This window comes from Shewanella sp. SP2S2-6 (assembly GCF_031931965.1).
In the GTDB taxonomy this organism is placed as follows: domain Bacteria; phylum Pseudomonadota; class Gammaproteobacteria; order Enterobacterales; family Shewanellaceae; genus Shewanella; species Shewanella baltica.
In genome coordinates, this window is the sequence record NZ_JAUOEQ010000011.1 from 57,672 (window position 1) to 115,342 (window position 57,671).

Consider the following 57,671-nt stretch of genomic DNA (forward strand, 5'->3'; position numbering starts at 1 on the left):
CAAACACGTCTTCATTGATGGTGAAAAAGAAGTTAGTGTGTTCAGTGCCCGTCCAAGCGTTATTGCTGCCGCCATGTTGGTTGATAAAGGCATGGTACTCGCCTGAGTCGGGAAATTTTTCGGTACCAAGAAAGAGCATATGCTCTAAAAAGTGCGCCATGCCGGGTCTATCTGCGGGATCATCAAAATGACCCACGCCTACAGCCATAGATGCGGCCGCTTGGCTGGCATCTTGATCTTCAACCAATAACACCCTAAGCGCGTTATCTAACACAAGATAACGATACTGACGGTGATCATTTGGACTTTTATAAATGGACTGAGAGGCTTGCAAAGAGACACTCCGATAACGATAGCTTGTTATATATTGATAGTCTTAATGGTTTTTAGCAAATATCTCTTGTGTTTATCGACTAAAGATTAAGTCTTACAAGGTTTGTTGAAATGGATTTTAGGGCTACAATTGGGATAAAACAAAAACAAGTTTGAGTCGCGAGAGAAGTATGCAGCTATTTTTGATGAGACATGGTGACGCCGGATTTAATGCTCAGTCTGATAGAGACAGAACACTGACCGATGTTGGAAGGCACCATACTGTGTTGATGAGCAACTGGTTGGCTCGCAGTGTGACTGATTTCGATCTTGTTTTGGTGAGTCCTTACTTACGTGCACAGCAAACTTGGCAGGAGCTGAGTCAGCATTTTCCTGAGCCGCGTAAGTGGTTAGTCGCTGATGATCTTGTTCCTTCTGGCGATCCCGCCAATGTAGCCGCGTTAGTTGTAGCCTACGCTGAGTTATACAAGGCGGATAAAGTGCTAGTGATTGCTCACATGCCGTTATTGGGCTATTTAGTCAGTGAGTTAGTTGCTGGCGTTGAGCCGCCGTTATTTGCCACTTCGGGCATTACACTCATTGATAAACATGCCGAGCAAGCCTCAATCGTGTGGCAGCACGCACCCCACAGCATTAGCTAGTCTTGATTTATATTCCTTTTACAAACGAAACGGCCCACTGAATGTGGGCCGTTTGTTTTCGGTAAACGTAGAAAACTCGCTAAACCTCTAAATCTGAAACGTTAATGTTTAAAGTCGATAGCGAGTTAACGTCTATGCGGCTGCTCACCAATATCAATCAGCACTAATAACGCCGCATCGCCGCCCCATTCTTTAGGTGCTTGATGGAAAGCCTTCACCATAGGATGCTGCACTAACCACATGGGGACTTGTTGTTTCAATATGCCACTGCCGTAGCCGTGCATAATGCAGCAACACAGGCTTTGCTGTTTAACGCAGGCTTGGATCAGTGCCGCTAACTCAAGTTTGGCTTCCGATTGGCGATAGCCGTGCAAATCCAGCAGCAAATCTGGCTGGTAATCTCCACGTCGTAGGCGTTTGAGTTCTAGGCTATCAATCCCTTCCTCTAACCAACGCATCGGTCCTTGTACTGGCAGTAGCGGCTGATAAGTATCTGAGAAATAACTGTTAGCATGCAGTTGCTGCTCTTTCAGTTCTATTTCCTGTTTGGTTTTTAAGGGCGTGCGAAAGTGTCGCTTATTTTGCGTGATGGGTTTAATACCATCGATAAGCGCTGAGAACATCGCCAAGCCTTCTTTGTCGTCGTCTTTATTCATGGCGGGTATTCTATTGAATCCTATGGTTTCTGAATAGAGTTCAGTTACAATGTTCGCGAACAAACTAGCGGGAGCACGTTTTGGATAAGATCTTTGTAGATGAAGCTGTGACAGAATTACGCACTATTGGCGATATGTTACGTTGGGCCGTGAGCCGTTTTAACGACGCCAATGTGTATTATGGTCATGGTACTGATAACGCGTGGGATGAAGCCATCGCCTTAGTTTTCCATGCTTTACACTTACCCGAAGAAATCGGCCAGCAAGTGATTTTAAGCAACTTGACCAGCAGTGAAAAGCATAAAATTGTCGAGTTGATTATTCGCCGTGTCAGAGAGCGCCTACCTGTGCCTTACCTGACCAACAAAGCGCGTTTTGCTGGACTTGAATTTTACGTCGATGAGCGCGTGTTAGTGCCACGTTCACCGATTGCTGAAATGATCGCCAACCGTTTTAGCCCTTGGTTATACGGCAAACCGGTAACCCGTATTTTAGATTTATGTACTGGCAGCGCTTGTATCGCTATCGCCTGTGCCTACGAATTTGAAGACGCCGAAGTTGACGCGCTGGACATCAGCGAAGATGCCTTAGATGTGGCGCAAATCAATATTGAAACCTTAGGCGTGATGGACCGAGTATTCCCGATGCAATCGGATTTGTTCTCGGCCATCCCAGAAGACCCTCAGTATGATTTGATTGTCTCAAACCCACCTTATGTGGATGCCGAAGACATTGGCGACATGCCAGATGAATATCATCATGAGCCTGCCATCGGTTTAGCCTCTGGTCGCGACGGCTTAGATTTAACTAAACGCATACTGGCCAATGCCGCGCAATACCTCACGCCAACGGGTTTACTCGTAGTTGAAGTCGGTAATTCTATGGTGCATTTGATTGAGCAATTCCCAGAAGTGCCATTCACTTGGATTAACTTTGAAAATGGCGGTGATGGCGTATTTGTTTTGACCCGCGATCAACTGGTCGAAAATCAGTCAGTGTTCGGCATTTATCGCGACGCAGAATAACCTAAGATAGCAAATTAGGTTGAGACTTTTCCCGCTGCCAGTTAGGCTTGCAGCGGGAAAATAAATTGTCCAGTGGTCGCTGGACACGGAGCGATGAACAAATAACCTAAGGTGTACAAAGCGGATGTCTGGAAACAGTATTGGTCAAAATTTTGTAGTGACGACGTTTGGTGAGAGTCACGGTGTTGCACTGGGTTGCATTATTGATGGTTGCCCACCCGGGCTTGAATTAACCGAAGCCGATATGCAGCATGATCTTGACCGCCGTCGCCCAGGGACATCCCGATATACCACGGCCCGCCGTGAGCCTGACGAAGTGCGGATTTTATCCGGCGTTTTCGAGGGTAAAACCACGGGTACTTCAATTGGACTCTTGATTGAAAATACCGATCAACGCAGTCAAGATTACTCTAATATCAAAGATTTATTCCGCCCTGGACACGCCGATTATACCTATCAGCAAAAGTACGGTATGCGTGATTACCGAGGTGGTGGCCGCTCGTCTGCCCGTGAAACCGCGATGCGCGTTGCGGCGGGTGCTGTGGCTAAAAAGTATTTGAAGCAAGTTCACGGTATCGAGATCTATGGGTTTATGTCACAGCTGGGTCCTATTTGTGCGCAGAGTATTGATCTTGACCAAATTGAGCAAAATGCCTTTTTCTTCCCCGATGCCAGCAAGCTTGAAGCGCTTGATGAATACATGCGTGAGCTGAAAAAATCCGGTGACTCCATTGGCGCGAAAATCTCCGTTATCGCGACAGGCGTGCCAGTGGGGTTAGGTGAGCCAGTATTTGATCGATTGGATGCTGATATTGCTCACGCGCTGATGGGCATCAATGCCGTTAAAGGTGTTGAGATTGGTGATGGTTTTGGCGTAGTGACTCAAAAGGGCTCCGAAGGTCGTGACTTAATGTCGCCGCAAGGCTTTGAATCTAACCATGCGGGCGGTGTGCTCGGTGGGATTTCATCGGGCCAGCCGATTATTGCCCATATTGCGTTAAAACCCACATCAAGCATCAGTGTGCCGGGCCAAAGTATGACGGCGCAGGGTGAAATGGCCGAAGTTGTCACTAAAGGTCGTCACGATCCTTGTGTTGGGATCCGCGCGGTACCGATTGCCGAAGCTATGCTTGCCATTGTGTTGATGGATCACTTATTAAGACACAGAGCGCAAAATCAGGATGTGCGTAGTCATACGCCCGTTCTCGGAATGAGATAGGGGTATGCGATAGGAGCATGAGACTGGGGTATGAGATAGGCGCATGTGATAGATGGTATGCGATAACGATACAACAAGTGGCATGAGATAAAGGGAATGCGTTAATGTCAACTTCTTCTAGCACAAGCCGGCAATTACGCTGGCTTTGTGCCTGCTATTTTTTCTTCTTTTCTATTCTTGGTACTATGGTCCCTTATCTTGGGGTCTTCTTCGAAAATCGCGGTTTTAATCCTCAAGAAATTGGCTTTTTACTCGCCATCCTGATGGCGACGCGCATCGTTGCCCCGAATGTGTGGGCCAAAGTGGCTGACCGAACCGGGATGCGTGCCGAGCTTATCAAAATGGGGGCGGGAGCCGCCGCGCTGGCGTATTTGAGTTTTTTCTACCATGGCGGTTTTGTGTATATGGCGCTGAGTCTGGCCCTCTATACTTTCTTTTGGAACGCAATCCTTGCCCAGCTTGAAGTGATCACCTTAGAAACCTTAGGCGAGAATGCCAGCCGCTACGGTCAAATTCGCAGTTGGGGCAGTGTTGGTTATATCTGCCTGGTTGTCGGTGCGGGCTTTGCGATTGGCCACTGGGGCACAGAAGTGCTGCCTTATATCGGTTTCTCATTATTTATTGGCATGTTAGCCAGTGCGTTGCCATTACCAGCAAATCGCTTAGTGCGTGACACCAGTCAAGTGCGGCCGCCATTACAATGGAATAGGGCGATTATTTGGTTCTTACTCTCGGCGATGTTGCTGCAAATGAGCGCAGGGCCTTTCTACGGCTTCTTCGTCTTATATTTAAAACAAGCGGGTTACTCAGAATCTTCAGCGGGGATATTTGTGGCCCTTGGCGCTATGGCCGAGATTGTGATGTTTATGTTCGCGCCGCGTTTACTCGGCCGCTATGGCGTTAATACTCTACTCATTGTCAGTATCGGCATGACTTGCTTGCGTTGGTTGTTGGTCGCCTTTGGGGTAGATAGCGTGTTGTGGCTAGGTGTTAGTCAATTATTACATGCCTTTACCTTTGGCTTAACCCACGCGGCATCGATTCAATTTGTGCATAAACATTTCGATGCGAGTCACAGAAGCCAAGGTCAAGCCCTGTATGCCAGCTTAAGTTTTGGTGTTGGCGGCGCGCTCGGCACTTGGATTTGTGGCTATATTTGGGGCGATGGAAGCGGGGCGGTTTGGTCTTGGGTATTTGCAGCAGGATGCGCCTTTGCCGCTATGCTGGCGGTATTCTTTATTCCTACGGATAAACCGAGTGTTGCAGCCCATACGGCCTAGTCATATCCATTAAGATAAAAGTATAAAAAAAATCAAAAAATTGTGTTAAGTGAGGTAAAGGTTGATTCGGTTTCGTTTAGGGTTAGTTGTCAATCCATTGGCTGGCTTAGGTGGCAGTGTTGGCCTTAAGGGCAGTGATGGCGTTGCGCAAGAGGCGCTCGCCTTAGGCGCTGAACCCAAAGCCGCTTTGCGTATGATGCAGGCCCTTGAGGTTATCCGTGATTATGCCGATGACATCGAAGTCATTACCGCTTCGGGCATCATGGGTGAAGACGCCGCTAAGTCACTGGGTTTTACCACGCGAGTGGTGTATCAAACCCCAGATAAAACACAGGCACTGGATACGCAGGCCGTTGTGCGCGCGCTGCTGGATGAACCACTGGATTTACTGCTCTTTGCCGGTGGTGACGGCACTGCTCGCGATGTTTACTCCGTATTTGAACAAGCCACTATCGACGACAAACTCCCCGTGCTTGGCGTGCCTGCTGGCGTGAAAATTCATTCCGGCGTTTACGGTATTACGCCCCATGCCTCTGGCATGGTGGTCAAGATGTTACTCGATGGCGAACTCGTTAGTTTGATGTCCGCCGATGTGATGGACATCGACGAGGTGGCTTTTCGCCAAGGCACAGTGCGCGCTAAACGCTTTGGTGAGCTTTTAGTACCCGCCGAGCCGCGCTTTGTGCAAGCGGTGAAGATGGGCGGCAAGGAAGTCGATGAACTCGTGCTGGCCGATATCGCCGCCGATGTGATCAATCAAATGGAAGATGAACTGTACATCATGGGCTCTGGCAGTACGGTTGCCTTTGTGATGGAAGAGTTAGGTCTGGATAATACGCTATTAGGTGTTGATCTTATTCAAGATAAAAATCTTGTCGGTAGTGACTTAACCGCAAATGAATTACTCGAACTGACCCAAGATAAGCCGACTAAGTTGGTGATTACTTTAATTGGCGGTCAAGGCCATATCTTAGGGCGCGGTAATCAACAATTGTCGCCTGAGCTGATTCGGCGCATCGGAAAAGACAATATTATTATCCTCGCCACAAAAACTAAGTTAAAAGCACTTGATGGACGACCACTAATTGTGGATAGTGGCGACCCTAAATTAGATAGCGAGCTTGGCGGCTATTACAAAGTGACGACGGGCTACCATGATTACGTCATGTATCAGGTGGCCAATCCAGATTTATTGGTCGCAGCAGATGTGTCGGCCAATCCAGTATTAATGGAGAGTTAGACCCATGTTAGAGCATTACGAAGACGCATTAGAACAGTGGATCGCCAGTGTAGTCAGCCATGGTGATGACGATGCTTTGTTTGCCTGTGGCTACTTACAGGGTCATGTCGCCGTTGTGTTATCGCAACTTGAAGCACAGGGTGAAACCGATCTTGATGCTTTAATGCTAAAAATGACCGACTGTTTAGCACTCGCGCGCCAAGAATTAAACGATGCCGATTATGCCTTGGTTGAACAGGCATGGGCACAGTTGCATGCATGGATTGTAGGCGAATTAGATGTTGCCTAGGGTTATGCCTATGACTGACGATGAGCGAGTGACTAATACCGAAGTGGCTAACACTGAATTAGCCAGTGAGCAAACGCTCGATGCCAGCGCGGTATTTATCGGCTTAGTGAATCCTAAAACGCCCGTTAACGTCGGTGGCATTATGCGCGCATCGGGTTGTTATGGCGTCGATGGCGTATTTTATACCGGCAGGCGCTACGAGTTAGCCGCGCGCTCGGGTGCGGCGCAATATCATGTCGATACTAAAGATGCTGGCGATCGCATTCCGCTCACTGGCGTCACTTCATTACTCGCCTCGATTCCGGCTGACACTCAGCTTATTTGTGTCGATTTGGTGGTGGGCGCAACGCCGCTGCCGGATTTTGTCCATCCCGCGAAGGCCTTTTATGTGTTTGGTCCTGAAGATGGCACTATTGGCCAAGAGATTATCGATAAAGCCGATGCCGTAGTGTATGTGCCTACGGTAGGGTGTATGAATCTTGCTGCGTCGGTCAATGTGTTGTTATACGACAGATTGGCGAAATCTCACCGTGAGGCTGCAAGCCTGACATCGGGCCTAGTACCCTGTCTTAGCGGTGATACGCTTATTCGTCAGAGTCGCGATAACAACAATCGTACTCGGGTAAAAGTGCCCAGAGCGCCGCGAAAACCTCGACATGCTGAAGCTAGCAGTCTTAAGTCTAGCAAAGTAGAGCCTAGCAGCAGTGATAGCACTATCGTCATCACAGCCGCTTAAGTGGTTTACTGAAAACATTTAAAAAAGGGATTAAGCCATGGCTTAGTCCCTTTTTTATAGCGCTGAGAAACTTTATTTTTCTAGCGATTGATTGCCTAGAGCGCTTTACCCTTGAGCAATTTTCGCAGCCACATGCGATTGGGGTTGAGTTTACACAGGGTGGCTTTATCGAGCGGTATTGGTTCGCCGCAAAGCTGCGCCGCAAGACATTCGGCGGCCAGAGGCCCAGAACTGAGTCCCCGTGAGCCCAACCCGCCAAGAATATACAGTCCTTGATGCACCGGCGCTGGCGTGGTTTGCCAGTAGTGACGACTCTCTTTAGTGAGTTGATGTTGCTCATAATCCTCAAGGATTTTGGCCACATCGGGCGCGCAGCCCATCATAGGGAAATGATCCCGCGTCACCATACGCACGCCAACACGGGCATTGTTGCCACTCATGTCGATATCTTTAAGCCAGCTTTGGTTCGGATAACTCTCGTGCATTTTGGCGAGGTTTTCTTGTTGTTCCTGCGGGCAAAAATCTAAATGCTTGGGTTCTTTAACGTAACTCGCACCAAGGCAGTGGAGTCCTTGGTGACTTGGCGTTAAATAACCGTTTGCGCACAGCACAGTTGCGAGCTGACTCAATTGAAATTGAGCGGGCACATGGCTGACTTGGCCGCGAAAGGGGCTAATTTGTAATTTGTTGCTGGCATCAAATTGTGTCAATTCTGCGCCATTGGCGAGTACAAGTTGCGCGAAGGGCCCGAAACGTTCCTTTTCAGTTAACAAAACCCAGCCATCGCTTTGGCGTTCAATGGCAAGGATGTCGGTATTGAGCGATACACTGATATCGGCCAGTTGCATCGCTTTTTGTATCGCAGCTTCGGCATATTCAAATGGACACACCCAGCCACCTAAGGGATAAAAAAAGCCTGGCTTATCGAGATTGATCTTGGCAATTGCATTGGCTTGCTCAGCATCGACGGCGTAGGCGATTTCACTTGGCCAAGGTTGGCCTTGAATGATTTTATCGAGTCGTAATTGGCTGCGTTCATCGTGGGCGGTTTGCAATACGCCGCAAAAATCATGGGAAATCGGCGTCTGATTGCCGGCGGGGGCGGATGTCAGCGCCTGCACTCGACGTCGGCTAAATAAAAATGCCTGTTGGAAAAAGCGGCTTAGCTCGTCATTTTCTGGGGTCAGCAGCGGATAAATGGCTCCTTGGCGATTGCCCGATGCGCCTTGGCCTAGCTTGACATCTTTACAAAATACCTGTGCACCTTGGCCGCGCTCAGCCAAAGACAGCGCCAAATGCGCCGAGGCTAAGCCGCCGCCTATGATGGCAATCGAGCTTTGCACCGCCGAGGATAAGATTGCAGCCATAGGATTAAAAGCATAGGCTTTAGCGTCTTGCTGACGTAGGACTTGGCGCTCGTGAAGCAGTACGGCGTCAGGCTGGTGGTTAATCAGTGTGACTGGCTGATGGATACCCAGAGCTTTGGTAGCAAGCTCATTGATATCGCTCACAGTAAAGCCACAGGCTTGGAAACGGTTGATTGTTGTTTCGCTTAATTCGCTTGATTCGCTTAATCCAATCGTGGCAATGGTCGCGCTATCGTCACTGAGTTTTGCCATCTGCCAGTGGCTTTGATGATGTAGCGCCTGTAGCAGGTGAGGCAATATCAACCAGTGTTGAACCGGATGCATTGGCGAATGGCTGAGTGAACTGAGCTGGGTTTGAATATCACCAAAGTGCAGGTCGATAGTGATACGACCGTCATCAAAAATTAATCTCTGGCAACCTATAATAGCCGTCGGCTCAGCATCGAGTAAGGTTTGAGCAAGCTGGCTGAGCTCAGGTTTACACTCTAACGCTGACGCTTGCTTTGATTCAAGATTTGGCTCGAATGGGGTTTCTTTCACAAGAGCGAGTGATTGATCCCAAAGTGATTTAAGTTCGTACGCATTAATCGGATTGGGTTCGAACACCTTAAGGAGTAAACGTTGGCTAGGATTCGCCTGAGTGCGCCACCAAGATAAGACTTCAAGCCCGTTACCTAAACCAATTTGGCCTAATATTAAGAGTTTTTGCTGTGAATGAGCCTCAAATACCCGCTGCTGATAAATGCTCAACTTGCTGAGATAGTGTGCATCAGTGTGAGCTGTTGCGGGATAAAGGTTGATTAATTGCTGGTAATCACGCTTAATTTGGCAAGGTTTATTGGGCTCTGCAGTCAAAGAAATTTACTCTCGGTCTCATAATTGGCATTATTTTACTCGCCTTTATGGAAAGCTGACCACTTAATTGAGTCAAAACAGATACTATTGGCTCAGCGAAAAGTAGGTACTGACATGTACACAATGGATAGCAATAAAATGAAAAGAGTCGTGATCACCGGAATGGGTGTTGTTTCAAGTATCGGTAATAACAAGCAAGAAGTGACCGAGTCACTGAAAGCGGGCCGCAGTGGTATTACGCATTCAGCTCAGTTTGAAGAGATGCAGTTACGTAGCCACGTATGGGGTGACATCAAGTTAAACCCAGCTGAGCATATCGATCGTAAAGCGCTACGCTTCATGGGCGATGCCGCTGCCTATGCTTACATTGCGATGCAAGAAGCCGTTAGCGATGCCAATTTAACTGAAGAGCAGTATTCAGATCCGCGCGTCGGTTTGATTGTCGGTACAGGCGGCGCATCATCGTCTAACCAAGTGCAATCTGCCGATACACTGCGTGAAAAAGGCGTTAAACGTGTTGGTCCGTATATTGTGCCTCGCATCATGTCGAGCACGGCCAGTGCTTGTTTGGCTACGCCATTTAAAATTAAAGGCATGAACTATTCTATCAGTTCAGCCTGTGCAACCAGCGCCCACTGTATTGGTCACGCCGTTGAACTTATCCAAATGGGTAAGCAAGACATGGTGTTTGCCGGTGGTGCTGAAGAAGTGGATTGGACGCTGACCATGGGCTTTGATGCTATGGGCGCACTGTCAACTAAGTATAATGCCACACCAGAAAAAGCCTCTCGTACCTATGATGCAGACCGTGATGGTTTTGTGATCTCTGGCGGCGGCGGTATTTTAGTGGTTGAAGAGTTAGAGCATGCTCTGGCTCGCGGCGCAAAAATTTACGCTGAAGTGATTGGCTATGGCGCGTCTTCAGACGGTTATGACATGGTCGCGCCATCGGGCGAAGGCGCAGTGCGTTGTATGCAAATGGCCATGGCCGATGTTGATACCCCAATCGATTACATCAACACTCACGGTACTTCAACGCCAGTGGGCGACGTACGTGAATTAGAAGCGCTACGTGAAGTATTCAAAGACAAGTGCCCACCGATTGCATCGACTAAGTCTATGACAGGTCATGCTTTAGGCGCTGCTGGTGTACATGAAGCGATTTACAGCTTAATCATGATGGAAAACAGCTTTATTGCCCCAAGCATCAATATTGATAATCTGGACGACGCGGCGAAAGATATGCCTATCGTTCGTGAATATCGCGATGCTGAGCTGAATACAGTCATGAGTAACAGCTTTGGTTTTGGCGGTACAAACGCCACGTTAGTGATGCGTAAATTCAAATAAGTTTGTTTATCAAACGCGATAGAAGGGAAGCTTAGGCTTCCCTTTTTTATGGGCGTTTTATGTGAACCTGTTGCAGAGGCAGGGATTTATCCAATTAGTCTTGTTAGAATACCGAGCATCTTGATGCCTTCCATTCCCACTTTTATCCGATCAGGTGCCCATGAAGATTTTAGTCGATGAAAATATGCCCTATGTTGAACCGCTATTTGGCGATCTCGGGGACATTATTCCTGTTAACGGCCGCACGTTAACCGCAGAGCAAGTGCGCGAGGCCGATGTGCTATTAGTGCGCTCGGTCACCAAAGTGAATGCCGAGTTGCTCTCAGGCAATAACAAGCTGAAATTTGTCGGCAGTGCCACCATAGGCACAGATCATGTGGATTTAGCCTATCTTGCTGAGCGTAATATTCCCTTCTCTAATGCACCAGGTTGCAATGCGACTGCGGTTGGGGAGTTTGCTTTTATCGCTATGCTGGAGTTAGCGCAGCGCTTTAATTCGCCGCTTAAGGGCAAGGTCGTCGGCATAGTGGGCGCGGGCAACACTGGCACTGCGACGGCAAAATGTTTGCAAGCCTATGGTATTAAAGTACTGCTTAACGATCCCATTAAAGCTGCAGAGGGCGATCCGCGTAGTTTTGTGAGCTTAGAAACCATCATGGCGCAGGCCGATATCATCAGTTTGCATGTGCCAATCACGCGCACGGGCGAGCATAAAACCAAACATTTGTTCGATGAGGCGCGCTTAAAGGCACTCAAACCCAATACATGGTTAGTGAATTGCTGCCGCGGTGATGTGATAGATAATCAGGCGCTTATTAAAGTGAAGCAGCAACGTGACGATCTTAAATTAGTGCTCGATGTGTGGGAGGGTGAGCCAATACCGATGCCTGAACTGGTGCCACTGGCTGAATTTGCCACCCCGCATATTGCAGGTTACAGCTTAGAAGGTAAGGCGCGCGGCACTTTTATGCTTTATCAAAAACTGTGTCAGTTGCTGAATGTGGCTGCCGATAAAAGCCTGCTGGATCTCTTGCCAAGCTTTAACATTAAGGCGGTCGAACTTGCGGCAGCGCCGAATGAAAAAGCCTTATTACAGCTTGCGCGCTTTGTCTATGATTTGCGCGACGATGACAAGATGTTTAGAAATACATTCTTAAATGAGAATGGCTTCGACACTATGAGAAAAAATCACCAACATAGACGCGAATTTAGTGCATTGGCGCTGGCTTATGACGGTCAATCTGAGGTAGATTGGTTGTCCAATTTAGGTTTTTCAGGAGTCGGTCAGTAGCTATGTCACAGGAATTTAATGTTGTCGTTTTAGGTGCATCGGGCGCAGTGGGTCAAACAATGATAGAGATCCTCGAAGAGCGTAATTTCCCGGTTGCAAATTTGTACCCTTTAGCCAGTAGCCGCAGCGCCGGTGAAACGGTCAGCTTTCATGGCAAACAAATTACCATTCTCGACGTAGAAACCTTCGATTGGACCCAAGCTCAAATTGGTTTCTTCTCAGCAGGGGGTGATGTTTCCGCCAAATGGGCACCGATTGCGGCAGAAGCGGGTTGTGTTGTTATCGATAACACCTCGCACTTTAGATACGACATCGATATTCCTTTGGTCGTACCCGAAGTGAATCCGCATGCTATCGCCGATTTCCGCAATCGCAATATCATCGCTAATCCAAATTGCTCAACCATTCAAATGCTAGTGGCGCTTAAGCCTATTTATGATGCCTATGGTATCAGCCGCATTAATGTGGCAACGTACCAGTCGGTTTCGGGTACAGGTAAAAAAGCCATTGAAGAGTTAGCGCATCAGTGTACTAAACTGCTGCAAGGTTTGCCTGCTGAAGCCGAAGTTTATCCAAAGCAAATTGCTTTTAACGTATTGCCGCAAATCGATAAATTTATGGATAACGGCTATACCAAAGAAGAAATGAAAATGGTCTGGGAAACCCAGAAGATTTTCGGTGACGATGAGATTTTAGTGAATGCGACCGCGGTACGTGTACCTGTGTTTTATGGTCACTCGGAAGCCATTAATATCGAAACTCGTCAGCCTGTCGATGCAGAAGACGTTAAAGCTTTACTGCGTAATGCCGAAGGAGTGGTATTGTTTGAGTCAGATGATGACTATCCAACGGCTGTAACCGATGGTGCTGGTACCGATCCGGTTTATGTTGGCCGCATTCGTAAGGATATCTCTCATTCTCACGGGATTAACCTGTGGGTAGTGTCAGACAATATTCGTAAGGGCGCAGCCTTGAACAGTGTGCAAATTGCCGAGATCTTAGTGAGAGATTATTACTAAGCACGAGATTGCATTTTATGCCCATTGAAAAAGCCTGCTGTCAGCAGGCTTTTTTTGTTTTACAATTGTGAACAGTAGCAGGGCAGGGATTTCTGGTTTATAGTAATCTCAATAAATACAATTGCCTAAAGCCTGTTATCAGCGAGATAACTTTATAGCGCTTCAAAGGGAAGGATTGATGAAATTTCGCACTTCGTATCTTGTGGGTCTAATGGCCACTGTTTTAGCTGTTTCTTCTACCGCTTATTTTATTGATCCCGCCGTTGCAGCAGATACGCCAAGATTAAAACCCTTAAAAATCATGGGGCCAGACGGACAGATCCGTCAAGTTAATCATCAATATGGCCCAACGACATCCAGAGACACTTTTTGGAGCATAGCGCAAAAAGTCCGTCCCGATGCCAGTGTCAGCGTCTATCAAGTGATGGCCGCGCTATATGATGCTAACCCCCATGCGTTTAACTCTTCCAGCTACAACAGTTTAGAACGTGGCATGATCCTGCTGATCCCGTCTAAAGAAGTCATGCTGTCGATTCCCAATAGTATGGCGATAGCAAGAGCAGAGCAAAGCGACAGACAATCCCGTGCGCCAGCGAAAGCGGTGCAGAAACCTGCTGCTAAAGTCACCACGCAAGCCCCTGTTACTGCTCCTGTCGTGATTGCTGAAACCAAAGTTATCACTGAAACCAAAGTGACGCCGCCTAAAGTGCCAGTGGTAGAAACGCCGGCGCCAGACAAGCCTAAGATGCTGAGCTCTGATGTAACGTCGCGCTTAGAAGCGGCTGAAAGTAAAAATCTGTCATTAACCGATGAATTAGCTCGCACCCAAGATCAACTCACTGTCCGAACTTCAGATGTTGAAGCGCTAAAAGTGAAAGTTGAAGAATTGAATCAACGCATTGCCGTGCTAGAAGAAACCCTGCAAGCCAGCAAACTGCAAAATCAAGCTTTGAAAGCTGAAGCTGAAGTTGAAGCTGCCCAAACGCCAGAGATGGCAACGGGAACGGCTGAAGCTGAGACTCAGGCTCCCGCTGAGCCCGATGATTTATGGCGTAATATCCTTAATAGTCCAGTGTTAATGATTGCTGCCGCTGTGATCCCTGCCTTGTTCTTGTTACTGGCGGTGTTCTGGTTGCTGCGCCGTAAGCGTAATAAAGAACGTCGTGAAATGCAGGCGCAAGAAGCGGTGATGGCCGCGGGTGCTGCTGGCGTTGCCGGTACTGCCATCATGGACATGGATGATGACGACTTAGATGATATGGCGGTGCATTTAGATACCGACCATGCCGACTCTATCGATAGCTTGCTTGATATGGGCAGCGTCGATTTACAACCTGAGCAAGATTTGACTGACTCAAACGATCAGATGGATATGGCGTCTGAAATGTTTGTCGATCCGGGTCTCTCTGCCGAACCTGAGGTTGAAGACGAAGGGCAATCTCTTGATGACCTGTGGGCCGAAGCCATGGGCGATCAGGAAGAGGATATTGTTGAGGAGAAACCTAAATCTGACAATATTCTTGAGGAAGCCGATCTCGATGCACTATTAGCGGGCCTAGGTTCAGAAGACAACACTGACGCTGAAGACGATTTAAGTGAATTAGAGCGAAACTTTGCTAGCGATTTAGCTGAAGAAGACGAAGTTGAAGTAGAAGATACTCAAGCTGCCAATGAAGCCGTCGCTGATGACGATGATCTGGATGCCTTACTTGCCGAATTTAGTGTTCCTGCTGAAGATCCAGAAACGGCAAAAGAACCTGCAACAGAATCTATTGAGTCTGAAGATGAAGATCTCAGTGCCGCCATCGCCGCAGAACTCGATGATGAGCTAGATGATGAACTGGGCGGAGAAGAGGTTGATGATATCGATGCCCTATTGGCCGATTTCGATAAACCAACGCCAGCCGCTGAACCTGAAGTCGAGTCTGATATTGGCGCTGAAATTGCTGCCGAGTTAGATGCCGAACTTGATGAGCTGGGCGTAGAAGATACCGACGACATCGATGCCTTGTTAGCAGATTTCGATAAACCAGTAGAACCTGAAGTTGAGCCTGATCTTGGCGCTGAAATTGCCGCCGAGTTAGACGCAGAGCTGGATGAGCTTGGCGTAGAAGACACTGACGATATCGATGCGCTGTTAGCGGATTTTGATAAACCAGCTGAACCCGAAGCAGAGCCTGATCTGGGTGCTGAGATTGCCGCCGAGTTAGATGCAGAGCTTGATGAGCTTGGCGTAGAAGACACTGACGATATCGATGCGCTGTTAGCCGATTTCGATAAACCAGCAGAACCCGAAGCTGAACCTGATCTTGGTGCTGAAATCGCTGCCGAGTTAGACGATGAACTGGATGAATTAGGCGTAGATGAATCCGATGATATTGATTCGTTGCTGGCGAGTTTTGATGCTGAGCCTGAAATCAAAGTTGATGCTGAAGACGATGCACAAAACGATACCGCAGATGATGCGAACAGTGCAGAAATTGCCGCAGAGCTAGAAGCTTCGTTACCGGAAGATATCAAGGGCGAAGCGTCAGGCGATGAAGATTTAGATGCGCTGTTAGCTGAATTTGATGTGCCAGAGCAACTCGATGCCGATGAAGATGAATTCGACTTCGATATGGAAACGGCGCAGCTTGATGCGGACGATAACGCCACAGATGAAGACAATTTACTCAAAGGTATTGGTGCGTCTCACTCGATTGACGGCACTGATGATACTTTCTCGTTAGTTGAAGAGTTGGGTGAAGATGATGATTCTGACGCCCTGACTACGGCTGCAGCCACTTTAGCTGCCGCTACCGCCGCAGCCACTTTAGCTGCCGCTACCGCCGCAGCGAGTGTTAAGGAAAAAGAGTCTTCTTTCTTTAATGATTTAAAAGCCAATAAGAGCAAAGATCCCCACGTGCTCGATTGGGACTCAGAGCTTGATTTTGCGCCTAAGGCCAAACCTGCTGCGACGCCAACCGATGCCGCCGTTGAAACGGATGTCGATGATGTCGAGCCTAATGCCGATGCTTCGCTAGCTGATACGCCGGCTCCGGATGATGCGACTCAAGAGAAGCCGATTAAGGCGACGCGTAACGATGTTGATTTTAGTGAAGATTTTAAACTCGATACCCAAGAGGATGCTGACGATTCTGAGCAAGGCCTCGATTTAAGCGACGATAATGTACTCGCTGCTTTCACGGCCAATACCGATTTTGATGACGATGAAGATGTGTTGACATCAGAAGACAGTTTCTCACTCGTCGATGATCTCACTGTCGATGAAGCGTTAGCTGCACTCGATGCTCAAGAGTCGCGTAAAGCGCAGAAGAAGTTTGTTCCTGAGCATGATTTAACGAATTTCCAAAATGAAAACGGCTTTATCGACATCGACAAGTTGTTGAATGATGCCGATGAAGACGGCACAGATACCGATTTGTATTCGGAAGTCGACGTGGAAATGAGTGATGTCGGAGCCTTAATTGGCGATGCCGCTATGATTGATGTCGATGATGAAGAAAACTCAGTCAACGCTAAGCTGGATTTAGCCCGCGCTTATATCGAAATTGACGACAGCGACAGCGCCAAAGCCCTGCTCAAAGAAGTGCAAATTGACGGTAATGAGCGCCAGCAAGATGAAGCCGGACGTTTACTCAAAGAGATGAGTTAATCCCGATTGAGAGAGTTTCAACCTAACGGCGCCTTCAGCGCCGTTTTTTTTATGGGCTGCTGTGATAAAATGCGCCGCAAAATCAATTGTGAGGAAAAGTGGATGCGGATTGCATTAGGTATTGAATATGACGGCAATGGTTATTTTGGCTGGCAACGTCAGGCCGAAGTCGATTCAGTACAAGGGCAATTAGAACGGGCGTTATCGATAGTGGCTAATGAGCCTATCGGCGTCTTTTGCGCTGGCCGTACCGATGCGGGCGTGCATGCCACAGGCCAAGTGGTTCATTTTGAAACCAATGCCATTCGTAATGAAGGCGCATGGACCTTAGGGGTGAATGCTAATTTGCCCGACAATATTGCGGTGCGTTGGGTTAAAGAAGTCGACGACAGTTTTCACGCGCGCTTTTCGGCCACAGCCAGACGCTACCGTTATGTGATTTATAATCACAGTTTTCGCCCTGGAATTTTACGCCATGGTGTCAGCCATTATCACGGTGATATCGATGCTGACAGAATGCACCAAGCGGCGCAGGCACTCTTAGGTGAGCAAGATTTTACCAGCTTTCGCGCAGTCCAGTGCCAGTCAAAAACGCCGTTTCGTAATGTACATTGCGTCAATGTTACGCGCCAAGGCATGTATGTGATTGTCGATATCGCCGCCAACGCCTTTTTACACCACATGGTGCGCAATATCGTCGGTTCATTATTAGAAATCGGTTTAGGCAATCAGCCGCTGACGTGGATGTGTGATTTGCTCGCGTTAAAAGACAGAAACCAAGCCGCAGCGACGGCTAAACCCCATGGGCTTTATTTAGTTGATGTGACTTATCCAGAACAATATCAATTGCCTAAACTCGCCCTTGGGCCATTATTCATGTTGGATTGAAAAGATCTTATTTGAGAGATAATCGAATACGAGGATGTACGGACATGCTAACAGCGCCAGCGTCAAATGCAGCATTGGAACAGTGGTTGGATTATTTGTTATCCATACATCCAACCGAAATCGATATGGGATTAACCCGTGTTTCTAAGGTCGCGAAAACCCTTGGCCTATTAGATTTAGGCCAAAGCAAGATAGTCACTGTCGCTGGCACAAATGGTAAAGGTACAACTTGCGCCATGCTGGAAAATATTCTGCGATTATCGGGTTTGACTGTGGGCGTATACAGCTCGCCGCACATGCTGAAATACAACGAGCGAGTGCGTATTAATGGCAGCGACGCCAGTGATAGCGCCTTTGTCGCCGCCTTTGAGCAAATTGAAGCGGCGCGCGCCGAGATTTCCCTGACCTTTTTTGAATACGCTACGCTTGCGGGCCTGATACTGTTTAAAGCCGCCAAGCTGGATGTAGTCATCTTAGAAGTCGGTTTAGGTGGACGGTTAGATGCCACCAATATTATCGATGCCGATATCAGCGTGGTGACCTCGGTCGATTTAGATCATGAAAGTTATCTGGGGAATACCCGCGAACTCGTCGGCCGAGAAAAGGCGGGTATTTTCCGTCACGGTAAAGCTGCAATTGTCGGCGAGCCCAACTTGCCGCATACCGTCAATGATGTTGCCAATGAGGTTGGCGCCATCTTGTATCGCGTCGGCAACGAATTCAGTTATCAAGTCCATGGCAATCTGTGGGACTTTCAAGGCCAAGTGCTTAAACTGCACGATTTAGCGTTACCGACCTTGCCGCTACCTAATGCGGCCACGGTATTGGCCGTAATTGAACAGGGTTGGCCGGATATCGCGCCCGCTATTATTGCCCAGGGTATTAGCACTGCTCGGTTAACCGGTCGATTAGAGCGGGTGAGTGAGCAGCCGTTAGTGCTACTCGATGTGGCGCATAATCCCCATGCGGCGCGTTTTTTGGTGCAGCAATTAGCGCCAATGGTCGTAGGTAAACGCGTATTTGCCCTTTGTGGCATGTTGAAGGATAAAGATATTGCGGGCGTGTTGCCTGTGATCCATCCTCTGGTCGACACTTGGTATTTAGTGAGCCTTCATGGTGAGCGTGGCGCGAGTTCTGCCATGCTACGCAAAACCTTAGCACCCGAGGCCAGCGCATTTGAGTTTGAGAGCATAGCTGAGGCATGGTCGGCATTAAAAGCGCAAATTAACCCAGATGATGTGGTAATTGTGTTTGGCTCCTTTTACACTGTGGCAGGTTTTAAGTCTCAATTTATGCAGGAAGTCCGTTTTGTCTAGCCAGTTTCATAATCGTTTAGTCGGCACTGTTGTGCTGGTTGCGCTTGGAGTGATTTTTTTGCCAGATATTTTGGATGGCAAGAAAGATCGCCAAGAAGAGCAATTTTCCGAAATACCTTTGCGTCCGACTGTGATTGAGCAGCAAAAAGCCGACGATGATATGTTTGAAGTCTTGTCGGCCGAAGACACTGCTGCGTTAAGCGGGGCAGATGCCGTCTTAGCTGAGACAGGCAATAATGCCGACAGTGAGAAGTCAGCCGCGCTTGTCATCGCTAAGCAAGACGTTAAGGCGGACGTTAAAGCTGAGGTGAAAAAGCCAGAGGTTAAGCAAGCAGAAGTTAAAAAGCCTGAAGCGAAACCAGAACCTAAAAAAGAGCCACCTAAGGCGACGGTAAAAACGGAGCCCGCTAAAAAAGCTGAGACTAAAGCGCCAACCGTCGCTAAGACTGAAAAGCCCAAAGCAGAAACGCCTAAAGCCAGTACTGCAAGCCGTGACAGCTTAAAAAGTGGCTTTACTTTGCAGCTTGGCAGTTTTAACAACGCAACCAATGTTAAAGCTTTGGTTGCACAGCTGCGTAAGAGTGGTTTTAAAGCGTACACTATTCCTGAAAACCCTAAAGATGGCGTATTAACTAAAGTGTTTGTCGGACCCGATGTGTCTGAGGCAAAGCTGAAGAAAGTACAAGTTGAGGTGGAAAACCTCACACGTCTCAAGGGCTGGATTGTTCCTTTTAATCCCTTAGAATCTTAATGGTGATACAAGACTCGAGACTGAAAATGATTTATTTACCTCACTAGGGGTGAGAATCGTTTCAGTCTCTGGTAGAATCGCGCCGTCTTAAAGCCCATGTCGGAAAGCCATCTCAATGGTTTGGATTGATTACGCTATCATATTCGTCATCGGATTATCGACTCTCATCAGTCTGATCCGTGGATTTGCCAAAGAAGCCATGTCCTTAGTGGTATGGTTTGCGGCTTTCTTTGTTGCCAGCCAATTTTACCAAGATTTTGCCGTTCACTTAACACAAATGAACGATGAGATGCTGCGTAATGGTGTTTCTATTGCCATCCTCTTTATTACCACTTTGGTACTCGGTGCCTTAGTTAACTATATTCTCGGACAACTTGTTGTCAAAACCGGATTATCTGGCACTGATAGGCTCTTGGGCCTATGCTTTGGTGCTATTCGAGGCGCGCTTATTGTGAGCGCCTTGTTGTTTTTCATGGATGCTTTTACAGGCTCTCCCAACTCCCAATGGTGGAAAGATTCTGTGCTAGTACCCGAATTTGGCGTTGTTATTCAATGGTTTTTTGACTATTTGGAAAATACCTCCAGCTTTGTACCCAAACTATAAGAAAGAAAATAAAATAATCCTAAGTGATAGAACATCTTACAATGAGGAAGCTTACCCATGTGTGGTATCGTCGGAATAGTTGGCCAATCATCGGTTAATCAGACCATTTATGATGCACTGACAGTGTTGCAGCACAGAGGTCAGGATGCGGCAGGTATTGTGACCATTGATCGTGGTGCTTTCAGACTACGTAAAGCCAATGGTTTGGTTAAAGACGTTTTTGAAGTCAAACATATGCAACGCCTACAAGGTAATGCTGGTATTGGCCATGTGCGTTATCCAACTGCGGGCAGTTCAAGCGCATCTGAAGCGCAGCCTTTCTATGTTAACTCGCCATTTGGGATCTCATTAGCCCATAACGGTAACTTAACCAACACAGTCGAATTAGCCGAAGGGCTGATCAAAAAACGTCGCCACGTGAACACCACTTCGGATTCTGAAGTCTTGTTAAACCTGTTGGCCGACGAACTGCAAAAAACCACGAGTTTGACCCTGACGTCGGAAGAAGTGTTCGATGCGGTCGCTAACGTACACCAACAAGCTCGTGGTGCCTACGCGGTTGTTGCCATGATCATTGGTCAAGGCCTAGTCGCGTTCCGTGACCCATTTGGTATTCGTCCTCTGGTGTTAGGTAAGCACGAAACGCCAACGGGTACTGAATATATGGTCGCTTCTGAAAGCGTGGCACTCGATGCCGTCGGTTTTGAAGTGATGCGTGATGTGGCGCCAGGTGAAGCGATTTACGTGTCAATTGATGGTCAGCTGTATACCCGTCAATGTGCAGCAGAACCTAGCTATGCCCCTTGTATCTTCGAATTCGTTTATTTTGCCCGTCCAGATTCGACTATCGATAAAGTGTCTGTTTATGCCAGTCGCGTAAACATGGGCGCTAAGCTTGGCGAGAAGATTAAGAAAGAATGGTACGATCACGATATCGATGTGGTGATCCCTATTCCTGAAACCTCTTGCGATATCGCGCTGGAAATTGCCCGTTGCATGGACTTACCATACCGCCAAGGTTTTGTGAAAAACCGTTATATTGGCCGTACTTTTATCATGCCGGGTCAACAGGAACGTAAGAAGTCAGTGCGTCGCAAGTTGAATGCGATTAACACTGAATTCAAAGGCAAAAATGTCTTGCTGGTGGACGACTCTATCGTTCGCGGTACGACGTCTGAGCAAATCATCGAAATGGCCCGTGAAGCGGGTGCCAAGAAAGTGTACTTTGCCTCTGCCGCACCGGAAATTCGTTTCCCGAACGTATATGGTATCGACATGCCAACGTCAAACGAGTTGATCGCCCATGGCCGTGATGCCGATGAAATCGCCAAGTTAATTGGTGCAGATGGCATTATTTTCCAAGACTTACCTGATTTAATCGAAGCGGTAAGAATGGAAAATCCAGCGATTAAGCGTTTCGAAACCTCTGTTTTCGATGGTCATTACATCACTAACGATGTGGATCAAGCGTATTTAGATCACTTGACGCAACTGCGTAATGACGATGCTAAAGCGGATCGTAACAAAGATATCGGTACTAATTTAGAGCTGCATAACGTCTGTCACCCATAAGGTGAAACGTTAGGCGGATAAAAAGCCAGTGATAATGTCATTGGCTTTTTTTATGGCTTTTTTATGGAGTGTTAACAGCTACTTGGGAAAGGTATCGCGATTGGGCGAGGGGGAACTTCTATGAGTGTTTGTTCTCGACATCCGAGTACTCAATCCATTGTTGGAGCAGCGAGGCTGCTGATCTTTTCCGCCATAGGTTTTGTCGTGTTTATCCCCAGATCCACAGCAGCATCCACACCCCGAATAAGCTGCTTAAGCTATGGCGGGTGACTTGGTGTTTTAGCAGTAGCGATAAACTCACCGCAATGGGCATTACTAGCATGAATCCCCAAGCTAAAGGCATGTCGATGATTTTCATTTGTCCCAGCCAAGTGTTGGTGAACATGCTTATCGCGAGTAACATCAGGCTATGAAATAGCAGTAACTGATTGAATCTTAACATCAATGCTGGACTGATTGTCATCGCCTGCCGCGCATTTATTGCAAACTGTCTCATAGCCACTCCTCTAAAATTTAGTGCATTCTAGTAGTTGTTGAGAACTATTCGCAATTGAATTTACACTTGAGCTTTGGTATTTAAGCTCGGTTTGTCACAGAAATTTGCACTCAACGGGCGTTTGGGTTAAATTATACTGTAATTATATCCAGTGCTTGGTGTTTGTATGATCCTCTATATCGCAGAAAAACCTAGCCTAGGGCGGGCCATTGCCGATGTATTGCCTAAACCCCATAAAAAAGGCGATGGATTTATCGAAGCCGCCAATGGCGATTGCGTGTCTTGGTGTGTCGGTCACTTGCTCGAACAAGCAGAACCTGATGCCTATAATCCCGAATTTAAGTCGTGGAAATTCGAGCACTTGCCAATAGTTCCAGACAAGTGGCAACTAAAACCTAAGGCCGCAACTCGCAGTCAACTCACAGTGCTAAAACGATTAGTCAAACAAGCCAACATGCTGGTCAATGCGGGCGATCCCGACCGTGAAGGGCAGTTACTCGTGGATGAAGTGATTGCCTATCTTGGCGTGAGGGGTGACAAGTTACATCAAACTCAGCGTTTACTGATCAGCGACTTAAACCCACAAGCCGTAAAACGGGCGCTAACGCAGCTGCGCAGTAATCGCGAATTTATTCCTTTGTCCACATCGGCCTTAGCCCGTAGTCGTGCCGATTGGCTCTACGGCATGAATATGACCCGCGCGTACACTATCCAAGGTAAAAAGGTTGGTTATCAAGGCGTATTGTCCGTCGGGCGAGTGCAAACGCCTTTACTCGGGCTAGTGGTGCGCCGTGATGAAGAGATTGCTAATTTTCAATCTAAACCTTTCTATGAAGTGCTAGCGCATTTGGCGACCGAAAAGCAGGAAGCCTTCAGTGCTAAGTGGCAACCCAGCGAAGCTTGTCAGCCGTATATGGACGAAGAAGGGCGAGTACTAGCCAGAGGGTTAGCGCAAAATGTGGTGAGTCGCATCAGTGATAAACCTGCCTTAGTGACTCAATTAGTGGCTAAGGACAAGAAACAGAATCCGCCATTGCCCTACAGCTTGTCCGCGCTTCAAATTGATGCGGCAAAACGGTTTGGCATGAGTGCTAAGGATGTGCTCGATACCTGCCAGAGTTTGTATGAACGCCATAAACTCATTACTTATCCCCGTTCCGACAGCCGTTATTTGCCCGTCGAGCAACATAGCCTAGCGCCGTCGGTTCTTAAGGCGATTAGCGGTGGTGCCGCTGAGTTACTGCAAGGCGCCGATGCCCCCGATCCACGGCTTAAATCTAAGGCATGGGATGATAAAAAAGTGGATGCCCACCACGCCATCGTTCCTACCGAGAAAACGGCTAACTTATCCAGCTTAAGTCAGCGTGAGAGGCAGTTATATCTTCATGTGGCCCGCCAGTACTTAGCCCAGTTTTATCCGGCCTATTGTTACAGTGAAACCACAGTACAAGTGACAATTGAGGGCGGCTTATTTAATACCAAGGCGCGTCAGGATAAATCTCTTGGCTGGAAGCAGCTCTTTGCCCGCCAAGAGCCAAATGGCAGTAAGGCGAGTGGTAACAAGTCGACGGAAGAAAGCGCGGGTAAGGATGATGAGGAGAATGATGAGGAGAATGATGAGTTTATCGGCCAATTACCGCCTCTGAAACTAGGTCAGGCTTTGCATTGTACTCGGGGCGAGTTACTAGAGAAAAATACTCAGCCGCCAAAGGCCTTTACCGATGCCACTTTGCTTGGTGCTATGACGGGGATTAGCCGTTATGTGACCGACCCTGAGATCCGTAAAATTCTTAAAGAAACTGATGGATTAGGTACTGAGGCCACCCGTGCTGGTATTATCGAATTGCTGTTCAAACGCGGTTTTTTACAACGCTTAGGTAAATCTATCGTTTCGACGGATGTGGGTAAGGGATTAATTAACAGCTTACCCGCGAGTGCAACAACGCCTGACATGACCGCCCTGTGGGAAGCCAGCTTGAACGGTATTTGTCATAAAGAAACCTCCTATCAAGCCTTTATGCAACCGCTGCTCGGCACTTTATCCACGCTTATTCAAAATGCAGGAGCACAACTGCCCACCGCGCTTAATGGTTTAAAAGGCCAAGGTTATCGTAAAACGGCTGGGAATAAATCTGGTTATCGCAAGTCGTATTCTAAAAAATCAAGTTCAGCGAAAGGCATCGGCACAACAAAAAACGATGGTTCCAACAACTATGGTTCCAAAAATACCAGTTCTAAAAGTTCGGTAACTCGATCAACCAGTCGTTCCGCTTCTAATAGCCGCAAATCTACAACAGCAGTGTAATGACACAGTTGTAGCATACATGTCGTTATTGTCTGTTGATGTAATGACGACATTTAATTTATTTAACGGTATTTAACAACCGACAATCACGGCATTTCGAGATTGCCTGATCTACTTCTAAAAAACACCTTGATTTTCAGCTTTCCCTGCCTGTGGCATATAACCTGCTTACTATTAGTTGGGGAAAATAAGATATCAAATAAATCATGTGATTATATGTGATTTCGCTGAATTAAAAGGTAGATGAAATGAAAAAGACATTGCTTGCTTTGATGATCCCAAGCTTATTGTTAACGGGAGCTGCTCAGGCAGCTGAGCTGTATAATGACCAGACGAACAGCGTTAATATGATAGGCTGGTTAGGATTTGCTGCGTTGAATGATGGTCATGAAACTTCCGTGATCGATAATTTTTCTCGTGTTGGTTTTCGTTTTGACCGCCATGAAAAAAACGGCTGGAACTCCTTTGCCCATACCGAATGGGGTATTAACATGGTGACCAGTGATGACGGTCTTATATACACAGAAGGCCAAGGTGGTGGTCAGTTATCGGCATCTAAAAATTCAGATTTTCTTTTCAATCGACTGGGTTATGTTGGGATGTCCCATGCGAAATGGGGGACCATAACTTTTGGGAAGCAGTGGGGGGCTTATTATGATGTGGCTTACACAACAGATGTGCTCAATGCATTTACGGGATGGTCTGTGGGTGCTTATACCTTTGGTGACGGTGGCTTAACAGGGGCGGGACGTGCCGATGCGGCACTGCAATATCGTAATACTTTCGGTAATCTACATGTCGCAGTACAGTATGCTTCAAAACAAAACAGCGATGTTGCCTTGTATGATAGTCAAGGGCATTCGTTGAGTGATGGTTCAGAATTGAGTTTTGATCCTAGTTATGGTGCTAGTTTGACATATCAATTTACTGATAAATTTAAAGTATTAGCTGGACTTAATCGTGGCGATTTTACTGGGAATCTTGCGGGTAAAGAGGTTGATAACACAAACCAAATTATTGGTATTGGTGCACAATACGGTAGTTTCTATCAATATTCTCCTGGTCGCGATGCAGACGGTTTATATGTAGGTTTTAACGCCCATAAAAGTGAGCAAAACGAATTAGTGGGTGGAGATTTATATGACTCAACTGGAGCAGAGTTTATTGTTGCTTACCAGTATGATAATGGTTTCGTTCCGAGTGTATTACTGACATATCAAGATCTTGATACTGATGAAGATACAGCGATCCAAGGAAAATGGACACGCCAATTTGCTGTGTTAGGTCTGCACTATCGTTATAGCCGCGATACCATTATGTATGTCGAGGCAAAAATTGATTTCAGCAGTATGGATGATAAAGCCTATGAAGATCTGCAAGATAACAACTATGCAGTGGGTATTCGTTACTTCTTCTAGATTCTATTGTTAGCCATTGAGTTTTCAAAGGTCACTTATGTGACCTTTGTTATTTGTGTACCGCGTTAACCGACGTCTTCTTTTTGTTATAGAGTCATCGTTGCCGATGAAAGATTACACAATACCCAGTTTCTTCATCTTGCTGCGCAGGGTATTAGCATTGATGTCCAATAACTCAGCCGCACCTCCGGGACCATAGAGTTTTCCACCTGTAATCCGCAGTGCATGACTAATATATTTTCTGGTCATAACATCAAGGGGCACAAGTTTATCGCTCGCATAGTTTGGATCTATGATAACGGTTTGATTTGCTTGGGTCGTAATTTCCTCACCTTGATGTGGAGCAAGGAAGCCAAAATCTAACGGTCCTGAAGGTTGTTGTATTATCGCCCGTTCGAGCACGTTAATGAGTTCTCGGACATTTCCTGGCCAAGCGTATTGATTCAGAATATTCAATTGTTCCGGTGTAACTCTTGGCAATTGAGGCAGGTTAAACTTTGCACTTAGTTGCTCAATAAAGTGCTGTACTAGTAAAGGAATATCTGTACGTCTTTGCCTTAATGACGGAATTTCAATAGGGAAAATAGCTAAGCGATACCAAAGATCTTCCCGAAACACTTCTCTGTGTATCATAGCTTGTAAATTTCTGTGGGTGGCAGCCACTATACGAATATCAAGCTGCACAGCATCATGTCCCCCCCACACGGGTGATACAGCTATTTTGAAGTACACGGAGTAATCGCACCTGTGCGGATAATGGTAGTTCACCTATTTCATCGAGGAAGATAGTGCCGCCATTGGCTTGTTCGAAGTAGCCAATTTTACGGGACTCAGCCCCAGTAAATGCCCCTTTTTCATAACCAAAGAGTTCGGAGTCAATCAAAGTATCTGGAATGGCGCCGCAGTTGACCTTGATAAAGGGCTTGTCCGAACGTTCAGAAAGTTCGTGAATAGCATTGGCTATCACTTCTTTACCACACCCCGTTTCACCCAGCATTAGGACGGTCGTATTAATCTTGGCAATAGATTGCACTTGCTGCATGACGTGTTTCAAGCCTGAATTGGCTCCCACTACGCCATTTTGGACATCCAGTGTTCTGCGAAGATTCACATTCTGCTTTGAGAGTGCTTCATTTTCTTTAAGTAAGTTACGCCCGCGTAAATTGAGTGCAGTGATTAAGGCTAATGCATGCATATGCGGAGCAATTAAATCAGCATGACGAGGGCGAAAAACGCCTGTCGTTTTGGCATAAAATCCGACTATCCCAAGGTGGGTATTTTCGATAGACATTCTCAAAATGATCAGCGAATGAATACCACTGATCACCTTAGGCGCAACTAAAGCTGTGATTGGGTCGTGCTCAATATCATTAACAATTCTCACGCGCGGGCGTTGAGGATCATCTAAGCACTGAGCCAGTTCTTCAGGGATAGATATTTGCCTATCTAAGGTGCATGATTGATTAGCATTGACATGAGCAATAAATTGTATGTCATTAAATTGTTTGCGAAAAATATTAATAAATAGCCCATCAATAGGCAGCTCATCTCGAATAAACTCGAAGTAACTTTGCAGGGACTTCTCGAGTTGTAGGCTACTGCATAGTCTCAGTGTCGATTCGTGATAAAAGTGTTTTTCCATTGATATTTCATGTTAATCATTAAGTATCGTGATTGTAGATCTTTATATTTCGTGATTCCGTGCCTCCAATCAAAGTTCCCCACTTAATTACCTCTTTTTAGGTGCTTGGCACAGCGAATGCACTTTCATGCTGACAAGTTCCAGTCATCATTGAAGGAAGTTAGCATGAGTAAAACTCAAAATATTGATTCGGGCCGTCGGCAGTTACTAAAAGGTGGAGTTGTTATGGCTGCAGGCTTTGGGGCTGCAATAGCCTTACCTGCAACAGCAAGTTGCGATACTGCTCCTGAAGCATTCGATGAGATAGTTGATGTACTCGTTGTCGGTAGTGGTTTTGCAGGGATCTCTGCGGCACTGCAAGCGAGGGAGGCGGGTGTCAGCGTTATGGTGGTGGACAAGATGCCTGTCTTTGGTGGTAACTCAACTATCAATGGTGGTGCCATGGCTGTGGCGGGGTCTGAGTTGCAAAAACAGGCTGGAATCAAAGACTCTGTCGATGCCATGGTTGCCGATATGTTAGGTGCAGGGCGGGGCATGAACGATGTTGAGATGTTAAAACTTGTTTGTAATGGTACGGCTGAATCCTGTCAGTGGTTGATTGATTATGGGGTTAATTGGAAACCTTTCGTTCAGCATTTTGGTGGCCACTCAGTACAACGAGTCTTGCAAACGGTTGAAAGTTCTGGCGCGGGTATTATCAGACCATTGATTAAAGCTGCAAGAGATAAGGGCGTGGTGATGAGAAATCAGACCAAGCTCGAAGGCTTTGTGAAAGATCTCGATGGTCGTGTGATTGGGGTCGAAGTTCGTGAAGGTTTTTATTTCCCTAATGAGCGAACCGGTAACATACGTCGCATAGGCGCGCGTTGTGGTGTTGTCATGGCAACGGGTGGTTTTGGCCGTGATATTGAATATCGCATGATGCAGTTACCTGAGTTAAATAATGACTTAGATTCAACCAATCATGCAGGCGCAACGTCAGAAGCGCTAAAGCAAATGATGCTCCTGGGCGCGAACCCCATTCATTTAGACCAAATTCAACTCGGCCCATGGGCATCTCCCGATGAAAAGGGCTTTGGTACCGCATCCCAGTTCAACACGATTGCGACCTATCCCCACGGTATTGTGGTGGATGTGCGCACAGGTGAACGTTTCTTCAATGAACTTGCAGATCGTAAAGCTAGAGCTGACGCCATCATGACTCGCCGTGATGAACATGGTCAGCCTGTTTATCCTATTGGTTTCACTAATGCAGAAGGGGCTAGTAAGGCGCAAACCTTAGATTGGGGACTGAAATATAAGGTGATTAGTAAAGCAGAAACCTTAGAGGAACTTGCTGCTATTTATGGAATGCCAGCCAAAGCACTAAAAGCTCAAGTCGCCCGTTGGAACGAAGCGGTAAAAAGTGGTGTAGATAAAGAATTCGCACGTCCTCTGCAAGAAGCCATAGTGCTAGATAAAGGGCCTTGGTATGCCGTTCGCATGTGGCCAAAAGTTCACTATTGCATGGGCGGCGTTAAAGTGAATACCCGATCAGAAGTACTGCATTTAGTCACCAACCAAGCCATTCCAGGGCTGTATGCGGCAGGTGAAGCTACGGGTGGGATCCATGGTGCTAGCCGGTTAGGTGCTTGTGCTGTTGCTGAGGGGGTTGTCACAGGGCGTAACGCAGGCCGAAATTGTGCAGCGGCAAAAGCGATAGTGCTTAAGCAAGCATAATTAGATTTTATTAAAAATAACAATATATTGGAGAATGACAATGAATAAATCTGTTTTGATGGCATCGTTTACTTTGAGCCTACTCTCAGGGAGTGCTTTAGCGATGGATCAAGTCGTCCTTGATGGCAAACATTTAACGCAAGAACAAGCATGGGCAATCGCCGATGGCGCTAAAGTCAAGATTGCATCTCAAGCAAAAACCCAACTCGTTAAAGCTAATAGTTTGTTGATGGAAGCTGCTCGTTTAGGTAAGCCTGTTTATGGTCTTACTGTGGGCGTTGGTTTGAACAAAGACCACAAGTTATTTGATGCCAATGGCAAGCTGAGTGATGCAGTACTAGAGGCATCTCGAAACTTTAACTACAGTACCTTTCGCGCCCATAGTGCAGGAGTCGGTGACGCAGCACCTATCCGTTTAACACGATTAGCCTTAGCGGTGCGCTTAAATACTATGCTCGCAGGGCAAACTGGGGTTCAACCTCTTGTTGCTGAACTTTATGAGGCTTATCTCAATAAGGGATTAACGCCTGTCATTCCAGTAAATGGCACTGTAGGTGAAGCGGATATTTTGCTCTCATCCCATGTCGGGTTGGCTATGGTTGGTGAGTGGGAAGTATTCTATAAGGGACAACGTGTTAGCAGTAAGGATGCTATGGCGGATGCCGGAATTACACCACTTGTGCCTATGGGTAAAGATGCGCTATCTATTCTGTCTAACAACGCTTTTGCCGTAGCTTATGCAATGCAAGGGCAGCAAGCGGCAAAACAGCTATTATCCGTGTCCCCGACACTGTTTGGATTAAGCCTTGAAGGATTAAACGGTAACGTTGCTCCATTTTTACCACAAACCAATGATATTCGTCCTTTCCCTTATATTAAAGCCAGCACAAGTGACATTCTAAAACAGTTAGATGGTAGCTATTTATGGCAGCTTAATGATGAACGTCCGCTGCAGGATCCTCTAAGTTATAGAACGACAGCATATACTTTAGCGAGCGCTGAGCATGCTTTGGCTGAGCTGAATGATGTGGTCAATATTCAAATAAATCATTCGGATGATAACCCCGCCGTTATTGTTGGTGCATCCAATGAGTATACGAAATTTCCACAGGTTGCTAAGTACATGGTCGAAGGTCAAGGTGGCGTGTTCCCAACCACTAACTTTGAACCTCTACCTGTCGCACTAGCAGTACAAAATTTGAGTGTGGCACTAACACATGTATCCCATAACAGTGTCATGCGCACTGTCCATTTATCCGATGATCACTTTACTAAACTGCCACGCTTTTTAAGTGCTCCAGGAAATAATGGGCATGCTTTTGGCGCGATTCAAAAAGCATTTGTAGATATGCAGGTTCGTAATAAACAGTTGGCGACCCCAGTGTCATTTGATGGGATCTCAATTGCGGGGGGTATTGAAGATACTTTCACTAACCTTAAGTTTGCCGCTGACAATTTGATCCAGATTGTCGATAACACCCGTGTGATTTACGGTTTAGAGCTGCTGCATTCAAGTCAAGCGATTGATCTACGCAAGTTGTCCAATCCAGATCTTCATTTAGGTAAAGCTACCGAAGCCATGTACAAGGCATATCGTGAAAAAGTGCCATTTGTAGTAAAAGATCGCCCTTTCACGCCTGATATCCAAGCCTCAACTGAATTTATCGCTAATTATTAATATGTTATGCGGGGCAGTTTGCCCTGCCATAGGAAGAGTATGATGTTAAAACCCTTATATACACTTTTACTTGGCTGCATGCTCATACTGCCAATAACAGCTAATTCTATGAATATTAAGGATTATCATAAGGAAGTGATGACAGGCTCGAATGGTAAGGTTGACTGTACAGCCTGCCATGGTGATACCAAGCGTAAGACAATACCCGATGCAACTGTGTGTAGTCGTTGTCATGGCTCACCCGAAGAGCTAGCTAAGCTGACTAAGCGACCTGAAGGCGCAGGACATTCTGTCGAGCCTAATCCTCACGATAGTTTACATTATGGTACTGATTTACCTTGTACTTACTGTCATCAGGAGCATAAAGAAAGTAAAGTTTATTGTAATCAATGCCACGAATTTACTTACCCTAAGATGAAGCGATAGTTCTAAGACTGTTACACGTTACTTCCCTGTCTATTTGACTATTTTGGTCAATGCACTCGCCTAAGGTGAGTGCATTTTTTTGCAAAAAAAAAGAGTAAACCAAAACGGTTTACTCATACGGAAATAGGTCGTTGAAACTTGCCAAAATCACTCAATAGATGAGGAGCAGGTTTATAATGTCAGCGTTAACTTAATTAGCCCTTAAAATTAACCTTTATCTTAAGGTGTCGCCTCGGTTTAAGCTGATGAGCTTATCCAGTATGTGCTCACCATCCATGCGAATGCCGTTGTGTTCATATTCTGATGTTAGCCAATATTTTAGCCTGCCGACCTGTTGCGCGGTTTCAAGGCTGTATTGCATCTCGACAAACATATCTTCACTGTAAATGGCCGCGGCAACGGGGACGCGGTTTTGCGCCAGTTGTTCAAGATTATACAGTGCAGGCCAATTTGATTTATGGGCAAGGATTTCAGCTGCGGCTTTAAGCGGTACTAAGTGACTGAATTGGTCAAACGTCCAAGGGTAAATCATCTCGCCGGTGAATAAAAACGGCTTACCTTGCTGATAGTTAAAGGCGGGGAATTGTTGTCTTACCCTGTGTGCCGCCCATTGTGAAGCTGAGTGCTGGCAGTAAATGGCCTCATGCAGCAGGGCAAAAATCGGGTTAGTGTTGTAATCGAGCATTTGACCGAAATGATTTAAAAATAACGGGTTCACGACTGTCCCTGAAGCCGTGTTGATTAAGGCTTGCTCAAGTAAATAGTAAACCGATTCAGGACCTTGCTCCATTCCGATATTAATACCCAGCAGCTGCAACATTTCAACAGTGAGGCGTTCTCCCGTGGCTAAATACACTTCGTTTTCAAGCAAGTGTTTTGCTAAGCGAGTGACTAAATGTTGGGCATCGTGGAAGCGTTGGAAAAATTGTTTATTCTTCGCCAGTACGCGTTGATAAGTCGCAAGATAGACATCATCGGCGCTGCGGGTTAATGACGGTATGCCACCTGTAATATAGGCTTCGCTGACACCTTGAGGGGCGACGCTTAAATAATGTAATACGCAAAATCCGCCGAAACTTTGGCCAAGAATCGCCCATTTATCGGCGGGGCAAAGCTGGGCACGAATCGTCTCGGCATCTCGAATAATAGTGTCAGCCCTGAAATGGCTCAGATACTCAGCTTGAGCTGCGGGCTCTAAGTGTTGCAGGCTTTGGTAATTAATCGGTGTTGATAAGCCTGTGCCGCGTTGATCGAGTAATAACACCCGATATTCTTTTAATGCGCGGCGGATCCAGCCGCTGTTGCTGGCGGGGCGCATGGCCGCAAATCCCGGGCCGCCTTGGAAAAACACGATATAAGGTAGCTTTTTATCTTTGTTTTCTGGGCTACAGAGTTCTCTGGCAAACACTTGGATTTGCTCTGCAATCGGATTTTGATAGTTGAGGGGCAAGGTAAAAGTATGTTTCTTCGCCAGCACTCCGGCGAGAATAATATCGGGTTTCATCAAACAACCTTAATGGCAGAGGATCATGTTATTGTGATTGGCAGATTGTATACCCAAATAACCTGAAGATGCAGCAACCTAGGCTAGTTGAAACACGTATCTTCAACTACCTTGGGTATAGACCAAATAGTTTATGCAGCAGGCTAGGATTATTTGATTAGCTTTTGGTGAAGATCAATTTTTCCATTTTAAATTTGAGCCATGATGAGTTTCTTAGCGTAATCTATCGCTTATGGATAACACGAGATTGAAGCTATGAAGTATCAGATTATTCCAGTGACACCTTTTCAGCAAAATTGCAGCCTGATCTGGTGTGAGAAAACCAAGCGAGCTGCGGTCGTGGATCCTGGTGGCAATATTGACAGGATCCAAAACGAAGTAACAAAACTTGGACTCGTTCTCGACAAAATTATCCTTACCCATGGGCATATCGATCATGTAGGTGGGGCAAAAGCTTTGGCACAAGCGGCCAATGTGCCGATTATCGGTCCACATATCGCCGATAAATTTTGGATTGACAACTTACCTAAGCAAAGCCAAAACTTCGGTTTTCCCCATTGCGATGCCTTTGAACCGGATCAATACCTGCAGGACGGCGATAACGTGCAAGTGGGTGAACAAAGTTTGTCTGTGTTGCATTGCCCTGGGCATACGCCGGGACACATTGCCCTTTTCTCTGCCCAATCTAAGTTGGCGTGGGTGGGGGATATTTTGTTTAGAAGCTCAATTGGGCGCACTGATTTTCCTCAATCAAATCATCAGGATTTAATTCACTCGATCACCGAAAAACTGTGGCCTTTAGGCACAGAAGTCGAATTTATCCCTGGACATGGCCCTATGTCGACCTTTGGTGAAGAGCGCGAACATAATCCTTTTGTCGCGGACCAACTTTTACTTTAAGTGTCATGCTATTAATCTTTGCGTGATTTGTGAGCGATAATCACTCGCAAATCAAACGATTATTTCCGTTGATTGTTCCACTTTTACCCATGTTTTCTGGTTTTCCTTCTAGACTTAAAGCAGTTCTTCTGTCTATTGGGGTAAGTATGAAAACAAAAACCATGATGAGTGTGGTATTTTCGACCATAGTCGCGAGTGCCGTGATTTCTGCGGCACTGAGCTTCAATGTTAAGTCTAAAATCGATCTCTTTAATGATGCGGCCAGCATCCGATATCAGTCCTATCAAGTCGCCGATGAGTTAAGGCAAAGTTCCGATGACTTAACGCGTCTCGCTCGCACCTACGCTGTCACAGGCGATGAAAAATACGAAAAAATGTATATGGATATTTTAGCTATCCGTAATGGTGAGAAATCCAGACCCGAAAAGTACCATCAGATTTATTGGGATTTAGTGCTGAGTTATGGCGATAAACCCAAGCCAGACGGTGCGAGAATTGCAATTAAAGCACAAATGCAGTCCCTCGGTTTTTCTGATGAAGAATTCCGTTACCTTGAACAAGCCCAACAAAACTCAGATGCGTTAGTTGCCCTCGAAGTGAAAGCCATGAATGCCGTCAAAGGTATCTTTATGGACCCCAACACCCAAACTTACACGATCAAAGGCGAGCCTAACTTAGCCATGGCGCGGGAGTTATTGCATAGCGACCAATACCATAGAGAAAAAGCTAAAATCATGCAGCCGATCGATGAGTTTTTTACTGCGTTGGATAAACGTACCGATGCTGAGGTGAATAACCGACTCGAGTCATTGCATGCAGCATTAAACTGGTCACAGTTCGTGTTATTCATCGTGATTTTAGCGGCCGTTGGTGGATTCATTATCGTTAAGAGTCGGATTGTAACGCCCTTAGTGCAGACCTGTCGTGAGCTGCTTGATATCCAGCGTACTAAAAATCTTGCGCGGCGGATTTCTGTTACGACTCAGGGAGAGATTGGCGAAATCGTTAATCAAATCAACTTGTTTATCTCTTCCCTTGCCAGTTCCTTATCGACAACGGATGGCATTGCTAAAGAGGTGGCTGATTTAGCGAAGCAAACTAAAGCATCCATTCAAGTTTCGCGTGAAAGTTCCAATCGAGTGGCCAGAGAACTGGATGCCAGTGCCAGTGCGATGGAAGAAATGACCACGACGTTGGTGCATGTAAGTGAGAGTACGTCAAACGCTGAAAGCCGCGCCGCCGAAAATGAAACGCATGTCACTGTGGGTAAACAGACGGTATCGGAAGCGTTGAAAGCTATGTCGGTTTTAGAAACTGAGTTTACCAACACTCAAGATTCTATGTCGCATCTAGTGAACGAAAGCACCCAAGTCAGCAATGTGTTAAGTGTGATTAAGGCGATTGCAGAGCAGACGAATTTGCTGGCACTGAACGCCGCGATTGAAGCCGCACGGGCCGGTGAGCAAGGACGAGGCTTCGCTGTGGTGGCTGATGAGGTTCGATCGCTAGCTCAGCGCACCCAAGATTCCACCAAGGAAATCGATGATATTGTCGCAAGCCTTCAAAATCGTACGAATCAAGTGGGTACATCAGTGACTCAAGCCGCGACGCTAATGCAAAAGGCAGGGGTTGAACTGCAGCGTATCGTGGCAGTATTTGAGGATATTCGTCACAGTACGGAAGCGATTCATGGGATCAATACTCAGGTTGCCGCTTCCACCGAAGAACAGTCCTTGGTTTCTAAAGAAATCGCTTCGAGCATGATGGTGATCCGCGATAATTCCCGTGAAGTATCACAGATTATCGAACAGATAGAATCGACCTCTATTAGCCTAGACAATCAATCCCAAATTCTGCGCACTAAGGCGGGGGAATATCAGTTTTAGATGCAGTGTGGTTGATTTTTAAGCAAGCACGACGCAAGACACGGATGTCAATCCTTCCGCCTCGAACCGCCCCTGAACATATTTTCTGCTTCGACACTTTTTGAAATCTATTACTCCTTTCAATACGCACACGCCTTTGCTAACTTGGTTGTCCTGTGTTTAATGCCGAATGTGTTCCAAAGCTGTTTTATCTATCGATGCAACTTGCGTCAAATCTTGATAAAAAATTGATATCGATAGTTGCGATGTTCATAAGGCATCTTAACCAGCGATGTTTTAGTTTTGAGCGTTTTTAGTTTCGACGGTTATTTGTTTCGATAGTGTCGACAGTAAAAAGTGCATTAAGTCTTTTCAAATATCCCTAACCCAATGGAGTCCTTGCGGATGGATCACCAAATCGAAGATTTACTAGAGCATTGGTTACCGCTGGCGGATGACGCTTGGGTGCTTGCGGTGATCACCCAAATTCAAGGCTCGGCCTATCGCAAACCCGGCGCCATGATGTTGTTCCATGAGTTCGGTCAAGGCGTGGGTATGTTAAGTGGCGGCTGTTTAGAAGCCGATCTCCGCCGTCATGCCCAAAAGGCCATGCAGACAAAGCAAGTCACGTGCGTGACCTATGACGCGAGCGATGAGTCTGATGCCAGCTATCGACTCGGCTGTGGCGGCATAGTGGATATCATGTTGATCCCACTCTTAAAAGAGAATCATGATCTTGGTTTGGTTGAGCTAGTGCAGGCATTTCGCCACGGTCGGTCGGGTTTTTATCAATTGCCATTAGTCAAAGCGGGGACGGATGCGCGCCAATATCAGGCCGCTTTCTACCCAGAAGCGTTGACACCGTTCCCCGCCAGCGATTTTGTCCGCACAGGCGTCTTCACCCAAGAGGCGGGAGAATCGCTGATTATTCCGCTGAGACCCAGATTCCACCTTGGGATTTTTGGCGGAGGCATCGACGCTAAGCCTATTGCCGCCATGGCCGATACCTTAGGCTGGCAAGTGACGGTCTTTGATGGTCGTACCGCCTATGCCAGAGCGGCGGATTTTCCCCATGCCCATATAGTGAAACTTACCGCGGGGGAATTAACCGCGAATCATATCGCTCAATTGGATTGTGCTGTGGTGATGAATCATAACTTGGGCTTAGATGCTGCGGCATTGAAGGTCATTCAAGCCCACCCACTCGCCTATGTCGCCTTGCTTGGCCCTGCCCATCGACGGGATAAAGTGCTGGGGATGGCAGGGCTGAGTACTGAATCATTTTCTGGGGTGTTTTCTGCCCCCGCAGGGCTTGCCCTTGGCGGCGAGTTACCGAGCGCAGTGGCGTTAAGTATTTTGGCCCAATGCCACGGCGTACTCCATGGTGCGACCTTAAAACATCTCGATGAGATAATGCGTTGATGACATTGCCGCCAGTGCCAAAGTCTGCTGCGCTAATGTCTACAGCGCTAGCGTTGGCAGAGCAAACGCCACGTTCATCCAAGCGGCTGTTGAGCGTGGTACTTGCGGCGGGTGAAAGTAAGCGCTTTGAGGGGGCTAAGTTAGCGCAGCTTATACCATCACTTAGCGCTGCAGAAACTCGCGAACAAGCCATCATTTGCACCCATGTTGAGCTTTTACAACAGCTTCATTGCCAAGATTTAGATTTGGAGCGCCAAGACACACATTCGCCCCAGCATATGCCTTTGTTAGTCATACTCGGTGCTCACCAGCACGTATTGCAACCGTTATTGGCTGAACTTAACTCCCGCCACCCCTTTGATATTTTGATTAATCCGCATTGGCATACGGGTTTGGCCTCCTCTGTGAGTTTGGCGGCAAGTTATGCCAAGGAGCAAGGCTTTGATGCCATGCTGCTAACGCTCGCTGACCAAGTGGCTCTGAGCGCCGATGATTATCGCCAACTGATTTTGACATGGCATGAAACGGGTAAAGACGTTGCCGCCCATTATTTGGATGATTTAGGTGTACCTGCTATTTTTAATGCCTCTACATTGCCTTTGTTCACTCATTTGAGTGGTGATCGCGGGGCGAAATCTATTTTAAAACAACAAGCACAGCAGGGAGCGTTAGTCGCTATAACACTACCCCGCGCCGCAATTGATATTGATACCCAAGCCGATCTTGCGTCGTGGTTGGCACTTAAGGAGTGAGTTATGGCAGAAGTTTTATCAACCAAAGCAGTCGTCAAGGAAGCGAATACCGCCGCTTCCACCCAGACACTTTCCGCTCAGACACTGACCATCAACGGTAAATCATTTACCTTAGATGCCGATCCTAAAATGCCAATCCTGTGGGCACTACGGGATATTCTAGGGCTCACGGGCACTAAATATGGTTGCGGTGCAGGGCTATGCGGTGCTTGCACAGTGCATTTAGACGGCCAACCCGTACGCGCCTGCTTAACCAGTTTGGGGCAGGCACAGGGAAAACGACTGACAACAATTGAAGGGCTGGATAATCAAAAGCTTAAAAATGTTTGGGCCGAACATAACGTGCCCCAATGCGGCTATTGTCAGGCGGGACAACTGATGTCGGCTGCGGCGTTAGTGGCGCAGCATCCGAAACCTTCTGAAGAACAAATCAACTCGGCTATGTCGGGCAATATCTGCCGCTGCGGCACCTACCCGCGGATTAAAGCGGCATTGCAACACTATGCCAAACAGGAGGGCTAATATGAGTACTTTTACTGCCGTAGAAAATATCAGCCGCCGCGATGTGTTAAAACTGTTTGGCGCAGTGGGTGGTGGATTAGCATTAGGGGCGAGTGGATTAACTTGGAGCCCCATGGCGCTGGCGCAGGATAAAGAAGCGCGGCTGAATCTGTTTATTGCCATTGGTGAAGACGATAAAGTGTACCTCACTTGCCATCGCTCCGAGATGGGACAGGGGATCAGAACCGGCATTCTGCAAGTCTTAGCCGAAGAGTTAGAAGCGAATTGGGATAAAATCGTCCCCATTCAAGGCTTAGCCGATAAACGTTATGCCAGCCAAAACACTGACGGTAGCCGCAGTATTCGCGAAAATTACGACCGTATGCGTCAGATGGGGGCGATGGCAAGAACCATGCTAGAGCAAGCCGCCGCCGCGCGCTGGAAAGTCCCCGTGAGCGAGGTGCATACCGCCGACCATAAAGTCTTGCATGCTAAATCGGGCCGCTCTGCCAAGTTCGGCGAGTTAGCGTTAGCCGCATCAAAGCAGCCAGTCCCCGCCGTTGAGTCGTTAACCTTTAAAGAGGTTAAAGATTTCAAGCAGATTGGCGCATCACGCCAAATCGTTGATATGGATGCCATGTTAAGCGGCAGCGCGATTTATGGTTACGATATCAAACTCGACGGTATGCTCTACGCCAGCATCATGCGCCCGCCCGTGCTTGGGAGCGATGTGGCAAGCTTGGACGATACTGCGGCGCGCAAGGTGGCCGGTGTATTAGATGTGTATCGTTTGCCCGCCGCTAAGGGCGCACCCGCGTTTCAGGCTTTGGGCGGCGTTGCTGTTATCGCCACAAACACTTGGAGTGCCCTCGAAGGCCGCAAAGCCTTAAAAGCCACTTGGACTCAGGCCGACAACAGTCAGCATGATTCAAGTCTTTATTTGAAGTCACTGGTCGAGCGGGTACAGCAAAGCGGTAACGTTGTGCGCCAAGCTGGTGATGAAATCAAAAACTGGCCCGAGGCGAATACGTTAAAGGCGGTTTATACTGTGCCTTATTTAATTCATTCTTCTATCGAGCCGCCCGTTGCCACCGCCCATGTCACTGAAAAGGGCTGTGAAATCTGGGCATCGACCCAAACGCCGCAAAGTACCCAGCAAAATGTGGCCGCTGCGCTGGGTATGGAAGAAGATGCGATTAAAGTGAATGTCACCCTATTGGGTGGTGGTTTTGGGCGTAAATCTAAACCTGATTTTAGCGTTGAAGCCGCGCTGTTATCGAAGCAATTCAAGCGTCCAATTAAAGTGAGTTGGAGCCGCGAGGATGAGATCCAAAACGGTTACTACCATGCTATCAGCGCCCAGTCCTATCAGGCGCTGTTCGATGCCAATAACAAACCGACCGCGCTTTTAGCCCGTACGGGATTCCCATCTATTAGCTCAACCTTTGCTGAAGGGGTGGAATATCCCTCTGGCGGTGAGTTGGATTTAGGCTTTGTGGATGTGCCCTTTGCTTTGCCGAATTTAAGATACGAAGCGGTAAAAGCGCAGGCGCATAGCCGTATTGGTTGGATGCGCTCTGTGTGTAACATTCAGCACGGTTTTAGTGTCGGCAGTTTTGTCGATGAAATGGCTCATAGGTCCCAGGTTTCTTGCCCAGCAATGTGGCGCAGCCTGTTAGGTGAAGCAAGGCGTGAGACCTTTACCGACCAACAGTTTAAATACGGCAACTATGGTGAAGATCTTGATCGTCATCCCGTGGACGTGAGCCGTTATTTTGGGGTAATCGACGCGGTCGAAAAAGCCCAAGCTAAGGCGCCCAAGGCGGGTAAAAATCAGGGCTGGGGGTTTGCCGTACACCGCAGTTTTGTCAGTTATGTCGCCGTGGCCATGCTGGTGGAAGTGAGTGAGGATAAACAGCTTAAAGTGCTGAATGCCATCGCTGCTATCGATGCGGGCACGATAGTCAATCCAGATAGGGTAAAAGCCCAGACTGAAGGCGCGATTGTATTTGGCCTGAGTTTAGCCTTGATGGGGGAAATCACTTACAAAGAGGGCAAAGTGCAGCAATCGAATTTCCACGATTATCCTTTGCTGCGGATCCCCCAAACACCCGCTATTGAGATCATCATCATTGAGTCCGATGCTGCGCCTGCAGGCGTAGGTGAGCCTGGTGTACCGCCCGTGGCGCCGAGTTTAACCAATGCGATTTTTGCGGCGACGGGGCAGAGGATCCGCGACCTTCCCGTGAGTAAACTATTGCGAGTGTAAGTGACGGCAAGAGAGTTAACTGAACGCCGTTTGAACAAAAAAGCGCCTAATAAGCGCTTTTTTCGTTTTTTTACCACAAAAAATTTGCTTGTTAGCGATTTTACGGGCATTAATGCCGAAAATTAGCAATAGATCAGGTTTTTGTTACCAGAATAGAGGTAATTTAACTAACAGATAAACTTCCGTGAATAGAATTATAAAGGGGTCATCCATGGAAAATCGTTGGCAAGTCGCTATTTCTGCCGGCCTATTGGCGGCTATTTGGTGTGGCGTCGCAGATGCCTTTCATCTGGTCACTTGGATTGGCTTTTTAGGTTGCAGCACTTTTTTTGCTCAACCCAAGGCTGGTTTTCAAGGCGTGATGATGGCGTGGTGCACGAATCTGTCCGGTGTGTTTTGGGCTTGGCTCATTATCTCGGGTAGCAGCTTTTTTATTTCGCCCGTATTTGGGTATATTTTTACCGGCATAGCCACTTCGGCCATGTGTTTACAGGCTAGTTATCAAAAGCTTAGCTTTATTCCCGGCGCATTTATTGGCTGTTGCACTACCTTTGCCATGGCGGGTGATGTGGCCAATGTCGTGCCGTCGTTGATCATTGGTGGCTTATTAGGTTTTAGTATGAGCCTGTTAACGGGGCAGTTGGTTAGCTTGACACAAAAGTGGTCTGCCGCCACGCGTAGTCAAGTGGCTAGTGCGGATTAGCATAATACCTGCTCAGATCTTATTACTGACATAGCTGTCGAAGCGATCTGGGCTATAATGCTGATTTAGTGCCAAATAGCATTTTGTTCTTAGGAATTATCAAGATGAAACAAATCCAGTTTCGCACCATTGATGCCATATTGATCAAGTTCAGTCTCAACGGAAAGTTTTGGGTAGTGTGCTCTATGGTGGCGTTGATCACGGCCGCCGTGGCGCTCGTCAACTATCAACACGCGCACCGAAACGTCGAGCAAGCTTCTATTGCCCGCGTTCAAGCAAGCGTCGATACCTTAGCGCAAGTTGCCACGGCGCAAAAGCTAGAGGCTGATGCTCTGTCACAATTTGCCAGTCAATACGGTTTAACTGTGACTTCAAGGCAAAGTGAAGCGCAGCGTCAAGGGGATAAAGTGACGGCCAGCGCCAGCGTGTCAGGCATGCAAGCCTTACAACTGACGCAGAATGTTCATGAGTGGGAAGCTGATGCGCGCAGCGATGCTAACTTTATGTTCTGGTTAGCATTAGTGGGCTTGTTGCCCTTATTCCAACTGAGCTACTGGATTTCAACCTCACTCGGCGGTGGCTTGTGGGACATGTACTTAGCCATCAAACGCTTAGCTGATGGTGATTTGAGCTTTAGATTAAACTTCTTTGGCACTGACGATTTCAGTTTGATTGCCCGCGAAATTGACCGCTGCGCCGATAACATGAGTGAAATGGTGTCAGCCATTGGTAAAAATGCACAAACCTTGTCGTTAGCATCCGATGAATTTAATCAACAGGCGGCCACCAGTGATGAGCTGATTGGTTTCCAACATCAATTCCTCGATTCCGTTGCCGTGGCGATGGCGCAAATGACTTCAGCGATAGAAGAAGTTTCTATCAACGCGAGCAACACTTCGCTGCAGACTAAAGAAAACTCAACCCAAATGTCGGCCAGTCGTGGGCGCATTAGCCACACAGTGGACAGTATAGGCTTACTTTCGACTAAGATTGGCGCAGCGTTTTCATCGGTGGAACAATTGTCTAAGGATGCGGCGAGTATCGATGCCGTGGTTACGACGATTAACAGTATTTCGCAGCAAACCAACTTGTTAGCCCTAAATGCGGCCATTGAAGCGGCGCGTGCCGGTGAGCAGGGGCGTGGTTTTGCCGTTGTCGCCGATGAAGTTCGCACCTTAGCGGGTCGAACTCAACAGGCCACGGTAGAAATTCAGTCTATGATTGAAGGCTTACAGTCTGGCACGAGTCGTTTATCTAGCATTACCATGGAGATAGTCGATCAGGCCGATGAAGGCCGCAGCGCGATTATCGCCGTCGGTGACGATGTTCAAGGTATGGCGCAATCGGTGAATGCGGTATTTGATATGAGCAGCCAAATTGCCGCCTCAGCGGAAGAGCAGAGTGTCGCCGCGCGGGACATTGCCGGACAATTGAATGAAATCCGCCATCAGTCGGAAACCATCAAACAAACGGCCCAGCGCAGTGTGACCTTAGCCAACGATCTGCACCATGCCTCGGTCGAGTTAGATGGTATTTTAAAGCAGTATCGCACTAGCTAGTTTCACCTTTAATATGAGTCGTCGGCATTGCCAGTTTTCAGCGTGGGTAGTTGAGCAATAACGCCCGATACTGAGTCTCATGTTAAGTAGTAACGTATCATCCGACAATGGCGGAAATCGTAGATTTCCGCCATTTCATTCTCGAAATACCTCAAAGCAGATAACTGAGTTGCTTAGCATTAATTGTCACCATTTCCCCAATATCACGACCTCCTTTTATTACTAAAAGGTCCCTATTTTAGAGGGGCACTGGTGCATCAATGCCAATTTTAACTAATCCTATCGCTGTTCGTTTAGCTAAAAAGATATTGCCCCAAAGCAAGATAATTGTATCGTCAGTTGTGTAGCATTCATTGTCATTGTTTCCCCTGTGACTCGCCATAAACTCGTCCCTGAGGGCTCAACTAAAACATCCTGTTTTAGAAGGTCACAGGTGCAACAATGCCAATCCTCCCCAACCCTCTAGCAGTTCGTTCTGCTAAAAAGCTATTGCCCCAAAGCAATTCAGCGCTTCATTTTTAGACTCCGCTTTAATTTTATTTATGCATGAGATTTTATAATCCATATTTGTTCAGTTAAGAGCGCTATTTCCTATATTTCAAGTGTCTATTCATTACAACCTGAGGAGGTTTGTATGGACGCTTGGAATAAAGGTCATCCAATGGGACAAAAACGACCTTTTAAATTGGAAGAGATTTGGCGCATTCGTACTCGTTTGGAGTTAGAACATAATATTGCTGAGTTAGCGTTACTTAATCTGGCGATTGATTCAAAATTGCGAGCCTGTGACTTATTACACTTGAAGGTCCAAGACATTACCTCATCTGGCATAATCAATCCGCGAGTGCGATTAACACAGCGTAAAACCCATCGTGACGTTCAGTTTGAAATTACTCCAAAAACTCAGCACAGCCTGACATCTTGGTTGCTCGAAAAGGGATTAACCGCTGAGGATTATCTATTTCCTAGCCCAAGGTGTATTCATCAGCCGATGAGTTATAGCTATTACCGCTCGAGGGTAAAAAACTGGGCGAGTCAATTAGGGCAGAATAGTGAATTGTATGGCACGCACTCGTTGCGTAGAACCAAGGTGACATTGATTTATCGTCGAACCAAGGATATTCGGGCGATTCAAATCTTGCTTGGACATGTCAAGTTAGATAACACCGTACGCTATTTAGGTGTCGAGATTGAAGATGCACTGCGGATTTCAGAAGCTATTGAAGTATAAATTTATCAAGTGTGATTATGATTAAACCATCATAGCTGCACTGTTTTGAAAGGAAAATGAAATTAAACAAAGTGCTTTCACTTTGTTGCTAAGGTGTGTTTATTTTTATCCAGAAATGAGTTAGTGAAACAGACTTACCTCGTCTGATTCACACGCTAACATCTTTAATGTTATGTATTTTTGGGTTTATAAAGCCGTAGCCGAATTCAGTCGAACACTATGAATGTTAAATTTCAGTTTTTATAATTTCAAAAATCAAAATTTACAATTTGTACTCAATAATGCTGTTTACCGTAACAGGCTAACCCCGCTGACTTGATTACGGCCATGTTCTTTCGCAAGGTACAATTGCTTATCTGCTGATTCAATAAGTGTTTGCCATTTTAGATGCCGATGGGGCTGCATGCTCGCAACGCCAGCACTAATCGTGACCTCTTGGAAACTGGAGCCTAAATGCTCGATGTGCAAGGCTTGCACTGCGTTAACGATGAGTTGTGCGATGTGCATCGCGCCTAAATGCTGAGTGTCTGGTAATAGGCAAATAAACTCCTCACCACTATAGCGCGCCACTAAATCGTTCGGGCGGTGTATCGCTGTGCGTAGTGCTTTTGCAACGAGACGTAGACATTGATCTCCTTCCTGATGACCATAGCGATCATTGAAAAGTTTAAATGAATCGACATCTAACATCACCACTGACAATGGTGCACTATTTCTGCAGCAGTACTTCCATATTTCGGGAAGTCGTTGCTCAAACAGGTGCCGATTTGCAACCCCTGTTAGCCCGTCCAGTAAAGCAATCGATTGGAGTAAATCGGCTTGTTGTTTGAGGATAAACTGATTATTCACCCTCGCGTTCGTGATAATCGGATTGATGGGTTTATGAATAAAATCGGCGGCACCAAGCTGAAAACCTTGAACCTCTTCTTGTTCATTAAAATGCGCGGTAACAAAGATAATGGAGATATTGGCTGTTGCGGGATCGGCTTTGAGCCGTTGACACACTTCATAGCCCGTCATACCGGGCATTTCTATATCCAAAAGAACTAAATCAGGCAGTTCATTCTGACAGACGTTGATGGCTTGCTCTCCGTTTGTGGCCATAAACATTTCATAATTTTCATGAAAAAGCTGATGTAATATTTTTATATTGAGGGGTTGGTCATCAACGATAAGAATTTTTCCCTTCATTCGATTGGCTTGCGGGATGATTTCCGTAGGATGCATTATTTATTCTCCAACATGATGATGCGTAAAGTGTCTGATGCCTTATCGAATTCGAGTGCTTGTACTTGTCCCTGTAGTGTTATCCACTGTGGATGGTGTGGTAATTTTTTGATTAATCGGTCAACGAAAGTCATGGCTTCTAAATTGTTCGCTTTTAAGAGGAGCATTAGGGCGTTAAGTTCAGTCCAAGCACTTGGCATCGATTCTTGAGAATCGATGGTATGTGCTATTTTATCTTGAGCTAATGCAGTCGATTCAGGCTCGGGAATGTAGGTAGAAAGTTGCTGAGTACTTTCATTGATTAATAATTCTAATTGTTCGGTCCATGCTTTTATCTCAATAAACTCAAAGTCTTTTTGTTTGAGCTGTTTTTCTAAAAATGCGGCATAAGCGGCTAAACGCAGTGCACCAAAATTACTGGCAAGACCTTTGATACCATGTCCCACGGCCGCCGCAGTGGGATACTCGAACAGCTTAGTAGACTGCTTGAATATATTTAGTTGTTTCAACATTTCAGGTGCAAAACCTTTCGCCATTTTCTGGAAAAATGCCTGATTATTGCCAAAACGGCGCAGTATCAGCTTGATGTCATCCAGTAATGGCATATCGTCCATATCGTCAACTGGGACTGGTAACTCCGCTGGTTGATGCTGTTGCGCTAATGAGTGGACTTCTTCCTGTCCCACTAAACGCAAAATGCTGGGGAGTAATATCAGCATATCGATTGGCTTACCCACGTGGTCATTCATACCCGCATCGAAGCAATCCTGTTTATCGCTTTGGGATGCATTGGCAGTCATCGCTAAAATGGGCAGCTCCGCAAATCGGCTATCAGCGCGGATAAGCCGTGTTGCTGCTAGGCCGTCCATATCGGGCATTTGTATGTCCATGATCACGATATCGAATACATTTCCACTTTCTAAAACTTGAAACACCCCTTCAACGCCGCCGTTGGCAAGTTGCACGTTTGCCCCTTCATAACTCAGTAGCTCATCAATCACTTGTCGGTTGAGTTGATTATCTTCAACCACTAAAATGGCGAGTGTAGATAACCGTTGTTGCGAGTGCGGCATAGGATTCACTGTCATCGTTTTGCCTTCGATAGCATTGATTATCGCCTCGGCTAAAATCTGTGATGTTACTGGTTTAGTTAAAAAATTCACGAAGGGGACATTTTTAATATGCTGACTTTCGCTAATCACCTCATGACCATAGGCGGTGAGCATAACGATGAGCGGAATAGGGCTATCTGAGTGAGAGTTACATATCAAATCAGCCGTTTGTAGCCCATCAAGATCTGGCATACGCCAATCCATTAGCACGACATCGAATGGTCTTGCGTTTATATTGGCTTGTTTTACTTTTTCAAGCGCTTGATATCCCCCCGAGGCGGTTTCTGCACTGCAGCCAAAGTCAGTCAAAATCTTATGCAAAATTTCGACAGTAAGTTCGTTATCATCGACAATTAAAATATGATACCCACTGAGGTCAATGGCCTGAGTGGCTTCAACTTCCATGACGTAGAACGTCACATCAAACCAGAAACAGCTACCCACACCCACACGGCTGGTGACGTTTAATTGGCCTCCCATGAGTTCGACTAACTTTTTGCTTATCGCTAATCCTAGCCCTGTACCGCCAAATCGCCTTGATGTTGACGATTCGGCTTGTTCAAAGCCCGTAAAAATACGATCTATTTGCTCTTCGCTAATGCCAATACCAGTATCTGAAATTGAAATTTGCACCGTAACGGTATTGGCCTCATGACGTACGCATTCCATGGCGACGGTGACTTGACCGTGGCGTGTAAATTTAAGGGCATTACCCGCTAAATTAACCAAAATCTGTTGTAGCCTCAGTTGGTCGGCTAAGAGCCAGGCGGGTAAAGCCGGATCAAGGTCAAACATGACCTCGACATTTTTGTTGCCATGGTTGCCCGACAGCACTATTGCAAGATCTCGCATAAGCAGTTCGATTGAACAAGGGTGTAGGTCGAGTGTTAATTTACCTGCATCGATTTTTGAAAAATCGAGAATATCATTCAGTAATCCTAGCAATGACTTCGCCGCGGTTTGGGTTTTGGTCACATAATCCTGTTGTTGCACAGACATTGAGGTATGTTGCATTAATTGCAGCATCCCTAAGACAGCATTCATTGGGGTGCGGATTTCATGGCTCATATTGGCTAAAAATGCAGACTTTGCCGCATTAGCTGCATCAGCCTCATGTTTAGCCTCTCTCAAGGTTTCTTCCAATTGCCGCTGTTCGGTAATATCTAAATTGATACCGATGACTTTTGTAACCTGACCCGTGACATCGCGTTCGATTTGGGCGCCAGCTTGCACATAACGAATGGTGCCATCGGTTCTGACGACTCTAAAAATGGGGTCATATTGGTCTTTTTCTTCTACTGCCGCTTTTAGCTTCGCCTCGGCGAAGTCAATATCATCTGAATGGATCCGCATACGCCAATGTTCATAGGTTAATCCGATATCCTGTAAACTTAGGGGTTGATCGTAAATAGCAAACATCCGCTCATTCCATTCGAGGGAGTTATCGCGTAAATCCCAGCTCCAAATCCCAAGCTTGGCGACTTCCGCAGCCTTACTTAAGTGATTACTCGCAGTGATAAGTGCTTTTTGTTGTTGTAGTACTTGGGAAATATCAATCGCAATGCCTAAATAACCAATAATCTCGCCGACATTATCCAGCATGGCCGTGACAGAGAGAGAGACTTGGCATTGACTAGTATCTTTGCGCACATAGGTCCAAGTGCGCGTTTCAGAACCGAGGGTTCTCGCTTTATAGACGAAGACATCGAAGCCTTGAATATCTTCACCGTACTCACTGGACAATTCAGCCGATCTTGTCGCGACTTCCTCGGGCAAATGTAGCGGTGCCGGTGTTGATAGCCCGATCATATCCACGGCGGCGTAACCGAGTAATTGCTCAGCCCCACGATTGAAAATCGTGATCACTCCCTTTTTGTCCGTTGCAATAATGGACATCTCGGAGGCGGCATCGAGTACGTTCGTTAATAACGAACCCAACTTATTTTTCTCAATTTGCGCCAATTTGCGCTCTGTGATGTCGGTTCTTAATGCGACAAAACGTTCTATATCGCCGTTTTCATTAAAGACAGGGCCAATCACAGTATCAAACCATTTCAGCATTTGGTGTCGGTCACGATTACAAATCTCACCATGCCAAGATAGGCCCGATTTTATTTGGGTCCACATGGTGCGCCAGAATGCGGCATCATGCTCACCAGAGTTCAAAATGGCATGGGTTTTACCTAACAATTGTTTGCGTGAATAGCCACTTACGTGGCAAAAATTATCATTCACTTCTAAGATGACGCCATTAGGGTCGGTGACAGAGTAGAGCAGCTGTTGATTGATGGTGTCGAGCAACGTCTGGTTTTCGAGTAATGCTTGCTGGAGCGCATTGGTACGCTTGGTGACTTCTTGTTCTAAACGCGCATTCAAGCTTAATATATATCGTTCTGCTTCTTGCTGCGCCGTAATATCGCGGATCGTTTGGCTAAGTCCCACAATGGCACTATCCTCATCATATATAGGCAGCGACGTTGTTGACGTCGATACATGGCTGCCATTCTGTCGTTGATGGGTTGATATTTGATTTAATACCGTTTTTCCTGAAAACACTTCAGCAAACAACACCTGCTCTTCTAAAACAATGCTTGGTGGGATAATCAAATCGCAACTTGAATGACCAATAACGTCTGTCTGTGTATAGCCAAATATCTCCTCAGCACCTTGGTTCCAACTAGTAATATTGCCCGTTAAGTCATAGCTGATAATGGCATCGAGGGAGTGCTCCAGCATGCTAGTGCGCCTTGCCTGTTCAAGTAGCACTTGCTGCTTACGCTGTAGACTGATTGACCATATCGCAATAAAGGCAGCAAGCAATAAGCTTAACAAACTGCCACTGAGTAGTACTAAGCTTGGTTGATTAAGGTGTAATGACTGAATAAAGTCGGGGTAGGCAATGACTTCGACCTGCCATTTGCGGCCAAAAATTTCTTTCGTCAGTGTGTGGCTATATGCCGATAATGGAGACGCATCATCAGGGTGTGTTTCAAAAAAACTGATGGGACGGTCAGCTTGAGTGATATCACTAAGCAGCAGCTTCGTCATCTTTTGATTTAATGCTAACCCTGTGAGCACTTCATTTGTCACTAATGGCGCATAACTCCAACCATACCCTGCTGAAAGTCGTTCCTGTTGTGTTTTAGGCACAGAACCTGTTCGATAAATAGGTTGTAGTATCAAGAATGATTGTAGGGGTTTACCCGTAGCCTGCACTAAAGTAATTGGCGCAGACAAACGTACTTCACCGGATAACATAGCTGCATCTGCCGCGGCTTTACGATGTGCCTCTGACGCAATATCTAACCCAATGGCAGCACGGTTTCTGTCTATCGGCTCAATGTATTCAATCACATACTTTTCACCGCTGTGTGGGGTCAATTGCTGAATATTGAAGTCCGGCCAATCGTCATTTTTGGCTCTTGTTAAAAATGCCGCTTCATCGGCATTGGGCACTCGGCGAATAAAGCCAAATCCACGGGCTCCGGGGAACTCTTGATCCACATCCCTCGATAAACTATAGCGATGGAAGCTAGCACGACTAATACCATACTCGCCTGCGGTTAGAATCGAACCTCGGGCACCGCGTAAACCATATTGATATAAGGTTATACGATTAAGCACGTTCTCACTGATTTGCTCCGTGTTTTCGCGCAATGCTTGGCCAATCGTTTGGACGTTCATGCGTCCTGTCAACCATGTGAATAGTGCGCTTAGCAGCAATCCAATCAACAGGACTAATAAGCTCCATTTCGAAGCATTTTTATAATTCATAGAAAGGAGCATAAATGCCTAATAATTTATAATCAGAGAGTTATGATTTTGGACTAAGAAGATTTTTTTTTCCACTTGTAGTAACACACTAATTTGGGGCACCTAAATAGAGGTGATATTTAGATGACTTTAGATGAACAGATGAGATCGACAACCCCAAAAACATTTAGTGCTGAATTTAAACTTAAAGCAGCCTAATTAGTCTCGATAAAACCATACTACCGGCGCCGCGAAGGCGATAAACGTGGGTAAATCAACTATGGATAAATGGGTTAGGTAATTAAAACTAAAGCATCAAGGTAGCCCTCTAAAAGCCTCGCCCATTATCCCTGAATAAATTGAAATTCGTGAGATGACGAAGCAAATTACCCGTCTAGAGGAACATAATCTCATCTTAAAAAAGGCTACACCTCTTGATGTCAGACTCTATGAACAATTTACGCTAATCATCTAACTCAAGCTGAGCCATTTTATTTCCGCTATTTGTTATGCATTCAATATACATAGAAGTGGCTATAAATATTGCCTAAACAGAAAAGGTTATATTGATGCTTATTTTACTATTTTATGCTGTGAAGGCTGCAAATGGTATTAGTCATCGCTCTGATAGCTCAATTAGTAACGAATAAAGGGATTAATCAGTTGCCAGCAGCCAAAACAGGATTATATGAAAGTAACACAAGAGCATTTAGCGATCCCCAACACGGTCAACCGAGAGTTTGCTGTTCATAGCCCGGACAATCGTGATGTGGCGATGTGACGTATACTGGGGGGAATCGTTGGGAATATCTAACCGTTGTTCTGGACTTATTTCCCCGTAAACCTATTAGTTGGGTGTTGTCATTATCGCCTGATAGCTAATTGACATGTAAAGCATTGAATAAGGCGTTTGAGTTAAGAGGGGAACCAGAAAATGTGATGTTTCACAGCGACTAAGGCTTGAATTACACAAACGTAAATTTCAGACAAATTATTATGGCGTCTTCTGATTAAGCAAAGTATTAGTCGTCGCAGGAATCGTTGGGATAATTCACCCATGGAGCATTTCTTTAAAAGTTTGAAATCTGAGTGGGTACCTGTAAAGGGTTGTTGGAATTTTACAGAAGCAGATTAAGCGACAACAAACTACATAACAGAATATTACAGTGAATCAAAGCCCCATAAAAATAATGGAGGGTTAACGCCAAATGAGTCATAACGATTATATTGGGATTACTCAATTTTACTTTACAACTACAATGGTAAATATAAAAATTCTACACTACTAAATTTCATCTAGAATTACCTAAAAAAACTTACAACTCAATGTAATGCTCTGCCACTAATTGTAAAACATATAATAGTATAGAACATAAAATCATGTCTAATTGCTACCAGAAAGACAGCCTATATACTACTTATTTATTGTTGAGTCTCTAGCTCCTCCCAACTCATTCGTTTCCTGTAAATTGTTGATGGGCTAATATCCAATAATGCGGCAGCTTTGGGAATGTTTCCATCACACATAGCAATTGCACCTTCAATAGTTTGTTTTTCAACTAGCCATAGAGGTTTAATGGAATGACTGCTGGATTCATTTAGTAATAAAGTTGATTCACGTCGAGTTTCATTCTGTTCATATATCAAACTATCATTGTCGCATTTATATTGTTTTTCTGCTGAACTAGATTGAATCTGTATCAATGGATGAGGAAACATTAAATGCTCTACTGTAGTCCCTTCGTTGAGTACGACAATTTGACGAATGACATTTTGCAGTTGGCGCACATTACCTGGCCAAGTATAGGCAAAAAGTGTATTCGTGGCAGCAGGACTAAATTCAGTAAAATTTTTACCTTCTTCCTTACTGTAGGTTTTTAATATTTTTTTAGCCAGCAGTAAAACATCATTTCCCCTTGCTCGTAATGGTGGCAATTCTATTGGAATCACATGTAAACGATAGAATAAATCTTCACGAAAATGCCCAAGTTTTACCTCCTCCCACGGCTTGCGGTTAGTCGCACTAATCAAGCGAATATCCACATGCTCCTCCTTAGTGCCGCCTACTCGTTGGAAGGTACCCGTTTGAATAAAACGTAATAGTTTGCTTTGTAAGTCTAAATCCATTTCACAAATTTCATCGAGGAATAAAGTACCGTTATCGGCCCTTGTTGCAGCGCCATCACGGTTACTATGTGCCCCCGTAAATGCACCTTTACAATGACCAAAGATCTCACTTTCAATTAATTCCTTGGGAATAGAAGCACAATTAAGAGCGATAAACGGCTTATCTGCACGATTTCCCGTTTGATGTATTGCTTGCGCACAAACTTCTTTACCTGTACCACTTTCGCCCGTAATAAATACAGAAGCTTTACTGTTTGCGACACAATCTATTGTTTTATAAACACTTTGCATTACTAATGAATCACCAATAAAACCTTGATAGCGTCCTTTAGGTAGACTCTTTTCGTATTGTGTTACGAGCTCAAGCAGATGTTTCTGCTTGAGCGCATTTCGCACTGTAATTGACAAACGCTTGCTATCAAAAGGTTTGACCAGAAAATCAAATGCACCTGATCGCATAGCATCAATGGCAATATCAATGCTGCCATGAGCGGTGATCATGATAGTGCTAATATTTGGATATTTCCCGTACACTTGTTTTAAAATATCAAGTCCTGATATATCAGGCAGTTTAATATCAAGGATCAGTAGATCTGGTTGCCACTTTACCAACTCTCGTAAGGCATCTTCACCGTAATGCACATGAGTCACATTGATACCTTCAGCGCGTAAATACTCAGTGTATAAAGCCCCTAATGACATGCTGTCTTCAACTAATAGCGCTGAATATTCCATATATATCCTTATTGAATAAAACGTTCCATGAAGGCGTCATGTGTCTCTTTACCTATAATTGCCACTTGTTTAATTAATGTATAAATTATTTCAGTCTGTTTGTTACGTGCACTGGATTCAAGTTGTTGTGCTAATAAAAATAAGGCAACAGCACCAAAACTACCAGAACTACTTTTTAAAGTATGGGCTTGGTCTTCAATCAACTCAAATTGTGTAGGGTCCAATACTGTAAGAGTTGCTACCCTTTCTAATAATTCTTTACAGAAAACCGCCATCATATTCGACAGACTGTCTTTTCCAAGTGCAGTTGATAATTCTGATAATATTATTTCGTCCAATAAATTTTGAGAAAAACTCTTAACCTGTGAAGAAATGATAGGCAGTGTTATGCTGGCATTAGGTAGCCACTTTTGGATAATGCTTAATAGCATTTTTTGATTAACAGGCTTAGAAATAAAATCTTTCATACCAACGAGATAACATTGCTCAACTTCCTCTTTCATCACATTCGCGGTCATAGCAAGAATGATTTGATTAGGATTAGTAGACAGAATAATATGGCTAGCCTCGAGCCCATCCATTTCAGGCATACGAATATCCATCAGAACCAAATCAAAGGCTTTTTCATTCATTAATTTAACAGCTTCAACACCGTTACAGGCATAAGTGACATCAAAGCCAGCTTTTGTCAGCATTGTTCCCGCAATTATTTGATTCGCAGGACTATCTTCAGCTAGCAGAATATGACCTTGAAATAAACTTTCTGCCAAATACACTTCTTCAAATTCATTACTAGGTGCATCTTGACTGAGCAACGCAAACTGCATTGAGCGACTTAAAGGCTTATTAACAACTTGGTCTAATCCTATATTCGATAAAGATTGTGAAATTTCAGAGCTCATCGCCGAGACTAAAGCAACTAAGGTCCCCTCATCACTAAGGTTGGTTTGCTTAAGCCAATTAATTTCATTTTTATCCACTTCAAATAAAAAAGTTTCATCAAGAAGAACAAGATCAAACCTTCCAAGTAGAAGACTTTCTTCTTTTATCTCACCCCAGCTATTAACTACAACAGTTTCAATGCCATACTGTGAATATTGTTTAGAAACTATGCTTAACCATAATAAATCTGTGTGGGCTAACATCACCCGTGACTTGGTGGGAGGGCAATAGCTATGGCAATAGTTAGCTTCATGTGGTTGCAACGAAACATAGAAAGTAAAACAGCAACCTTTGTCAAGTTCACTCTCTAATTCAATTTCACCGCCCATCATAGTGATAAGTTCACGGCAGATAGCTAACCCTAAACCAGTACCTTTATAGTTTGTGTTATGGGTATCATGCACTTGACTAAACTCTTTAAACAATTTGCTCTGCGCTTCCTCAGAAATGCCAATACCAGAATCCGTGACTCGACAAAAAAGCTGCATCAACGACTGCTGGTTATCGGCTATCCACATTTCGACGGTGATTGTTCCTGATACTGAAAATTTAATCGCATTATCCACTAAATTATGGATGACTTGATTTAATCGCTGCCGATCACCCAGCAATGTCTGCGGAACATTACGATCTACAAAGCTAACGAGCTGCAGTCCCTTATCATAGGCTTTTGGCTCTAAAATTTGCAAAACTTGAGCAACAAGTTTATCTGGCTCAAATTCATTAGACTCCAACACCATTTGTCCAGCTTCAATCTTAGAGAAGTCTAAAATATCATTGATTGTATTGAGTAAAGCACTACCAGCCTCTCTAGTAATGTTGGCATGGATCCGCTGTTCTTTATTTAGTTTAGAATGGAGCAGTAATTCAACACCGCCTAAAATAGCATTGAGTGGAGAACGAATTTCATGACTCATTGTTGCCAGAAATCGTGATTTAACTTTATTGCCCAGCTCTGCTTGCTCTTTAGCTAACTGGAGCTTTAATTCGCTGGCTTTACGTTCGGAAATATCTCGTAAAAAAGCGGTAAAAAGGATTTCATTACCTAACTTGATTGGCACAACCTCCAGCTCTATTGGGATTTCATTACCAGCTTTACAAGTGGCCAATAACTCGATACGTTTATTGATTATGTTGCCAGAACCAGTCTGACGATAACGCTCCATTCCTCCTCTATGGCTTGAATGTTGGCTTTTGGGAATAATTAGTTCTTCAAGGTACCGTCCAATTGCTTCATGTCGTGAATAACCAAATAATCGCGTTGCCGCAAGGTTAAACTCAACAACACGGCCATCTATATCAATGGTTATCAAGCTATCTAGGCTTGCAGCTAAAGTCGCAAGTAGCACTGATTCGGTTTTAGCTGCTGCAACTTCTTTACGTTTTACATCAGATAAGTCTTTGACTAAACCTATAAACATTACCTTATTATCGATTTTCATTAGCGAAACCGATAGTGCAATTGGAAATAATTGTCCATCTTTACGTTGTGCCATCAATTCTCGGCTTGTGCCAATAATCTGAGTGACACCCGTTTCTAAATATTGATGAATAAAACCATCATGTGAAGAACGCATTTCGAAAGGTAAGAAAATAGCAACATTCTGGCCAATCAATTCATTGTGAGCATAACCAAATAATCGACTAATTGCGGGATTAATGTCCGTAATAGTACCTTTATCATTAATGATGACGAAACCATCAACGGCAGAGTCTAGAATGGTGTTTAACCGAATATTAGCTGCTTCTAGCGCTTTAGTTCTAGCGTCCACTTTATCAATCATATTGTTAAATGCTTTGCCCATTTGAGCGATTTCATCTTTCCCTTTAACAGGAATTCGCACCCCAAGCTCACCAGCCAATATTCGTTTAGACGCATTGGTAAGAATGGTTAAGTTTCGGGTCAAGTAATGGCCAAGGAGTAATGAAAATAACGCCACCAATAAAATTTCAATCCCAGCAATTGAGAGGATTTTTGTGGTTACCAACTGAATAAAATCATCAAGACTGCGAGTCTCAAAACCCATATTAATTGTGCCAAAACGATAACCATTATCTTCTATCTTATATTCTAAGTCGAAAATACCATCTTGTACTTGAGCTAATTCGGTATCGGGTTGATGTGAAACTTGAACATACTTGTCTGCCCCACCATAGGCTAAAATATGACTAGGGTCAGACACCGTGACATACAGTACCTCACTTTTAGTTAACAACTCTTCCACTAAAGTTTGCAATGTTGCTATATCATTACTTATAACAGCATCCTTTGCTGCAATCGAAAACAAAGTCAACGTGGTCTGAGCCCGCTTCTCAATTTGAGACTGATTAGATAGTTTCAGGTAATTAATACTTGTGTATACCAACAAAAATAGCAGCAAAGCTTCAATCAGTGCTATTCCAACAATCGTCTTCAGCCTAAAGGACACTTTATTTCTCTCCGAGCGGTTTAGATAGCGACCCGAGAGATAGTGACCGAATATCATCCCAATCTTTATCCTCACCCGCAGTAAAAGCTGAAAAATCCACTGAACTAAGTAATACTTGGCCTGCTGGGGTTGTAGATAGTTTTAGAAATTGTTCAAGTAATGCTTGTCGATGTACTTCAGATACCCGCGGGTGAGTTGCAATAGCATGTGGAGTATATTCAGGCGTTTTCCAAAGTATGTTAAGTTGCTGCTTCTGTGTATCGGTCAAATTATTAAAGGTACGCTGTACTCCTCCGCCAGCGTCTACAAGCCCTTGTATAACCGATAAATATACAGAATCGTGTGACCCCACGTATTTTACGTCGACATTAATTTTCGCATTTTTTAGATACGCCCTTGGCAAAACACTTGCTGCAAATGATGCTGGCGCAGGAAATGCCAACGTTTTACCTTCAAGTTGTTCTAATGACTTAATAGGCGAGTCCTTCCGAACAACAACGATGCCTTTGAGCTTCTTATTTTTCTCTCGCGCTAGAGCTTGGTAGCCAGGGAATTCATGAAATACTATGTAGTGATAAGGATTTAGGTAAGCGACATCATAAACCCCTGCCTTTAATCTAGCCTCAAAGGTTGGAATGTCGGGGGCTGTTGCAAATTGCAACTCATAATTAGCGCCTTGAGACAAGGCGGCCAAAATTGGCGGCCATAGCTTTGCGAGTTGAGCAGTTGATTGCTGAGGAACAACGCCAAAAATGAGTACCTGTTTAATATTATTGCTTGCTGGAGATTCTGACGCCATTACTCTTGGTGTATTGGTTACGCCTATCATTATCAAAGCGATAACGGAGAAAGATGTTAAGCGAGTTAGC

General features: G+C 45.7%; 40 protein-coding genes and 2 pseudogenes (2 of these 42 cut by a window edge). 31 read left to right on the plus strand and 11 right to left on the minus strand.

What is annotated here, in order from left to right:
* A protein-coding gene (locus Q4Q57_RS10110) for an insulinase family protein (RefSeq protein WP_311890740.1) crosses the window boundary here: on the minus strand, positions 1-334 show its start. The gene continues 2,456 nt to the left of window position 1, outside the view; the window shows 334 of its 2,790 coding nt (coding positions 1-334); the start codon lies at positions 332-334; the stop codon falls past the left edge of the window.
* A gap of 169 nt (positions 335-503) precedes the next feature.
* Here Q4Q57_RS10110 and sixA point away from each other — a divergent pair, with 169 nt between their 5' ends.
* The gene (gene sixA, locus Q4Q57_RS10115) at positions 504-974 is read left to right on the plus strand and encodes a phosphohistidine phosphatase SixA (protein WP_006082236.1); all 471 of its coding nucleotides are present in this window, start codon (positions 504-506) and stop codon (positions 972-974) included.
* 125 nt (positions 975-1,099) lie between these two features.
* Here sixA and smrB read toward each other — a convergent pair whose 3' ends face one another.
* A complete protein-coding gene (gene smrB, locus Q4Q57_RS10120) occupies positions 1,100-1,630 on the minus strand; it encodes an endonuclease SmrB (protein ID WP_006085471.1) in 531 nt (176 codons plus the stop codon).
* An 80-nt stretch (positions 1,631-1,710) separates the two neighbouring features.
* Between smrB and prmB the strand changes: the two genes are divergently transcribed.
* The 6 genes from prmB to Q4Q57_RS10150 all read left to right on the plus strand — a co-directional run bounded on the left by prmB (position 1,711) and on the right by Q4Q57_RS10150 (position 7,419).
* Positions 1,711-2,655, plus strand: coding sequence for a 50S ribosomal protein L3 N(5)-glutamine methyltransferase (gene prmB / locus Q4Q57_RS10125; RefSeq protein WP_311890741.1), 945 nt, complete (start codon positions 1,711-1,713; stop codon positions 2,653-2,655).
* Positions 2,656-2,779: 124 nt separating this feature from the next.
* Positions 2,780-3,874, plus strand: a complete 1,095-nt coding sequence (gene aroC / locus Q4Q57_RS10130) for a chorismate synthase (RefSeq protein ID WP_311890742.1) — start codon at positions 2,780-2,782, stop codon at positions 3,872-3,874.
* Positions 3,875-3,978: 104 nt separating this feature from the next.
* Complete coding sequence (locus Q4Q57_RS10135) at positions 3,979-5,154, plus strand: MFS transporter (protein ID WP_311890743.1); 1,176 nt, start codon at positions 3,979-3,981, stop codon at positions 5,152-5,154.
* A 61-nt stretch (positions 5,155-5,215) separates the two neighbouring features.
* Positions 5,216-6,394: an ATP-NAD kinase family protein gene (locus Q4Q57_RS10140; RefSeq protein ID WP_311890744.1), complete on the plus strand. Its 1,179-nt coding sequence runs from the start codon at positions 5,216-5,218 to the stop codon at positions 6,392-6,394.
* Positions 6,395-6,398: 4 nt separating this feature from the next.
* The gene (locus tag Q4Q57_RS10145) at positions 6,399-6,683 is read left to right on the plus strand and encodes a YfcL family protein (RefSeq protein WP_012089592.1); all 285 of its coding nucleotides are present in this window, start codon (positions 6,399-6,401) and stop codon (positions 6,681-6,683) included.
* Complete coding sequence (locus tag Q4Q57_RS10150) at positions 6,673-7,419, plus strand: RNA methyltransferase (RefSeq protein ID WP_311890745.1); 747 nt, start codon at positions 6,673-6,675, stop codon at positions 7,417-7,419. Before Q4Q57_RS10145 ends, Q4Q57_RS10150 begins: the two co-directional genes overlap by 11 nt.
* 95 nt (positions 7,420-7,514) lie before the next feature.
* Here the strand turns inward: Q4Q57_RS10150 and mnmC are convergent, their stop codons facing one another.
* A complete protein-coding gene (gene mnmC / locus Q4Q57_RS10155; RefSeq protein WP_311890746.1) occupies positions 7,515-9,641 on the minus strand; it encodes an FAD-dependent 5-carboxymethylaminomethyl-2-thiouridine(34) oxidoreductase MnmC in 2,127 nt (708 codons plus the stop codon).
* Between the two features lie 138 nt (positions 9,642-9,779).
* Here mnmC and fabB point away from each other — a divergent pair, with 138 nt between their 5' ends.
* The 9 genes from fabB (at position 9,780) to purF (ending at position 22,087) form a co-directional block, all read left to right on the plus strand.
* Positions 9,780-10,991: a beta-ketoacyl-ACP synthase I gene (gene fabB / locus Q4Q57_RS10160; RefSeq protein ID WP_259528160.1), complete on the plus strand. Its 1,212-nt coding sequence runs from the start codon at positions 9,780-9,782 to the stop codon at positions 10,989-10,991.
* 160 nt (positions 10,992-11,151) lie between these two features.
* Entirely contained in the window at positions 11,152-12,282 is a 1,131-nt protein-coding gene (locus tag Q4Q57_RS10165; RefSeq protein WP_311890747.1) for a 4-phosphoerythronate dehydrogenase, read from the plus strand.
* Between the two features lie 2 nt (positions 12,283-12,284).
* Entirely contained in the window at positions 12,285-13,301 is a 1,017-nt protein-coding gene (locus Q4Q57_RS10170) for an aspartate-semialdehyde dehydrogenase (RefSeq protein WP_006085463.1), read from the plus strand.
* A gap of 178 nt (positions 13,302-13,479) precedes the next feature.
* A complete protein-coding gene (locus Q4Q57_RS10175; RefSeq protein WP_311890748.1) occupies positions 13,480-16,956 on the plus strand; it encodes a FimV/HubP family polar landmark protein in 3,477 nt (1,158 codons plus the stop codon).
* A 102-nt stretch (positions 16,957-17,058) separates the two neighbouring features.
* Entirely contained in the window at positions 17,059-17,844 is a 786-nt protein-coding gene (gene truA / locus Q4Q57_RS10180; RefSeq protein WP_311890749.1) for a tRNA pseudouridine(38-40) synthase TruA, read from the plus strand.
* Positions 17,845-17,888: 44 nt separating this feature from the next.
* A complete protein-coding gene (gene folC / locus Q4Q57_RS10185; protein WP_311890750.1) occupies positions 17,889-19,160 on the plus strand; it encodes a bifunctional tetrahydrofolate synthase/dihydrofolate synthase in 1,272 nt (423 codons plus the stop codon).
* Positions 19,153-19,911 carry a cell division protein DedD gene (gene dedD, locus Q4Q57_RS10190; RefSeq protein WP_311890751.1) on the plus strand — a complete coding sequence of 253 codons (759 nt, stop codon included), beginning with the start codon at positions 19,153-19,155 and terminating at the stop codon, positions 19,909-19,911. The genes folC and dedD overlap by 8 nt, the downstream gene beginning before the upstream one ends.
* Before the next feature lie 115 nt (positions 19,912-20,026).
* Positions 20,027-20,515, plus strand: coding sequence for a CvpA family protein (locus tag Q4Q57_RS10195; protein WP_263200543.1), 489 nt, complete (start codon positions 20,027-20,029; stop codon positions 20,513-20,515).
* Between the two features lie 57 nt (positions 20,516-20,572).
* On the plus strand, positions 20,573-22,087 hold the full coding sequence (gene purF / locus Q4Q57_RS10200) for an amidophosphoribosyltransferase (RefSeq protein ID WP_006085457.1): 1,515 nt from the start codon (positions 20,573-20,575) through the stop codon (positions 22,085-22,087).
* 208 nt (positions 22,088-22,295) lie between these two features.
* On the opposite strand, the gene Q4Q57_RS10205 is transcribed toward purF, so the two are convergent.
* Positions 22,296-22,583: a hypothetical protein gene (locus tag Q4Q57_RS10205; RefSeq protein ID WP_311890752.1), complete on the minus strand. Its 288-nt coding sequence runs from the start codon at positions 22,581-22,583 to the stop codon at positions 22,296-22,298.
* A 166-nt stretch (positions 22,584-22,749) separates the two neighbouring features.
* Between Q4Q57_RS10205 and Q4Q57_RS10210 the strand changes: the two genes are divergently transcribed.
* Positions 22,750-24,888, plus strand: coding sequence for a DNA topoisomerase III (locus tag Q4Q57_RS10210; RefSeq protein WP_311890753.1), 2,139 nt, complete (start codon positions 22,750-22,752; stop codon positions 24,886-24,888).
* Between the two features lie 248 nt (positions 24,889-25,136).
* The gene (locus Q4Q57_RS10215) at positions 25,137-26,306 is read left to right on the plus strand and encodes a porin (RefSeq protein WP_311890754.1); all 1,170 of its coding nucleotides are present in this window, start codon (positions 25,137-25,139) and stop codon (positions 26,304-26,306) included.
* Between the two features lie 114 nt (positions 26,307-26,420).
* On the opposite strand, the pseudogene Q4Q57_RS10220 reads toward Q4Q57_RS10215, so the two are convergent.
* Positions 26,421-27,948: pseudogene (locus Q4Q57_RS10220) on the minus strand (sigma-54 interaction domain-containing protein).
* Between the two features lie 165 nt (positions 27,949-28,113).
* Here Q4Q57_RS10220 and Q4Q57_RS10225 point away from each other — a divergent pair.
* The 3 genes from Q4Q57_RS10225 to Q4Q57_RS10235 are packed head-to-tail and all read left to right on the plus strand — an operon-like array spanning position 28,114 to position 31,771.
* Positions 28,114-29,667 carry a flavocytochrome c gene (locus tag Q4Q57_RS10225; RefSeq protein ID WP_311890755.1) on the plus strand — a complete coding sequence of 518 codons (1,554 nt, stop codon included), beginning with the start codon at positions 28,114-28,116 and terminating at the stop codon, positions 29,665-29,667.
* Positions 29,668-29,707: 40 nt separating this feature from the next.
* Positions 29,708-31,345, plus strand: a complete 1,638-nt coding sequence (locus Q4Q57_RS10230; RefSeq protein ID WP_311890756.1) for an aromatic amino acid ammonia-lyase — start codon at positions 29,708-29,710, stop codon at positions 31,343-31,345.
* Positions 31,346-31,387: 42 nt separating this feature from the next.
* A complete protein-coding gene (locus tag Q4Q57_RS10235) occupies positions 31,388-31,771 on the plus strand; it encodes a cytochrome c3 family protein (protein WP_226060007.1) in 384 nt (127 codons plus the stop codon).
* Between the two features lie 214 nt (positions 31,772-31,985).
* On the opposite strand, the gene Q4Q57_RS10240 is transcribed toward Q4Q57_RS10235, so the two are convergent.
* Positions 31,986-33,275: an alpha/beta fold hydrolase gene (locus Q4Q57_RS10240; RefSeq protein WP_311890757.1), complete on the minus strand. Its 1,290-nt coding sequence runs from the start codon at positions 33,273-33,275 to the stop codon at positions 31,986-31,988.
* Between the two features lie 255 nt (positions 33,276-33,530).
* On the opposite strand from Q4Q57_RS10240, the gene Q4Q57_RS10245 reads away from it, so the two are divergent.
* From Q4Q57_RS10245 to Q4Q57_RS10285, 9 genes are all read left to right on the plus strand, one after another.
* Complete coding sequence (locus tag Q4Q57_RS10245) at positions 33,531-34,175, plus strand: MBL fold metallo-hydrolase (RefSeq protein ID WP_106650925.1); 645 nt, start codon at positions 33,531-33,533, stop codon at positions 34,173-34,175.
* Positions 34,176-34,321: 146 nt separating this feature from the next.
* Positions 34,322-36,061: a methyl-accepting chemotaxis protein gene (locus tag Q4Q57_RS10250; RefSeq protein ID WP_311890758.1), complete on the plus strand. Its 1,740-nt coding sequence runs from the start codon at positions 34,322-34,324 to the stop codon at positions 36,059-36,061.
* 384 nt (positions 36,062-36,445) lie between these two features.
* Positions 36,446-37,462: an XdhC family protein gene (locus Q4Q57_RS10255; RefSeq protein WP_259587744.1), complete on the plus strand. Its 1,017-nt coding sequence runs from the start codon at positions 36,446-36,448 to the stop codon at positions 37,460-37,462.
* Positions 37,462-38,214, plus strand: a complete 753-nt coding sequence (locus Q4Q57_RS10260) for a nucleotidyltransferase family protein (protein ID WP_311890759.1) — start codon at positions 37,462-37,464, stop codon at positions 38,212-38,214. Before Q4Q57_RS10255 ends, Q4Q57_RS10260 begins: the two co-directional genes overlap by 1 nt.
* A gap of 3 nt (positions 38,215-38,217) precedes the next feature.
* The gene (locus Q4Q57_RS10265; protein ID WP_311890760.1) at positions 38,218-38,736 is read left to right on the plus strand and encodes a 2Fe-2S iron-sulfur cluster-binding protein; all 519 of its coding nucleotides are present in this window, start codon (positions 38,218-38,220) and stop codon (positions 38,734-38,736) included.
* Position 38,737: 1 nt separating this feature from the next.
* Positions 38,738-40,984 carry a molybdopterin cofactor-binding domain-containing protein gene (locus tag Q4Q57_RS10270; RefSeq protein ID WP_311890761.1) on the plus strand — a complete coding sequence of 749 codons (2,247 nt, stop codon included), beginning with the start codon at positions 38,738-38,740 and terminating at the stop codon, positions 40,982-40,984.
* Positions 40,985-41,195: 211 nt separating this feature from the next.
* Positions 41,196-41,687, plus strand: a complete 492-nt coding sequence (locus Q4Q57_RS10275; protein WP_006085447.1) for a DUF1097 domain-containing protein — start codon at positions 41,196-41,198, stop codon at positions 41,685-41,687.
* A gap of 104 nt (positions 41,688-41,791) precedes the next feature.
* Positions 41,792-43,246 (plus strand): methyl-accepting chemotaxis protein, encoded by a 1,455-nt coding sequence (locus Q4Q57_RS10280; RefSeq protein ID WP_006085446.1) that lies wholly within the window; start codon positions 41,792-41,794, stop codon positions 43,244-43,246.
* A 634-nt stretch (positions 43,247-43,880) separates the two neighbouring features.
* Entirely contained in the window at positions 43,881-44,477 is a 597-nt protein-coding gene (locus Q4Q57_RS10285) for a tyrosine-type recombinase/integrase (protein WP_006083692.1), read from the plus strand.
* A 288-nt stretch (positions 44,478-44,765) separates the two neighbouring features.
* Here the strand turns inward: Q4Q57_RS10285 and Q4Q57_RS10290 are convergent, their stop codons facing one another.
* Together Q4Q57_RS10290 and Q4Q57_RS10295 are read right to left on the minus strand one after the other, a co-directional pair.
* Positions 44,766-45,704 carry a diguanylate cyclase domain-containing protein gene (locus Q4Q57_RS10290; RefSeq protein WP_311890762.1) on the minus strand — a complete coding sequence of 313 codons (939 nt, stop codon included), beginning with the start codon at positions 45,702-45,704 and terminating at the stop codon, positions 44,766-44,768.
* Positions 45,704-50,602 carry a PAS domain S-box protein gene (locus Q4Q57_RS10295; RefSeq protein ID WP_311890763.1) on the minus strand — a complete coding sequence of 1,633 codons (4,899 nt, stop codon included), beginning with the start codon at positions 50,600-50,602 and terminating at the stop codon, positions 45,704-45,706. Before Q4Q57_RS10295 ends, Q4Q57_RS10290 begins: the two co-directional genes overlap by 1 nt.
* Positions 50,603-50,713: 111 nt before the next feature.
* Between Q4Q57_RS10295 and Q4Q57_RS10300 the strand changes: the two are divergent.
* Positions 50,714-51,788 (plus strand): annotated as a pseudogene (locus Q4Q57_RS10300) (IS3 family transposase).
* Positions 51,789-51,991: 203 nt separating this feature from the next.
* Here the strand turns inward: Q4Q57_RS10300 and Q4Q57_RS10305 are convergent.
* The 3 genes in view from Q4Q57_RS10305 to Q4Q57_RS10315 are tightly spaced (at most 8 nt apart) and all read right to left on the minus strand, a layout consistent with a single transcriptional unit that may run on beyond the window.
* Positions 51,992-53,431, minus strand: a complete 1,440-nt coding sequence (locus Q4Q57_RS10305; RefSeq protein ID WP_311890764.1) for a sigma-54 dependent transcriptional regulator — start codon at positions 53,429-53,431, stop codon at positions 51,992-51,994.
* An 8-nt stretch (positions 53,432-53,439) separates the two neighbouring features.
* Positions 53,440-56,859 (minus strand): PAS domain S-box protein, encoded by a 3,420-nt coding sequence (locus Q4Q57_RS10310; protein WP_311890765.1) that lies wholly within the window; start codon positions 56,857-56,859, stop codon positions 53,440-53,442.
* Positions 56,804-57,671, minus strand: partial view of a phosphate/phosphite/phosphonate ABC transporter substrate-binding protein gene (locus tag Q4Q57_RS10315; RefSeq protein WP_006083686.1) — the 3' portion only. 35 nt of this gene lie beyond the right edge of the window; the window shows 868 of its 903 coding nt (coding positions 36-903); its start codon lies off the right edge, out of view; its stop codon occupies positions 56,804-56,806. Before Q4Q57_RS10315 ends, Q4Q57_RS10310 begins: the two co-directional genes overlap by 56 nt.

Bases quoted from the DNA above. Each gene is read 5' to 3' on its own strand.
- sixA (WP_006082236.1), top strand. From the start codon at position 504: ATGCAGCTATTTTTGATGAGACATGGTGACGCCGGATTTAATGCTCAG.
- smrB (WP_006085471.1), bottom strand. From the start codon at position 1,630: ATGAATAAAGACGACGACAAAGAAGGCTTGGCGATGTTCTCAGCGCTT.
- aroC (WP_311890742.1), top strand. From the start codon at position 2,780: ATGTCTGGAAACAGTATTGGTCAAAATTTTGTAGTGACGACGTTTGGT.
- Q4Q57_RS10135 (WP_311890743.1), top strand. From the start codon at position 3,979: ATGTCAACTTCTTCTAGCACAAGCCGGCAATTACGCTGGCTTTGTGCC.
- Q4Q57_RS10145 (WP_012089592.1), top strand. From the start codon at position 6,399: ATGTTAGAGCATTACGAAGACGCATTAGAACAGTGGATCGCCAGTGTA.
- Q4Q57_RS10150 (WP_311890745.1), top strand. From the start codon at position 6,673: ATGTTGCCTAGGGTTATGCCTATGACTGACGATGAGCGAGTGACTAAT.
- fabB (WP_259528160.1), top strand. From the start codon at position 9,780: ATGAAAAGAGTCGTGATCACCGGAATGGGTGTTGTTTCAAGTATCGGT.
- Q4Q57_RS10165 (WP_311890747.1), top strand. From the start codon at position 11,152: ATGAAGATTTTAGTCGATGAAAATATGCCCTATGTTGAACCGCTATTT.
- Q4Q57_RS10170 (WP_006085463.1), top strand. From the start codon at position 12,285: ATGTCACAGGAATTTAATGTTGTCGTTTTAGGTGCATCGGGCGCAGTG.
- Q4Q57_RS10175 (WP_311890748.1), top strand. From the start codon at position 13,480: ATGAAATTTCGCACTTCGTATCTTGTGGGTCTAATGGCCACTGTTTTA.
- truA (WP_311890749.1), top strand. From the start codon at position 17,059: ATGCGGATTGCATTAGGTATTGAATATGACGGCAATGGTTATTTTGGC.
- folC (WP_311890750.1), top strand. From the start codon at position 17,889: ATGCTAACAGCGCCAGCGTCAAATGCAGCATTGGAACAGTGGTTGGAT.
- Q4Q57_RS10195 (WP_263200543.1), top strand. From the start codon at position 20,027: ATGGTTTGGATTGATTACGCTATCATATTCGTCATCGGATTATCGACT.
- purF (WP_006085457.1), top strand. From the start codon at position 20,573: ATGTGTGGTATCGTCGGAATAGTTGGCCAATCATCGGTTAATCAGACC.
- Q4Q57_RS10205 (WP_311890752.1), bottom strand. From the start codon at position 22,583: ATGAGACAGTTTGCAATAAATGCGCGGCAGGCGATGACAATCAGTCCA.
- Q4Q57_RS10210 (WP_311890753.1), top strand. From the start codon at position 22,750: ATGATCCTCTATATCGCAGAAAAACCTAGCCTAGGGCGGGCCATTGCC.
- Q4Q57_RS10215 (WP_311890754.1), top strand. From the start codon at position 25,137: ATGAAAAAGACATTGCTTGCTTTGATGATCCCAAGCTTATTGTTAACG.
- Q4Q57_RS10225 (WP_311890755.1), top strand. From the start codon at position 28,114: ATGAGTAAAACTCAAAATATTGATTCGGGCCGTCGGCAGTTACTAAAA.
- Q4Q57_RS10230 (WP_311890756.1), top strand. From the start codon at position 29,708: ATGAATAAATCTGTTTTGATGGCATCGTTTACTTTGAGCCTACTCTCA.
- Q4Q57_RS10235 (WP_226060007.1), top strand. From the start codon at position 31,388: ATGTTAAAACCCTTATATACACTTTTACTTGGCTGCATGCTCATACTG.
- Q4Q57_RS10240 (WP_311890757.1), bottom strand. From the start codon at position 33,275: ATGAAACCCGATATTATTCTCGCCGGAGTGCTGGCGAAGAAACATACT.
- Q4Q57_RS10245 (WP_106650925.1), top strand. From the start codon at position 33,531: ATGAAGTATCAGATTATTCCAGTGACACCTTTTCAGCAAAATTGCAGC.
- Q4Q57_RS10250 (WP_311890758.1), top strand. From the start codon at position 34,322: ATGAAAACAAAAACCATGATGAGTGTGGTATTTTCGACCATAGTCGCG.
- Q4Q57_RS10255 (WP_259587744.1), top strand. From the start codon at position 36,446: ATGGATCACCAAATCGAAGATTTACTAGAGCATTGGTTACCGCTGGCG.
- Q4Q57_RS10260 (WP_311890759.1), top strand. From the start codon at position 37,462: ATGACATTGCCGCCAGTGCCAAAGTCTGCTGCGCTAATGTCTACAGCG.
- Q4Q57_RS10265 (WP_311890760.1), top strand. From the start codon at position 38,218: ATGGCAGAAGTTTTATCAACCAAAGCAGTCGTCAAGGAAGCGAATACC.
- Q4Q57_RS10270 (WP_311890761.1), top strand. From the start codon at position 38,738: ATGAGTACTTTTACTGCCGTAGAAAATATCAGCCGCCGCGATGTGTTA.
- Q4Q57_RS10275 (WP_006085447.1), top strand. From the start codon at position 41,196: ATGGAAAATCGTTGGCAAGTCGCTATTTCTGCCGGCCTATTGGCGGCT.
- Q4Q57_RS10280 (WP_006085446.1), top strand. From the start codon at position 41,792: ATGAAACAAATCCAGTTTCGCACCATTGATGCCATATTGATCAAGTTC.
- Q4Q57_RS10285 (WP_006083692.1), top strand. From the start codon at position 43,881: ATGGACGCTTGGAATAAAGGTCATCCAATGGGACAAAAACGACCTTTT.
- Q4Q57_RS10290 (WP_311890762.1), bottom strand. From the start codon at position 45,704: ATGCATCCTACGGAAATCATCCCGCAAGCCAATCGAATGAAGGGAAAA.
- Q4Q57_RS10295 (WP_311890763.1), bottom strand. From the start codon at position 50,602: ATGCTCCTTTCTATGAATTATAAAAATGCTTCGAAATGGAGCTTATTA.
- Q4Q57_RS10305 (WP_311890764.1), bottom strand. From the start codon at position 53,431: ATGGAATATTCAGCGCTATTAGTTGAAGACAGCATGTCATTAGGGGCT.
- Q4Q57_RS10310 (WP_311890765.1), bottom strand. From the start codon at position 56,859: ATGATATTCGGTCACTATCTCTCGGGTCGCTATCTAAACCGCTCGGAG.